Genomic DNA, 57,671 nt, shown 5'->3' with positions numbered 1-57,671 from the left:
CTCTGCTTGTAACACCCAATTTACAGGCTCTGCACTTAAGCGTTGTTGTAATAATTCACCACCGTGACCATAAATTAAATGAATTTGCTTTGCATCGATCTGCTTTGCAGTATCAATAACATGCTTAACCATTGGCTTTCCTGCAACGGTGTGGAGCACTTTGGGTAAGTCAGAATACATACGAGTACCTTTACCCGCTGCTAAAATTACTACGCTTAGTTGAGTCATTGTGTAATCCTTAATAAATTAAAATAAATACTATAATATTGTAATAGAAAAATGTAATAAACAGAATGGCTATCTTGCTTGAGACAAATTTTGTTTAGTTTACTTTTATTGGATAACGATCTATCTAATTAGTTCGAGCTTACTCACTATTTTATTTGCTACAATATATAAAATAAAAAAGCTCCGACCAATGGTTCGGAGCCTTAATTAATTACGCATCAGCGTGTTCAAGTTTTTCTAACGTTTCTTTAGCGTATTTTTCTTCATCAAACTCGCGTAGCGGTTTGTGAGATTCGCCCAAGAAGGTATAAATAACTGGTAGCACGAATAAGGTAAATAATGTACCGATACTTAAACCCGCTACAATTACCATACCCATACTAAAACGAGCAATCGCACCCGCACCTGTCGCAAATAATAATGGGATAAGCCCCGCTACCATTGCTGCAGTGGTCATCATAATTGGACGTAAACGAATTGTTGCAGAATGTACAATTGCATCAAAACGAGATAAGCCATTGTTTAACTGCTCTTCTTTCGCCACTTCACACATCAAAATACCGTGTTTAGTAATTAAGCCAACTAGAGTTACTAAACCTACCTGTGAATAAATATTCATAGTTGAGCCTGCAACACCCGCAATGCCTAATACGTTCATTACCACTAATGCACCACTTAATGCAAGTGGAACAGAAACTAGAATTACTAGTGGATCTCTCCAAGACTCAAATTGGATTGCCAATACAAGGTAGATAATTACAACTGCTAAGGCAAAAGTCATTGCCATTGCATTACCTTCTTGTACGAATTGACGAGCTTCCGATTTAAAGTCGTACTGATAACCTTTTGGTAAACTACGATCTAATTCTGCTTTTGCCCAATTTACTGCATCACCAATAGAGCTTGATACAACACCTGTAATCGTAGCTGAGTTTAGCTGATTCATACGAGGCAATGCTGAAGGCTCAGTTGCTAATTCTAAGGTAACAAATGAACTTAATGGAATCGCTTCACCCGTTGCTGTTGTTACATAATAATTCACTAAATCTTCTGGATTTAAACGGTCTTTACGAATTGCTTGTGAAACAATTGGATAAGCACGTGAATCAATATCTACACGGGTAATAATCGCGCCTGATAAATACGCACCTAATGTGTTACTTACCTGTTGCATGGTTACGCCATAGGTTCCCATTTTTTCACGGTCAAACTTCCATTTCATTGTTACCGTATCAAATTTCAAGTCTAAACTTGAGAAGAAAAATTGACCTGAAGTTTGTGCTTTTTTTAAGAAATCATTCGCAACATCCGCTAATTTTGTATAGTTATCCGCTGTTGTAATCACAAGCGAGAACGGTAAACCATTTTCACCAGTTGAAATTTCAGGGAAGGCAATCGCATTAATATCCATGCCGACTACATTTTTTGCAATTGCTGATACATCTGCTGCAATTGGCGTACGTTCACGTTCACGATCGTTCCAATCTTTTAATGAAATAATTGATAAAGCACTATTTGTGCCACTAAAACCCGCTACCGTCATCATTGATGACACTTCTGGTATTTTACCTACCTCTTCATTAAATTTTGTGGTTGCTTCTTGCGTATAGTCTAAGTTGGTGTTTGATGGGCCATTACCAATACCTACCACGAAGCCACGGTCTTCGGTTGGTGCCACTTCACTTGATAATGAAGTTAATAAAGTTGGTAATACCGCCAAAATACTAATAGCAAAAATAACAACTAGCCAACGCATAGCCATTACACCTTTTAACATATTGGTATAACAGCTCGTCATTTTATCTAACATATTGTTGATACATTTCGCAAAACGACTTTGGTGTTCTTCGTTATGCTCTTGTAACACTCGGCTTGACATCATTGGCGAGAGGGTTAATGCCGCAATACCAGAGATAAATACTGCTCCCGCAAGGGTTAACGCAAACTCTTTAAATAATGAACCTGTTACCCCTTCCATTAATGCCATTGGTGAATATACCGCAGCAAGTGTAATTGTCATTGAAATTACAGGCACTGCAATTTCTCGTGTACCAATAATTGCTGCATCAAATGGCGATTTACCTTCTTTTACGTGACGTTCTACGTTTTCAAGCACCACAATCGCATCGTCCACCACAAGACCGATAGCTAAAACTAATGCAAGTAGGGTTAATAAGTTGATTGAGAAACCGAACGATTGTAATAAAAACAGCGCTCCAATTAATGAAATTGGAATAGTTACAATTGGCACAACCATTGCACGTAAAGATCCTAAGAAAAGAATAATTACCACAAGTACGATAAGAGTTGCCTCACCAATCGTTTTAATTACCTCATTAATTGAGCTATTAATCGCGATAGTTTTATCATAAAGAATTTGACCATTCATTGATGATGGTAAGTTCTTTTGGATTAACTCAAATACAGGATAAATATCTTTTGCAACGGTTAAAGAGTTTGCTGTTGTTGCAGCCGTTACTGCTAAAACAACCGCTTCTTTACCATCAGCCACCACTCGAGAAGCATCTTGGTATTTATCTAATTCAATTTTTGCAATATCTTTTAATTTGATAATACGTCCATCAGAAGATGTTGAAATTGTTACGTTTTCTAGTTCTTCTACTGAAGGTGTGCTTGATTCAACTTTATTTTTATATACGGTGTAATAACCATTTGCGTTACCCGCTGCCGTATTTAAGTTATTTGCTGCTAAAGCTGAAAGTACCGTTGCACCTGAAAGGTTATTACCTGCCATTTTGTCAGGATCTAACCAAATACGTAAACCAAAGGTTGCCGCACCAAAAATATCTACACTTGATACGCCATTAACTGTAAAGAATTGTGGCTTAACCACACGGTTAATATAGTCGGTAATTTGTGGTGTAGATAATTCATCCGATGCGAAACGGATATACATTAGCGCATCATTTGAACCTGATGAAACACTGATCGACGGATCATCAATCCCGCTTGGTAAATTCGCACGAATTGCATTTACTTTCGCAGAAATATCCGCTAGTGCCATTTGTGGATTGGTATTTAACTTCATTTTGATCGTAGTCGTTGATGTACTTGGACTACTTGATGAAGTTACATAGTCAATATTATCTGCTTGGGATACCGCTTCCTCAATTTGGGAAGTTACCAACGCCTGCATTAAACTTGCGTCAGCACCTGAATAGTTTACGTTCACCGTTACAATGGAGATCGTCATTTCAGGATATTCACGCACTTGAAGTTTGTTAATAGATTGCAAACCTAAAATGGTAATAAGCAAACTAATACAAACTGCAAGCACTGGGCGTTTAATAAAAATATCAGTAAATTTCATTGATTACCTCAATTAAAGTCTACTTTCTTTAGCAGGTTGAGTTACACCTACTGCCTCTTGTTCAGACACAATCACAAGTGCATTATTGCTTAAACGTTGGAAACCACCCGTTACAATTAAATCACCTGCTTTCACACCTTTTGACAATTGCGCATAAATGCCACTACGGTCTAAAGTTTTCACTTCAACCTGTTTTGCACGATACATTTTGTTTGCATCTAATTTTGGATTTTGCTCTGCCATTTTCGCTACTAATTGCTTATCTTCATCAGAAAGTGGCTGTAATACATAAAGCGTTTCACCATACATCGTATAAGTTACCGCTATTTGTGGTACAACAATTTGTTGTGTTTCTGTTGGTAATGCCACATTTAAACGCGCGAACATTCCAGACAATAATTTATTTTGATTTTCAGTAATTACTGCTTCAACATTGATAAGACCCGTTAAACGATCTACCGCAGGATCAATTGCAATAATTTTCGCTGCAAAAGTTTGCCCTGGTAATGCATCAACTACTGCTGTTACTTTTTGACCAATTGTGATTTTTTCCACATCAGTTTGAGGCAATGTAAAACGAATTTTCATTAAACTTTGATCTTCAACACGTACGATCTCAGTACCTGTCGAAATATATTGACCCACGTTTACATTAACGATACCTGCAACACCACTAAACGGCGCATACACTTTACGACGAGCAATGCTCGCTTTTAATGATTCAATATTTGCAAGCAATTGATTATAAGTTGATTGTGCGCTATCTAATTCAGCTTTAGAAGCGCTATTTGACGCCACTAAATTACGGAAGCGGTCATAATTTGCTTTAGCATTTGGTAATTGCGCTTGTGATGCACGTAAAGTTGCTTCTTCAACCGCACTATCAAATTCAACTAATAAATCACCTTTATTTACACGCTGACCTGAACGAACATTCACTCGTGTTACTGTGCCAGAAGATTCAGCACTCAACATCGCACCTTGATTTGGACGAATGTAACCGACCGCAGAAATACTTGGTGTCCACTCTTGTGGTTCAACCTTCATTGCAGTAATTTCGCTTACGGTTTCTGGCATATTAGCTGCAGCTTCTGCCTTTTTCCCCGCAATAAATTTTTGCATTCCAGCAACACCAACAAAGGCAACTAACACAATAATTAGCGTCACTGCAATTAAAAACTTTTTGCCTCGAGAGGGCTTTTGGTTTTCTGTTGTCATATATTCTCCATAGACTAAATGAACTGAATTTAGAAAGTAATCGCTTTCCAAGTACGTGAAATAATGTCCTCGAAATATTCCTCTGGAATCACATCTTTTTTTACCTGTTGCAGATAGGCAATATCGGTTGCAATTCCCATACTGAGGTAATACAACATTTCGTTAGGCAAATTAACAATTACACCTTGCCTTTTGCCTTCATTAACAAATCGGTTCCAAATAAATTCTGGATCATTAATTGTTCTATAAACAATTTCGCTGAAACCAAGCATCGCTTGGTATTGGGATAGGTGGATAGCAATCATGGGGTTGTCAGACAAGAACTGCCACTTTCTAACCCACAGTTGACGATATTGCTTGAAGAGAGATTCTTTCGGATCAAAATCAATGTTGATATAGCAACTATAGCGCTCATACATATGATTTGCTAACTGGCTCAAAAGTTGATCTTTTGTACTAAAATATAAATAGAGCGTGCCTGCTGCAACGCCTATTTCTTTTGCTATCTTGCGCATTGATAAATTCTGTAAGCCTTCCTTTGCTACAAGTAACTCCGTTGCCGACAAGATATGATTAATCATATCATTCGGTTCAGTTCGTCTGGACATAAAACCTCCCATGTTTCGTTCCAATGAACAGTCGTTCATTTTACATTTATTCATTATAATTTTAAAGAAAAATAGCTCTACATATAAAAATCGAGCAAAATCAAATGAGTATTTTAACATTAACCCTCATTTATAGTGATTTTTTTACTATAATTTGCAAAATAATGGAAAATTTCGACCGCTTGTTCAGCTCAATTATTCTTTGTTACTTATTTTTATGCTACTATTTGTCAGATTTTTTAACCTTATTTTTAAGAGCTAGCAAAGTATTATGGCAACTCAATCAAAATACCAAACCAAACAATTTGATGAACTATCAAGCGATCTCATCGCAACCCTTGAAAAACATAAAGCACCCGTTGATCTTTCACTGATGGCACTCGGCAATTTAGTGACCAATATCCTGCGTGAAAATGTTCAAACTGAAGCACAACGCCATGCATTAGCTGATGCATTTTCAAATGCTCTCAAAAACTCATTAAAAACGAAATAAATAATATGTTTACACGCCTTCGCTCATTATTCCCAACCAATTCACGTCAATATCGTGAAGAAACCTCACTACGTATTACGTGGGGACATTGGTTTACCCTTTTTAATGTAGTGTTGGCGTTATTCATTTCTGCTCGTTACGCTTTCAATGCCGATTGGCCTAATACCCTGTCAGGCAAACTTTACTTTTTTACTAGCCTCTTTGGGCATTTCAGCTTTATTGTTTTTGCCTGCTATTTATTACTACTTTTTCCACTGAGTTTCGTTATAAAAAATGATCGCACCTTCCGAGGTGTTTCGGTTATTTTAGCGACTATTGGACAAACTTTCCTATTAGTTGATACTGAAGTCTTTAAGCAATTTTATTTACATTTATCCTCGCTTGTTTGGGATTTATTAGTCAATCCAGAGCAAGGAGAACTCTCCCGCCAATGGCAGTTACTTTTTGTGCCAATGCCTCTGATTCTATTGGCTGAAATGATTTACTCTCGTTGGTGCTGGCAAAAAATACGTAGTTTTAATCGCCAGAAATGGGGCAAGTACGTTGCTTATTTTTTCCTCGCTTGTTTTACCGCAACGCATTTAGTGTACGCATGGGCAGATATGACACTATATCGCCCAATTACCGCACAAAAAGCAAACTATCCGTTATCACACCCGATGACAGCTCGTACTTTTTTACAAAAACATGGGCTAATTGATCCTGCTGAATTACAACAAGAAATTGAAGAGAATGGGCGTTTAGATAGTTTCTATTTAAACTATCCAAAACATCCACTAACATTCAGCAAAAAACCACATACGAATATTTTACTGGTGAATTTATCTGGTTTGCGAGAGAGCGCTATTACAGCCGAAAATATGCCAATATTGAATGCAGTGAACCAAAAATCGCTACGTTTTACCCAACATTACACCAGTGGTGATTCACGTTCTGCGGGTGTGCTAGGGCTATTCTATAGTTTAAGTGGTAAATATTTAGATTCAGTATTAGGCAATAAAGAAGCATCACCGCTTATTCTTGCATTCCGCCAAGCAGGCTATCAATTTGGCTTGTTTTCACACAATGGCTTTGCGGATCCGATTTACCACCAAGCTGCTTTTGCGGGCATTTTATTACCAGACTCGAAAAATAATACAGAAGCGGTAACTCAATGGTCACAATGGCTGATTGGACGTAACCCTGAAACACCATTTTTCAGTTATCTAGATTTAAACCTGCCACACGCAAACAGTTATAGCGAGCAAACTGCTCTGCTTGATCAGCAGTTTAGTGCGATTTGGTCACAGCTAGAAAAACACGCATTACTGGCAAATACATTGGTACTTATTACCTCAGACCACGCAAATCCAAATGGCGAACGTAGCTTTGCGCCAGTAGATATGCAAGTGCCACTTATTGCTTATTGGCAAGCAGAAGCCAAACAATATGATTTACTTTCAAGTCATCTAGATATTATGCCAACGCTCTTGATCCAATTCTTTAAAGTGCAAAATCCACTTAGTGATTATTCGCAAGGAATTGATTTAACAGCCCAAAACAATCGGTTATGGCTGTTGGCCACCAACCATAATTGGAACGTAGCAATCATGCCTGATGGCGAACAATACCGAATTGATCGTAAAGGACATTTCGAAAAATTTAATGCGCAAGGGGAAAAAGAACAAAGCGAACGTCCACCACTAGCACTGTTCCTACAGATGATTCAGCAAAGTAATCAGTTTGTTGAAAAATAGAAATAGTGATACAAAACAAGCGGTCAAATTTAGTGAATTTTTACAAAATTCTCGTTAAATTTGACCGCTTGTCTATTGTAGGTTAACCATGTTTAGCATTATGCTGTTTCATCGTAATACACTTCACCTATCATGAGCGGCTTAGCCGTGCGCACTAAGGCTGCTCGAGTAAATTTATAGCTGTTTTCGGTTGGCTCACATAGCATATCCACACTAATAAAACCTGATGGATGCTCAATTGTTACTACACTACCTGTGTTTTTATAAAGTGGATAAGCAACCGTGCCTTCAATACTACAAGCAGCCGCAACACAAACTGAGCCTGTCACGGCATGGCTGGCATGGCATTTGTCTGGTACAAAATAGCGCGAGGTTATATTTCCTTTACCTGCTGGAGCCGATAAAATCCCCATTTTCGGGATCACTTTTTCAGACACATCTCCTAACCCCATCATCTCTCCTGCTTTACGGCGAATTGGCTCAAGAATTTCAAACAAGGCACGATTTTCATCCAACTCCGCCTTGGTTTCTTTACCCGTTAAACCAAGATCTTGTGCATTAAAAAACACCATTGGCATTGCTACATCAATACAAGTAACTTGATAGCCGTTAATATTGTCTTGCTTATTGCCCGTTGGGAATACCTTGCCTGTTTTAGCACCTTCAATTTGGCTGAAATTTAGATTCACAGGGGAACCTGTACCAGGTACGCCCGATACTTCTGCATCACCCGTATATTTCAATTGTTTATTTGGTGACTCAGCAGAAACTTCAATAATGCTATTAGTATTAACATTATTTACCACTACACGCGTGATACCGTCTTGCAATTCAATTAAGCCTTTTTCACTGGCAAAGCAAATAATACCCGATAAAATGTTACCGCAAGAAGGTGTGGTATCTACTATTTTTTGTCCAATCCCAACCTGTGCAAATAAATAATCTAAATCTATGCCCTCTTTTTCAGATTTAGAAACAATTGCTACCTTACTCGTTACGCTAGTTGCGCCACCCAAGCCATTAATTTGAGTAGGATCACCAGACCCCATAATGGTCATTAAAAACTTATCACGCTCTGCAACATCGGTCGGCAAGTCATCTTTTAAAAAATACACGCCTTTTGATGTACCGCCACGAATAATCATACAAGGAACTTTTTTCATCTTTTCCACCGTTGTAAAACTTCAGTTAAACTCGACCGCTTGTCTCTACAATTTTGGTCACAAGCGGTCATTTTTCTTAATTAATTTGCAAAAATACCCATAGATTGAAGCATAGACCACCATGCAAAACCAATTGTAGTATGAATCAATAATGTCACTACGGCACATACACCACCTGTAATCCAGAATGATTTAAGATCGTGATAGCCTAAGCCGTAGATCACTGCTGCTGGAGCTGAACCATAGTGTGTTACCATACTGCCGTAACTATTTGAGAACAATAGACCAAGTGCAAGGAATAATGGATCAGCACCTGCCGCCATACCTACCGCAGAGAATACTGGTACCATTGAAGCAACATACGCTGCACCTGAAGCAAATAGGTAACGCACTGCGACACTTAAAATAAGAATAAAGACAGTAATCACAATTGAGTTAGTATCACCACTGGAAATAAGATTACTCATCGTTGCAGATAACCAATCAAAAAATTTAGCTTGGCTTAATACCGCTGCAATCCCCAATAAACCACCGTACCAAGTCAATGTTGTCCAGCCTGCTTTGTTTTTTAACACATCGTCCCAACTTAACACCGACGTTAATATAATCAGCGCCATTGCTGCAATTGCCACGGTAAATTCGGATAAATTAAGCACGCCAGAGAATACCCAGCCTAATACTGCTGAAACAAATAACACTGCTAACGTTTTTTCTTTGCTGGTCATCGGCCCCATTTCGGCTAAGCCTTTTGTGGCAATTTGTTTATTATCAACGTCTTTTAGCTCAGGTTTGTAAAGTATATAAGTGACAAAAGGTAACAAAATTAAAGCGACTAAACCTGGAATTGATGCGGCAATAAACCACTGAGTCCAGTTAATATTGATATGTAAAATCGGGCGCATCAGTTCGAGCGCTACTGCATTCGGTGCCATACCCGTTAAAGTGATATAACCTGTTGTTTTTACTACCATATAGGTGTTAAGCAACAAATAATGTCCTGCTTTACGAGGCGATTTTTCAGGCTCAGAACCAAGTGAAACCGCAATAGATTGCATAATCGGTGCCATAATGCCACCACCACGTGCGGTAGTAGAAGGCATCGCAGGTGAGATCAATAAATCCAACATCGCATTCACATAGCCTAAGCGCAATGTTGTACTACCAAATGCACCAATCATTTTGTAAGCAATTCGACGTCCTAAACCTGTTTGCACAAACGCTGTACTCATCGCAAATGCAGCAAATACCAACCAAGTTGTACCCGATTTATAACCGTCAAGTACCGAAGATTGTTTTAATGCAATTTTTGTACCGTTGAGTGTTTCCACTGGTGTATTACCAATAATAATTGCCGAAAGCGCTACGGCGGCGAGTAAAATTGGAGGAGCGGGGAAAGGTTTAAGAATAAGAGCGAGAATCGTACCGATATAGATACCTAAAATATGCCAACCGATTACTGATAATCCCTCAGGTGCAGGAAATAAGTAGGTGACTATTGGGCAAGCCAAGATAATAGCGTATTGCAGCAGTTTTTTAGGGTTCATAGTTAATACCTCATTATAAGTATAAATTCGTATAGTTATATATATAACTAGTTGTATTTAGGCTTACAAGTATTGATCCTACAAAACTTTGAGATAAATCATAAAAAAGGCAAAGACTACGCTTTGCCCTTATTAATATTCAATTTGCAATTTTTTTATAAAATCTGACCGCTTGTTTAACTAAGTAATGATGGTTTCATAATAAAAATCTTCCGCTAAACCATAAGATTCACGGTATTCAATAATACTGCCGTCTAATCCTTTAGCCGCGCGACAAACTTTAATCACTGCTTTCTCTTGCCCATCGGTTAAATAAGTATCGCAATGATTAAGCAAAATCGTCATTTGCTCCTTAGCTGAAACCACCAATTGTCCGCACAGTTTGAAATAAAATGGATAAAGTAAATTCTCAAATTGTTCAGGTTTCAGCTCGCTTAATGGTGCAAATTTCTCTGGAGAAAGCCAGATTTTATCACTCACAATCACTTTGCTATCCGCAGAACGCACGCGTTCAAGGTAAATCAATTCATTTTCTACTGGCTCACCCAATAACTGATTAATCCTTGGATTTGCTTTCACACTTTTCACACATTTTATTTCCCCAATCGGCATTTCAGGTTTGCCTTCTTTTGCATTACGTAAGTAAAAACGCACGATTGATGATTCAACAAAAGCGGGATGTTTGAGGAATGTACCTTTGCCTTGATGTTTAATCAGTACTCCTTCTTCCACTAAACATTCCACTGCTTTACGCACCGTGCCAATAGAAGCATCATAAGTGCTGGCTAGCTCTTGTTCGCTTGGAATTGCTTGCTCAAAACTCCAGCTATTTTCTGCTAAAAATTTTTGTAATTCATACTTAATTTGCAGATAGCGTGGAATCTTACTTAATTCGATATATTTTTGATCATTGTTAAACATTAATATATTTCTCTCAAAATAAATTGACCCATTACCGAAAAATGAGTAGTGTTTTACATATAGTCATCTATATGTTTATAGGTTTTTATCTTTTCTATTTTATTGTGGGGTGATAGCCATGTCTAAGTCTAATTTTCTTCAAACATATTATCAACACGTAGCTGAACGAGCCGCAATCGGTATTGTACCAAAGGCGTTAGATGCAGAACAAACGATCCAACTGATTGAATTGTTACAAGCGCCAGTTATTGGTCAAGAAGCGGAATTACTGGAGCTATTTGAAACACGTATTCCAGCAGGTGTAGATGATGCTGCAAAAGTAAAAGCTGAGTTTCTCACCAAAGTTGCTAATGGTATCACAACTACGCCGCTTATTTCGCCTGAACATGCAGTAAAATTGCTTGGCACAATGAGCGGAGGTTATAACGTCGCACCACTGATTGATTTGCTCGAAAATAGCAAATTAGCATCGCTTGCTACTAATGCACTTTCTCATACGTTACTGATTTTTGATAGTTTTAAAAAGATTGCAGACAAAGCGAAACAAGGCAATCTTTATGCCAAACAAGTCTTACAATCGTGGGCAAATGCAGAATGGTTTACCTCTCGCCCAGCCCTCGCAGAGAAAATCACTCTTACTGTTTTTAAAGTATTAGGCGAAACCAATACTGACGATCTCTCACCTGCTCAAGAAGCATGGTGCCGTTCCGATATTCCTTTGCATGCCCATGCGATGCTCAAAATGAAGCGTGAAGGGATCGAACCAGATCAAGATGGCGCAATTGGTCCATTAAAACAATTGGCCGCATTAAAAGCAAAAGGCTTCCCGTTAGTTTATGTTGGCGATGTGGTTGGGACAGGCTCATCTCGTAAGTCAGCCGCTAATTCGGTGTTATGGCATATGGGCGACGATATTCCTTATATTCCAAATAAACGCACTGGTGGTTTTGTGTTTGGAGGCAAAATTGCACCCATTTTCTTTAATACCGCAGAAGATTCGGGGGCATTACCTATTGAATTAGACGTGACTACACTTAATATGGGCGATGTTATCGATCTTTACCCTTATGCAGGCAAAGTGTGCAAGCACAATTCTGATGAGGTAATTACTACCTTTGCTTATAAAACCAATGTATTACTGGACGAAGTACGTGCTGGCGGTCGAATTCCGTTGATCATTGGCAGAAGCCTTACGGCTAAGGCACGTGTAGAATTGGGGTTAACAGAAAGTGATATATTTGCCAAACTAGCCGACGTGGCTGACTCAGGCAAGGGCTATACCCTTGCACAAAAAATGGTAGGCAAAGCTTGTGGCTTGCAAGGAGTTCGAGCAGGGCAATACTGTGAACCAACGATGACTTCTGTTGGCTCACAAGATACGACAGGTACTATGACCCGTGATGAATTAAAAGATCTCGCTTGCTTAAAATTCTCTGCTCCGCTAGTTATGCAATCATTCTGCCATACTGCACCTTATCCAAAACCAAGCGATGTGATGACACATCAAACCTTACCTAACTTTATTACTAGCCGTGGTGGTGTTGCATTACGCCCTGGTGATGGTGTTATCCATTCATGGCTCAATCGTATGCTTATGCCATTTACTGTAGGGACAGGTGGGGATTCTCACACCCGTTTCCCAATTGGAATTTCTTTCCCAGCTGGTTCAGGTTTAGTTGCCTTCGCAGCGGCAACAGGCATTATGCCTTTGGATATGCCAGAATCAGTATTAGTACGTTTCAAAGGCACGATGCAAAAAGGTATTACCCTACGTGATTTGGTACACTCGATTCCTTATTATGCAATAAAACAGGGCTTGCTCACCGTTGAAAAAGCGAATAAGAAAAACGTGTTCTCTGGACGTATCATCGAAATTGAAGGGCTAGAACATTTAACCGCAGAACAAGCTTTTGAGCTCTCTGATGCCACCGCAGAACGTTCGGCAGCCGCTTGTACCATTAAATTAAGTCAATCCTCCATTGAAGAATACCTACGCTCTAACGTTGTATTGCTCAAAACGATGATTGCGGACGGTTATAGCGATGCTCAAACCCTTGAAAATCGTATTAAAGCGATGGAAGCGTGGCTGGCAAATCCTGAAATGTTGGAAGCAGATCCTGATGCAGAATATGCCGAAGTGCTTGAAATTAATTTAGATGAAATCAAAGAACCGATTCTCTGTGTACCAAACGATCCTGATGATGCACGTCTACTTTCTGAAGTGCAAGGCAATCCAATTGATGAAGTCTTTATCGGTTCTTGTATGACCAATATTGGACATTTCCGTGCTGCGGGTAAATTATTGAATCAAGTAGGTGGCGAAATCAATACACGTTTATGGCTAGCACCACCAACCAAAATGGATGCTACACGTTTATCCGAAGAAGGTTATTACAACATTTATGGACGCTCTGGCGCCCGCACTGAAATGCCTGGTTGCTCGCTTTGTATGGGTAACCAAGCGCGTGTTCGTGCTAATTCTTCGGTGGTTTCAACTTCAACCCGAAATTTCCCGAACCGTTTAGGACAAGGCGCTAACGTTTATCTTGCTTCTGCGGAGCTGGCATCTGTAGCAGCCATTTTAGGTCGTTTACCAACGGTTGAAGAATATCAACAAGCTGTTGTGACACTGGATGAACAACATAATGAGGTATATCGCTATCTTAATTTTGATCAACTACCAAATTATGTACAAAAAGCAGAAAGTGTGATTTTCCAAACTGCTGTTTAAACATATAAAAAGTGGGCTAAAAAGCCCACTTTTCTTTATCTTATTTTCTCGTTAAACCCTTGGTTGTAACGTGCGATAACGCAACGAAATAAACACAAACCATAAAATCGCAACACACGCTAACCCGCCACCGATAACGCCAATATAAGGCAAACCGATATGTTGAATCACTTGGCTACCGATTAACGCCCCAGCACCAATACCTACATTGTAAATCCCCGAATAAATAGCAGTTGCCACATCAGTTGCATCGGGCGCAAGCTCTAATACTTGCATTTGTAACGCAATACTCATGGCGGTAATGCCTATGCCCCAAATAAAGACAATGCAAAACATTGCCAAAATATGACCACTTAATGGTAATAAGCAAAGTTGCATAAATAGAATGAGCGATATACTTGCCACGATAAATTTCTTCGGTGCTTTTGGATATAAGCGCCCAAAGAGAAAGCTTGCTGTCACACCAGCCAATCCAAACACCAGCAAAATTGCAGTACCCATTTGTTCGCTAACTTGGCTAATATTCACCATAAACGGTTCGATATAACTATAGCCTGTAAAATGCCCCGAAATGATTACCACGGTGAGCAAATAAATCCCCATCAACATTGGGCGCTTGATCAGCAGTGGTAAACTCGCTAACGACCCAGAATTTTTGCTTGGTAAATGCGGTAATAATTTCCACATAATCAGCATTACGCCTAAAGCAATCAAACCAATCAATGCAAAAGTTTCTCGCCAGCCAAATGCTTGCCCAATCATTCGCCCAAGCGGTAAACCTAAAATCATCGCTAACGCACTGCCTAACGCCAATAAACCAACCGCTTGCTGTTTCTTATCTTTTGGAGCAACTCGCACTACAAGAGAAGCAGTAATCGACCAGAAAATGGCGTGGGTAAGCGCAATGCCAATTCGAGAAATCAACAACATTACAAAACTGGTTGCGAAATATGAAATGGCATGACACACCACAAATACACTAAATATCGTCAGTAATAAGCGCTTACGTTCTAGCTTAGCTGTGAGCAAAATAAAAGGAAGTGAAGCTAAAAATACCACCCAGGCGTAAACGGTGATCATCAACCCTGTACTGGCGGTTTCCATATCAAAACTCTGCGCAATGTCCGATAACAACGCAACAGGAATAAACTCGGTAGTATTGAAAATAAATGCCGATAATGAAAAAACTAACACTCGTAAAAAGGCAAGTTTTCGATATTTTGCTTTGGTAATCATTTTGCTTTCCTAAAAAATTAAGCGGTCAAATTTGCAATCTTTTTTGCAAATCTAACCGCTTGTATAGTTTTATACGTTATTACTGCCCAAATCCTTTCAAACCAACTACATGTACATACTCTTGATTATTGGTAATTTTACGCACCAATTTATAAGTTGTACCGCGTTCTGGGCTGATATTTTCTGGGGCGGCAATTAATAACTGCATATCTAAACGTTCACACAATTCAAATAGCGTATTAATTGAGGTTGCATCCAAACGTGCTGCTTCATCAAGGAACAATAAACGACTTGGTAAAATATCTTTCGCACGCATACGGCGAGATTCTTCTTCCCAGCTTTGCACCACCATTAAGAGAATTGACATACCCGTACCGATCGCCTCACCTGTTGAAAGCGCGCTACTTTCAGCTCGCATCCAACCATCTGCACCACGGAAGGTTTCCACTTCAAGATCTAAATAGTTACGGTAATCCAATAACTCTTCACCAATCGTTTGTGGCGTGCGTTGTCCCATATCAATGTGTGGATTTACACGTTTATAAAGCATTGCTAACGCTTCTGAGAAACTCAGTTTTTGGCTGTCGAATAAATCTTTATGCTCTTCACGACCATCACTTAATGCATTAAGTAAAATCGCATGCGTATCACGAATATTCACCACTAAACGAACGCCTTTCACCTGACCGAAAGCGATATTTTGTAAGCCTTGGTTCAGTTGTAAGATACGATTTTGTTCACGCTGAATGGTTTTACGTAAGATATTTGCCACAGATTCTGCACTGATCGCTAATTTTTTCTCACGGCTGGTTAATTCGTTAGTTAAACGAGATAACTCAATTTCCATTTGCTCAATCGCATCAATTGGATCATCTGTTTTGATAATATCTTGACGAATACGCTCACGTAAGTGTTGATAAACTGCAATAAAGAATGCCACTTTATTTTCTGGCTTACGGCTATCTTCCGAAGCACGTAAACTGTCACGTAAATATTCATTATCCGCCACTGCAGTGCGCAATGCACCTAGCGCTTTATCTGAAATCGAACGTAATTCTTCCGCTGATTGATAGGCTAATTCACGGCGATTTAAACGTTTTTCTACATCACTATTGCGTGAAAGTTGAAGCACCAAGCACCAACTTGCTTTAGCCTGTACCACTAACTCACGTTGCGTGTGATAATCACGTTCCGCTTTACGTAACGTGCGAGTAAGATTATCAATTTCAGCTTCAATCGTACCTAATTGTTTATCTAAGTAACCTTTACGTGACCGTTGTTGGCTCAAGCGTTGTTGTAACTCATCACGACGCGCTCTTGCACGCTCTTCCGCACCAATATCACCACGCACGCCTAAATCATCAATCTCACGAATCAGCTCTTGTAGCATTTGTGTTTTTGCCTCACACGAACTGCGTAAGCCTGTTAGCACTTGGTTGTACTGCGTAAATTGTGCTTGCGCCTGACGAAGCTGTTCACGTGCTTGCTCACGTTCGCGTTGCGCATTGTCTAAACGGCTACGTAATTGTTCGGTAAGCGCTGAACCTTCCGAGCCAATTGCTTCTTCATAGCTAAAATGCACACGGCGCTGAATCACATCAGATAGCGCAAAGACTTTTTGTTGAACTTGTTTTTGCGCCACTTTAGCTTGTTGATAAGCTTGTTCTAATTGCTCAAATTTGGTTGGATCGCTCTTCAAACTCGCCGCAATCGGCTCCAACTGAGTTAAATAATTACCGAATTGGCGAATGAATTGCTCATCTTCTTCTGCTTCATCTAACTGCGCACGGCATTCTTCCGCACGATCCGCTAAAGTTTCATCTTCTAGTAGGCTAACAAACGGTAGAATTTTGTTCAACATTTGCAATTTAGCTTTTGCAACATCTAGTTGCACACGTAATTGCTGTTCATTGCTCGCTGCTTGATTAAGCCCACGTTCGAGCTCACTGCGTTCTGCCACAATTTCTTGCATTTGCATTTCAGGATTCGGCTGGAATGCTAAACTTAAATGTGTGCCGACAAACTGACTTAAATGCTGATGTAAACGCTGACATTTTTGTACATCAAACGCACGTTCTGCGTGTTGTTCACTCACTGCATCACGTTCTGCTTTTAAGGTTTCTAGATGTTTCTCACGTGCCGCACGACCAAATAACGGTACTTCAGGGAATTTTGAATAGCGCCATTGACGCTCAGAAACCTTGACAACCACCCCTTCTGTAAGCTCTTCCGCACTAAATACCGCATCATCAAATGCAGTAGGATCGCCTTCAATTAAATAAAGATCGGTTGGGCAATCATCGAGTTTTTCTAATTGGGCTTTTACGCTTTCTAAATCACGTACCACAATCGCATGACGAGCTTCGCCATAAAGTGCCGAGAAATACGGCGCATCATCAATCGAAACATCATCATATAATTCAGAAAGCAATACGCCACCGAAACGTTCCGCCAACTGATTTAAGCGAGCATCGTCTGAGCCATCTGGCTGGCTTAAGCGAGTGATTTGTGCATCTAATTCGGCTTCCCGACGTGCTAAATCATCACGAGCTAAGGTAGCTTCACGCTCTTTGCTCAGCATATTTTGCATAAATTGCATCACCGATTGGCTGGCTTCAAATTTTGTCGCACATTGCTCTTCTAAACGAGCTAATGCCGATTGCGCGGTATGCCATGCTGGTGCAGTTTTCGCTAACTGATTATATTGTTGATTGAGCTGTTCACGTTGCTGACGTTGAGCTGAACGCATCTCAACAAATTCCGCTAATTTCGCTTCAACATCTTCAAGGTGAGCCTGTTGCTGTTCGAAATAATTTTCTAACGCTTCCGCTGAATCAAATTGCGTTTGTGCTTTTTGACTAAATTCCGCTAAGAGGCGTTCTGCATTTTGTTGCTGGTGTAAACGCTGTTCTAAATCTGCAAGTTTTTGGCGTAAAACGACCGCTTGTGATGCTTGCATTTTTTGGTCTGCAAAAGCATTCAATAACGTTCTTGCTTCATCCCAAGCCTGTGAGCGCTCAATTTCACCAGTAATTTTGCAAACTAAATCATACGCTTTTTCGAACTGTGTTTTTGCCATATCCGAAACGGATAAACGCTGTTCAAGTTCAAATACTTGATCCGTTAAATCTTCCGCTTGTGCAGCAAATTCCGCATGGTAATCTTCCACATTGTGTAAATCTAAATGTGGTAAGCCACAAAGTTGTTTTGCTTTTTCAAGCGCTGCGATCGCTTGTTGATATTGCAAGGCTCGTGTTTGTTGCGCATCAAGTGCTTGTTGGTAGTCCGCCATTTGTGAACGTAACGCTTCTACTTGATCATCTGCATCATCTGCTCGAGCTTGTGCTTCTTCTACTTGTTCCGAAACTTCTTCTAGTGCAATTTGTTGCTCTTCTACTTTTTCATTCAGCTCTGCAACTTCATCTTGATAGCGTTCAATTTTTTCTTGGTGGCGCAAAGCGTTCATCACTAAATTTAAGTGATCGTTCGCCGAATTATATTCCGCCTCTAAACTGCTTTCATTTTCTGCAATATCCGCCACTTCACGGCTAAATTCGATCAAACGTTGCTGTTCTAATTCCAATTTTGATTTAGATGCATACCACGCACGACGTTGTTCTAATGCCATTTGTACGTTACCACGGCGCTCGTTTGCATTGCGCATATAATCTGCCGAAACATAATTGGTTGATTCGGTGATTAAACGTTTGAACATATCACGATCAGACTGCGTCACTTTGATCGCCTCTAATGTCATACGGTTTTCACGTAGTGCTGATTCCATATCTTGGAATGCTTGGCGTACGCCTGTATTTTCTGGCAATAAATAATCGCGCAATGATTTGGTGATCACACTAGAAATACCACCATAAAGTGAAGCTTCGATTAATTTATAGAATTTACTGCGATCCGCCGAAGAACGTAAACGTTTAGGAATCACTCCTAAATCAAACATAAAGCTATGGTAATCAGTAATCGAATGATATTGCTTAAATACTACTTCTGAACCATCAAATTTATCTTTTAAATCCGCTAATGGTAGTACACGTGCTTTTTCACCCACCTGCTCAGTTAGAATACTGATAATTGAAGCACTAGCCGATACGTTTTGTAACGAGAACGAGCGGATATCTACTTTTTTATCTCGCCCTGCCACTTGCTGTAAACGCACTCCTGTAATCACACGTTGTCCACGTGAATTTACGCTTTCCAGCACAGCATAACATACGCCCGCTTTTAATTTACCGTATAAGCCTTTATCACGAGAGCTAGAGGTTGAACCCGCTTCGGTGGTGTTACGGAAGTTTAAAAGGGTAAGATCGGGGATCAATGCGGTCACAAAACCTGCCATTGTGGTTGATTTACCCGCACCATTACCGCCCGAAAGCGTAGTCACTAACTCGTCTAAATCAAATGTGCGAGCAAAAAAACCGTTCCAGTTAATTAAGGTAAGTGAACGAAATTTACCACGCTTCACCGTATGCGGATTCACCACAAGCGGTGCAATTTGTGCAGAATTTTGCAACGCTGCGCTTTGATCTTCAAATAGTTCGTTTGTATCTGTCATTTGCTTTATCTCGTTAGCTATTATTCTGTTTCATCTTCTAATTCAGCATTTGCAGAATTTTCTGCAAATTCGACCGCTTGTTGTGCGAGCATGTCTGGAGTAGTTGCTTCACCATCACGAATTAAACGTAATTGCGCTTCACGTGGATCATCGCCCACTCGGACATCCGCTCCAAAGCGGAATACCGATTCTGAAATCACAAATTTTTTGCTATTTTGCTCACCAATACGGGTAATAATGCCGATACGCACTAAGCGACGTAATGCACCGCCCACCTTTTCTGCTAATTTGGCTTTATCTAAATCAGAACCCGTTGAACGAGGATTTACCGCTTTTAATAATTTGCTTTCATCCGCAAGGTTAATCAGTTCTTCATATACATCATCTTGGCTAAAAATACCTTGTTGCGCTAAACGCTCGGGGCTGAGGTAAAGGTAACAAAGCACTTTACCCACTAACATTTCCATTTCCGACATTGCCGCACGCGCAATCAGTGTGGAAGCTTTTGGGCGTAAATAGAAAAAGCCTTCTGGCGCACGAATTAATTCCACATGGTAACGGCGATAAAAACTTTCTAACTCGGTTTGGAAATCCATTAAGAAAGCATGTTCGTCTAACTGTTCGGTATTGATATGGCGCCCCGCACGCAATTGGCTATCAAGCTCAGGAAAAATTGGATTGGCAATTGCAATTGCCAATTTTGGAGAAATAACGTCTTGGATTTGCTCTGTCATATTTTACTCTCGTAGGCTAGGCTGTTAGCCCACCATTACATCTTTTGTTTCGAATGATAGGTAAAGCCTATCTTGCTATTTATTGTACTGATCAATCACGTTCGCTTGAACTTCTGCGCCCGTTTGGTTAATTGCTTGCCATTCTGGGTAAACCGCTTGGCTGTCGAGGCTCGCCATACCGAGTTTTACTGCTTGATCCACAATAATTCGTGCGACATCAAAATGGCGAGATTGCGGATAAAGCGCAAGCTGTTCGCGTAACACTGCACCTAAATCAATCGGTTTGCCTTCTGCTCTAAACGGCGCTAAATGCGCTTGCATTACACTAATAATTTGTTCTTGCACATCTGAAAGCGATTCATATTCTAATTCGCTTGGTAATTCACCCACCGCTTCAGCTTCATTCAGCATCGCTTCATCATCACGCAGATCTAATAATGCCTCTGCTTTAGCGGTATAAAGCAACCAAGGTGCCTTGAAATAATCTTGAATAGATTGGCGTAAACGCTGACCAAACACACGGTTTTTATCCATATCAATTGCAGTACGAATAAATTTATGCACGTGACGATCGTAGCCAATCCAGAGGTCAATTGCCTGTTGCCCCCAGCTGATAATGCGGTCTAATTTATTTTGTAAATTCACAATCAGCTGATCAACAAAATCCAAATCATCACGCCCAATTAAACAACTTTGAATACGCAACAATTGCGCTTGAAGCTTATCGCCTGCTGCATTTAGTGTATCTTGTAATTCACGCAGATTACCTGATGTTTCATCTAGTAGTTGTTCACAACTATGAATGGCTTCATGCCAGTTTTGGCTCAATAGTTCAGCAATCCGCTCACGAATTTGGTGCTGGTTTTCATCCATCATACGCTGTGAAAGATCGATGCTATCGAAAATTTCTGCCACTGAATATTTAAGTGGCGCAAAAACATTATTACGCCAAAAACGCTCATCGCCACCTTCTTCCGCTGCTGATGAAGCTCGCTGAATTTCATCTGCCACAATTGAAAGCTGGATCGATAAACGTAAAGTTGAAAACTCACGCTGACGCACATAATAGTCTGCCACCCCAACGCCTAGCGGTGTTACACGATAAATTGCCAAGCCTTCAGTAAATTCGCTGGAAAAACGGTTAAGAAAACGCTGTTTCACTAAATCATTAATGGCATTATTGGCACGTTGTACAAGCGTTGCTTCCGATTGCTCAAACGTTTCGGAAACATAGCGGAAAAGATCGACGAGATCGCTTTCTAACAGCTCTCCATCTGTTTGTTCATTATTATAAATAGAAATCGCCAAGAGAAAGGCAAGGCGCTTAGAAGACAACGAAAGCGAAAATTCTCGCTCTTTCGTCCAGTTGATCAGTTCAGGGATTGTCTGTGCCAATTCGTTTTGCATACAGCTTTATCGTTTGTTTATGAAAAATGGGGTTTATTGTACAGGAATGTGAGTCAAATAGGAATGAAATCAAAAAAGCAAGCGGTCAAATTCCGCAAAAATTTTACGAAATTTGACCGCTTGTAGTATCAATTATGTAATTATACGACCTACGACTAGGAACGAGTATATAGTTAAGATTAAGAAAAATAACTTGATTAACTTCCAAGATACTAAATCTTTTCCATATAAAATAACAGGGAATGCAAGAATAGTAACTTTAGCAATATCATCTTAAACTTTTGCCCAAGATTCAAGTGACGTTTTTTCAATAAGTTTACGAAATAGATTATACATACGTACCTCCTCATATTTCCATGCACGATCTTACTGCCTTATATAGAAAAATTACGTTTCTATTTTCCATCTAGATTGAAAATTTACTCATCCACAATCTCAACCGTTGAAGTTGCACTCAAGCCTCGCACCAGCTGTGAACCTTTACGCGCTCGTTCACCACGGTAATTATCAATATCACTTGGTTTAAGTGTAATTTTACGCTTACCAGAAACAAACACCAGTGATTGTGTTGGTGTAACTAGCAATAAACGCGCCAGCAGTTCGTTACCTTCTTTGGCAGCTTGCGCTGAAATATTGATAATCTTATTGCCTTTACCTTTTGAAAGCTGTGGCAATTCAGTGATTGGAAATACCAACATTCTGCCTACACTACTCATGGCAACCAAAGATAGTTCCTCTTCATTTGCTAGCAATTGTGGCGGTAATACTTTTGCATTTTCAGTTAAAGAAATGACCGCTTTACCCGCTTTATTACGCGAAACTAAATCTTCAAAAGTACAGATAAAACCATAACCAGAATCTGATGCCATTAGCACTTTAGCTTCTGAATTTGCCATTAATACCTGCTGTACCGTTGCGCCTTCAGGCAAACTAATTTTACCTGTGAGTGGCTCACCTTGAGAGCGTGCCGAAGGTAATGACGTTGGATCTAACGCATAAGCGCGACCTGTGCTATCTAAGAAAACTACAGGTTGATTACTTCTACCATGTGCATGTGCCAAATAACCATCACCTGCACGATAGCTTAAGCCTTGCACATCAATATCATGCCCTTTCGCACAACGTACCCAACCTTTCTCAGAAAGAATAACCGTCACATCTTCCGTTGGGGTTAAATCGCTTTCTGCAATCGCTTTTGCTTCCGCACGTTCTACTAATGGTGAACGGCGAGGGCTGGCAAATGCTTTAGCATCGGCTTGGATTTCTTTTTTAATCAGCGTATTTAAACGACGTTCTGAGCCTAGAATTAATTGCAATTCATCGCGTTCTTTTTCAAGTTGTGATTTCTCTGCTTGTAACTCGTGTTCTTCCAATTTAGCTAAATGGCGCAAACGTAAGTTTAAAATCGCCTCTGCTTGCATATCGCTCAAATTAAAATGTGCCATTAGTACCGTTTTGGGTTCATCTTCATTACGGATAATTTCAATCACTTCATCAATATTCAGGAAAGCGATCATTAAGCCTTCCAAAATATGTAAGCGGTTTAAAATTTTATCTAAACGGTAGTTTAAACGACGTGTTACTGTGCTACGGCGAAACGTTAACCATTCAGTTAAAATCGTCTGTAAATTTTTAACCGCTGGTTTGCCGTCCAAACCAATCATATTCATATTGACTCGATAACTTTTTTCGAGATCAGTCGTCGCAAATAAGTGATCCATTAACGCTTCAAAATCAATGCGATTTGAACGTGGCACAATCACAATACGAATCGGGTTTTCGTGATCAGACTCATCACGAATATCATCTACCATTGGCAATTTTTTGTTTCGCATTTGGGTGGCGATTTGCTCAATAATTTTAGATGGTGAGGCTTGGTGTGGCAGTGCAGAAATTACAATTTCGCCCTCTTCTTTTTTCCAAACCGCGCGCATTTTGATTGAACCTTTGCCTTGCGCATACATTTTTGCAATATCGGCTTTCGAGGTAATGATTTCCGCTTCAGTTGGATAATCAGGACCTTGCACTACCGTCATTAAATCAGCAAGTGAAGCGGTCGGATTTTCCAATAACATTACGCTTGCATCGGCTAATTCATTGATATTGTGAGGCGGAATATCGGTCGCCATTCCCACCGCAATCCCCATTGTGCCATTCAATAAAATATGGGGTAAACGTGCAGGCAGATATTTGGGCTCTTCCAATGAACCATCAAAATTTGGTTGATAATCCACTGTACCTTGCCCTAATTCGCCTAACAATACTTCTGCCATTTTTGACAATTTAGATTCGGTATAACGCATAGCAGCGAACGATTTAGGATCATCAGGTGCGCCCCAGTTTCCTTGCCCGTCAATCAATGGATAACGATATGAGAACGGCTGTGCCATTAACACCATCGCTTCATAACAAGCGCTATCACCATGCGGGTGAAATTTACCTAACACGTCCCCGACAGTACGCGCAGATTTTTTATATTTAGCCGAGGCATTTAAGCCTAATTCAGACATCGCATAAACAATACGGCGTTGTACGGGTTTTAAACCATCACCAATAAATGGCAAAGCACGGTCCATAATGACGTACATCGAATAGTTGAGGTAAGCGTCTTCGGTAAAACGCTTAATTGGCATTTGTTCGACACCTTCGTAATTAATTTCTGTACTCATTTTTGCAAATAATTTAGTAAAAAAGACCGCTTATTCTCTATGATTTATGGATATTTGTCCAACTTAAAAAAGACAAGCGGTCTAATTTTGTAAAAATATGACAAGCTATAAAATAATAGGCGATTTTCACCGAAAATATCTGTATAATGCCGACGTTTTATTTCTCGCATTTCAGTGCAAAAGATTGAGGCGGCTATCAAAAAGCTTTTTAATTCAGAGCCTATGCTAATCTCCTAAAAAATAAGAGGTTTTTTGCTAGTCGCAATAAGGAATAAAACGAAATTTCAACTATTTATAGGATTTTAAAATGAACCCAATCGTAAGACAGTTTAAATACGGTCAGCATACCGTAACATTAGAAACAGGTGCTATCGCACGCCAAGCAACAGCCGCAGTAATGGCAAGTATGGACGATACAACCGTATTCGTTACCGTAGTGGCTAAAAAAGATGTAAAAGAAGGCCAAGATTTCTTCCCATTAACTGTAGATTATCAAGAACGTACTTATGCGGCAGGTCGTATCCCTGGTGGTTTTTTCAAACGTGAAGGTCGTCCATCTGAAGGTGAAACATTAATCGCGCGTTTAATCGACCGTCCTGTACGCCCACTTTTCCCAGAAGGCTTCTTCAACGAAATTCAAGTGATTGCCACTGTGGTTTCCGTTAATCCACAAATCAGCCCAGACCTTGTTGCAATGATCGGTGCTTCTGCCGCACTTTCATTATCAGGCGTGCCATTTAATGGTCCTATCGGTGCTGCACGTGTTGGTTTTATTAATGATCAATTCGTGCTTAACCCAACTATTTCAGAACAAAAACAAAGCCGTTTAGATTTAGTCGTAGCTGGTACAGATAAAGCCGTATTAATGGTTGAATCTGAAGCTGATATTCTTTCTGAAGAACAAATGTTAGCGGCAGTAGTGTTTGGTCACCAACAGCAACAAGTTGTGATTGAAAATATCAAAGAATTTGTTAAAGAAGCAGGCAAACCACGTTGGGATTGGGTTGCTCCAGAACCAAATACGGCATTAATCAATCAAGTTAAAGCATTAGCTGAAGCTCGTATTGGCGATGCATACCGTATTACTGAAAAACAAGCTCGTTACGAGCAAATTGACGCAATCAAAGCAGATGTTATTGCCCAATTAACTGCAGAAGATGAAACGGTTTCTGAAGGTGCAATCATTGATATTATCACATCGCTTGAAAGCCAAATCGTACGTAGCCGTATTATCGCAGGTGAGCCTCGTATTGATGGTCGTACAGTCGATACTGTACGTGCATTAGACATCTGCACAGGCGTATTACCACGCACCCACGGCTCTGCCATTTTCACACGTGGTGAAACGCAAGCTCTAGCGGTAGCGACTTTAGGAACAGAGCGTGATGCACAAATTATTGATGAATTAACAGGCGAAAAATCTGATCGTTTCTTATTCCATTACAACTTCCCGCCATACTCTGTGGGTGAAACAGGTCGTATTGGTTCGCCAAAACGTCGTGAAATCGGTCACGGTCGTTTAGCAAAACGTGGTGTATTAGCTGTAATGCCAACTGCAGAAGAATTCCCATACGTAGTGCGTGTGGTATCTGAAATTACAGAATCAAACGGTTCATCTTCAATGGCTTCAGTGTGTGGTGCGTCCCTTGCGTTAATGGATGCAGGCGTGCCAATCAAAGCAGCAGTTGCAGGTATTGCAATGGGCTTAGTAAAAGAAGATGAAAAATTTGTGGTACTTTCTGATATTTTAGGTGATGAAGACCACTTAGGTGATATGGACTTTAAAGTGGCAGGTACACGTGAAGGTGTGACAGCACTTCAAATGGACATTAAAATTGAAGGTATCACACCAGAAATTATGCAAATTGCATTAAATCAAGCGAAAGGTGCTCGTATGCATATTTTAGGTGTGATGGAACAAGCAATTCCAGCACCTCGTTCAGATATTTCTGACTTCGCACCTCGCATTCATACAATGAAAATCGATCCGAAGAAAATCAAAGATGTGATTGGTAAAGGTGGCGCTGTAATTCGTGCTTTAACCGAAGAAACTGGCACATCTATTGATATTGATGATGATGGCACAGTGAAAATTGCTGCAACAGACAACAATGCGGCTAAAACAGTAATGGCTCGCATTGAAGATATCGTGGCAGAAGTCGAAGTAAATGCGATCTACAAAGGTAAAGTCACTCGTGTAGTAGATTTCGGTGCATTTGTTTCAATCTTAGGCGGTAAAGAAGGTCTTGTTCACATTTCACAAATTACGAATGAACGTGTTGAGCGTGTTGCAGACTACTTAAGCGTAGGTCAAGAAGTAACAGTGAAAGTTGTTGAAATCGACCGTCAAAATCGTATCCGTTTAACGATGAAAGATATCAACAACGAAGTTGCAACAACAGAAGAAACTGAAGTTCAACCTCAAGAACAACCAACTGAGATCTAATAGCACTATCTACCCTCTTAAATGAGGGTAGATATTTCTCTTGAAGGCTGCTTATCTAATGTTTTCACTGATATTTAAAGTGTTTCATATTCGCTTCTTAATGCTGAATTTTTTCACCTTCTTATTTCTGACTGGTTGTGCAAACCGCAATGCTTCAGAAATGGTGTCGTCAAATCATTTAGCATTAGCCGAGTTAAACCCTCAACTACGCTTTGAACAAGAAGTGATGGTGGTTCGTTTAACCCAAGTATTACAAGAAGCAAAACTAAGCCAAGCTGAACGTGCTGATCTTCATTTCGAACGAGGTGTACTATACGACAGCTTAGGTTTATGGTCACTTGCTCGTTATGATTTTGCCCAAGCTATTGGTCTCAGCCAAAAAATGGCTGCTGCCTATAACTATATGGGTCTATATCTATTACTTGAAGATGATTACGACAGCGCTATTGATGCCTTTAATGCCGTTTTAGAATTGGATCCTCATTATAATTATACCTACTTAAATCGCGGCTTAGCGTTTTATTATAGTGGGCGCTACTCCGAAGCAGAACGTGATTTATTACGCTTTTATGAAGAAGAAAAGCAAGATCCATACCGTGCATTATGGTTATATTTCAATGAGTTAGAACTCAAGCCCCATGAAGCAAAAGCAAATTTAATTATGCGCTCACAAGCACTTTCACCTGATTATTGGGGAACAAATGTTGTGCATTATTTCTTAGGGGAGTTAACTCTTGGTCAACTTCGTGATAGAATAGAAAAAGAGGCACAACCAAATACTGCTTCTTATGCGGAAATTCTAACCGAAACATATTTTTATCTAGCAAAACAACAACTCAAACTAAATAAAACGGACGAAGCAATCACGCTTTTCCGTCTCTCTCTTGCAAATCAAGTGTTTAACTTTGTTGAGTATCGTTTTGCCTTATTTGAGCTTTCTCAGCTACGTAGTAACAACGCTGCAACTCAAATAACTCCCGTTGTTGGGAATAATTAGGACGATTTAAGCGGTCTAATTTTGCAATTTTCTTGTAAAAATAGGTCGCTTGTACTCTTGGGACAAATTGTTAAAAGCATTTGATTTGCTTCATTACTTTATTTTTTCTTTCCTAAACTCAACAATTTATTATCAATTGATAATGGCTGATTGAGATAATTTGTTATGTACCAAACATCAACAAATTGTCTGAGTTCGCCATTATCCATTACTTATGGTTTTTTTATGACAACTAACGCTTTAACTTTTGCAGACTTAGGTCTTCCACAATCAATCCTTGACGCAGTAAATGAAATCGGCTTTGTAAACCCATCGCCAATTCAACAAGAAACAATCCCACATTTATTAGCAGGTCGTGACGTACTTGGTATGGCACAAACAGGGAGTGGTAAAACAGCTGCATTCTCTTTACCTCTACTTGCACAAATCGATCCTACACAACGCCACCCTCAAATGTTAGTAATGGCACCAACACGTGAATTAGCGATTCAGGTTGCTGATGCTTGCGAACAATTTACTAAAAATATGAAAGGCATTCGTGTAGTAACCGTTTACGGTGGTCAGCGCTATGACATCCAATTACGTGCCTTAAAACAAGGTTCACAAGTAGTTGTGGGTACGCCAGGTCGTATTCTTGATCACATTCGCCGTGGTACTTTAGACCTTTCAGCATTGCAATCTATCGTGTTAGATGAAGCAGATGAAATGTTACGCATGGGCTTTATTGACGATGTTGAAACGGTAATGGCGGAGTTACCAGAAAATCACCAAACTGCGTTATTCTCAGCAACAATGCCTGAGCCAATTCGTCGAATCACTCGTCGCTTTATGCAAGATCCACAAGAAGTAAAAATTCAAGCGACTCAACGTTCTGCGCCAGATATTACACAAAGCTACTGGTTAGTAAACGGTTTCCGTAAAAATGATGCGCTACTTCGCTTCTTAGAAGTAGAAGAGTTTGATGCAGCAATTATCTTTACTCGTACTAAAACAGGTACCATTGATATTACTGAATTATGTGAGCGTAACGGCTACCGTGCAGCAGCGTTAAACGGTGATATGACTCAACAAGCTCGTGAGCAAACATTAGATAAATTAAAATCTGGTCGTTTAGATATTTTAGTGGCAACCGATGTTGCAGCTCGTGGTATTGATATTGAGCGAATCAGCTTAGTGGTAAACTTTGATATTCCATTAGATGCAGAATCGTATGTACACCGTATCGGTCGCACAGGTCGTGCGGGACGTTCGGGTCGTGCATTATTATTCGTAGAACCTCGTGAACGTCGTTTACTTCGTAATATCGAACATTTGATGAAAAAACCGATTGATGAAGTGGCAATTCCAAATCATGAACTTCTTATGGCAAAACGCCGTGAGAAATTCAAAGCACGTGTTTCTGCACAGCTTGAACATCACGATTTAGAACAATATCGTGAATTACTTGAAGATTTATTCACTGCAGATCAAGACCACGAAGAATTAGCTGCAGCAATGATGATGATGTTGCAAGAAAAACAAAAACTAATTCTTCCACCAGATCCTGAAATTCGCGCAGTCCGAGGCGAACGTGGTCGTAGAGACCGTGATGATCGCCGTGGCGGACGTGACGATCGTCGTGGAGGTCGTGAACACCGTGAAAATAACGGCGTAGCAATGGATTTATATCGTATTGAATTAGGTCGTGAAGACGGTGTTGAAGTACGTCATATCGTCGGCGCAATTGCTAATGAAGGCGATATTAGTAGCCGTTATATCGGTCATATCAAATTACACGACACTTATTCAACTATTGAATTACCACAAGGTATGCCAAATCATATCGTGCAACACTTCGCACAAAAAGCACGTGTATTAAACAAACAAATGCAGATGTCTTTATTAGGCCCTGCAGGTGGCGTGAATAGCCAGCCATTTGAAGAGCGCCGTGGTGGCGGTCGTCGTAACGATCGTAATGACCGCCGTGGAGATCGTGGCGGACGTGACCGTCGTGATAATGGCGGTTTCAATGACCGTAAAAAAGGCGGTTTTAAAGAAAAGCGCTTCAATGATAAAGGCCGTGGTCGTCGCGACTAATCCACTCTTTTAATTAATGCCCCCAATCTTGGGGCATTTTGCTATACGAGATTCAATTACAAGCGGTCAAATTTCTGTTAATTTTTACATTATGTTTATCAAACCTCAAACCACACACTGCTCGCTCACTATTTCCGAGCAAGATATCCATTTTATGCAGCAGGCTCTAGCACTAGCTGACCGAGCTGAAGCCATTGGGGAAATCCCCGTTGGGGCAGTTTTAGTAGATAGCAATGGTAAGATGCTTGGCGAAGGTTGGAATCAAGTTATTCAGCTGTCTGATCCAAGTGCGCATGCTGAAATACTTGCTATTCGTCAAGCGGGTAAAGCGCTCAACAATTATCGCTTACTAGATTGTACTCTGTACGTAACGTTAGAACCTTGTAGCATGTGCGCAGGTGCAATTTTACATAGCCGTATCAAACGCCTTGTGTTTGGTGCGAGTGATTATAAAACGGGAGCAATTGGCTCTCGCTTCCATTTATTTGAAGACTATAAAATGAATCATTTGCTAGAAATTCGAGGGGGCGTATTGGCAACAGACTGTAGCAAAAAAATCAGTCAATTCTTTCAACGCCGTCGTAAAGAACAAAAGCAACAAAAACAAGCGGTCTAATTTCTAGGATAAATTGCAGTGAAAAAGCTCAGCTATCTTCTCAATAAACAACAATCAACCCCACTCTATTTACAGCTTTATCAGCAAATAAAGCACTCAATTCATAGCCAAGAATTGCAACTTGGTGATAAATTGCCGTCCAAAAGACAGTTATGCGAACATTTGCAAATTAGCCAAAATACGGTGGAAAGTGCTTACACTCAGCTATTGGCAGAAGGTTATATTGAATCAAAGCCTCGCAGTGGTTTTTTTGTTTGTTTTCAGGCTGAGTTAGCTTATTCAAGTTCGAATGCGGTAAAACATTTTGTAAATTCGACCGCTTCTAGCCGTTATGAAATCGACTTCAATCCGAATAAAATTGATGTTAGTCATTTTCCCTTTGACCGTTGGAAAAAATCAGCCACTTGGCAACATAAAGATTGGCTCAATATGGGAGATAAGCAAGGCGATTTGAATTTACGTCAACAGATTTCGCAATATTTATTAGCTTCTCGAGGAGTACATTGTGAGCCTGAACAAATTGTTATTGGCGCTGGCGTGGAAAGCTGTTTACAGCAACTTATTTTATTGTTTCAACAATTAAATCCCAATATGAACTGGGCGATGGAATCTTATGGCTACCCTACGGTAGAAAAATTATTAACCCTCTATCACAAGCCGATTTTCAAACTACCATTCAGTTCTGAAAATTATCAGCTAGATATTGAATTTTTGCTTAAAAATCAAATCAATGTCGCGTATTTAACGCCGTCACATTTATACCCGTTCGGTCATATTTTAACAATAGGGCAACGCCAACAATTGCTGGAATGGGCGACAACACAAGACGGACGCTATATTATTGAGGACGATTACGATAGCGAATTTCGTTACACAGGCAAGCCAATTCCTTCGCTACAAAGTTTAGATAATCAAAATAAAGTGATCTATTTAGGTTCTTTTTCTAAACTATTGATGCCCTCTTTACGTATTACTTTTTTAGTGCTACCACGTAATTTATTGGCTGAATATCAGCAACACTGTGCCTTTTTTAATGCCTCTGTGTCTCGTTTTGAGCAACAACGTTTGGCAAAATTTATTCAATCAGGTGAATTTGAAAAACATATCAACCGAATGCGCAAAGTCTATCGCAAAAAAATGGAGTGCCTTTGTGAGCTGCTCTCGCCCTACGCTCAACAAATTAAATATTATGGCGAACATTCAGGCTTTTATTTATTGATCGAATTATTAAATGAGGATCGTACATCTGCCCAATTAGTTGAATTAGCAAAAGCACAAAAAATTAAAGTTTATCCGATTGAACAGCAACGACGACGATTATTTAGTTTAGGATTTGGACATTTAAGTGAACTGCAGTTGCGAGAAGGGCTAAATAAGTTATTAGCGTGTTGGGAAATTGCAACTGAATAAGCGATCAAATTTCGCGCTTTTTTCGTTGTTATATAACAAATACACAAAAGTGCAAATTTGTCTCAATGATGTAGGGCGATGTGCCCGCCCGTAAACACACAAAATTTTATGTGGGCAAATACCGTTCGTACTTACAAAAAAGGCACGTATCAACGTGCCTCAATTTATTCAGCTCAGATTAGAAATCTAATAATTCTTTTTCTTTTGCTGCTAATACTTCATCCACTTTTTTCACATAACCATCAGTGATTTTTTGGATTTCATCTTGTGCTTTACGCTCTTCATCTTCACTGATTTCTTTGTCTTTTAATAACGCTTTGATTTGATCATTTGCATCACGACGTACATTACGGATTGCGATTTTACCTTGTTCACCTTCGCCTTTTACGATTTTAATTAAATCACGGCGACGCTCTTCTGTTAATGGTGGAAGTGGAACACGGATTGTTGCGCCAGCTGATGATGGGTTTAAACCTAAATCAGAAGTTAAAATCGCTTTTTCTACTGCGCTAATTAAAGAACGGTCAAATACGTTTACCGCTAATGTACGAGCATCTTCTGCTACAACGTTTGCTACTTGGCGAAGAGGTGTTGCAGAACCATAGTACTCAACTTGGATACCATCTAAAAGGCTTGGTTGCGCGCGACCTGTACGAATTTTAGAAATATGGCTTTTTAGTGCATCTAAGCTTTTTTCCATACGATCTTGCGCATCTTTTTTAATTTCGTTGATCATTTGTTGTTCCTTTCAATATTTGTGTCAATAATCTTGTCAATTTTACCTAAATCCCTTTCATTTTCATAGCCCTAAGCCCAAATTACTCGCAATAAAAACGGTCTGCTTCTCTCTGCAAAGTTTTAAAGAAAACAGACCGCTTGTTAGGGTTGAGATTATTAAGAAATAATAGTACCTTCAGTTGTACCTGTTACCACTTGTTTTAATGCACCTGGTTTTACCATATTGAAGACACGAATTGGCATACCGTGGTCACGTGCTAAGGTAAATGCGGCTAAGTCCATTACTTGTAATTCTTGTTCAATAACTTCCGCATAGCTTAATTGATTGTGTAATTTTGCATCGGCAAATTTTGCAGGATCTTTGTCGTACACGCCATCTACTTTAGTTGCTTTTAATACCACATCAGCTTCAATCTCAATACCACGTAAGCAAGCTGCTGAATCCGTAGTGAAGAATGGGCTACCTGTACCTGCTGAAAAAATAACTACGCGTTTTTCACGTAACATTTTAATCGCTTCAGACCAGTTATAAGTATCGCAAATACCGTTTAACTGGAACGCAGACATTAATTTTGCATTCACGTCTGCACGGTGTAATGCATCACGCATCGCTAAACCGTTCATTACCGTCGCAAGCATACCCATATGGTCACCTACTACACGGTTCATACCCGCTTTTGCTAATTTTGCGCCACGGAATAAGTTACCGCCCCCAAGCACAACACCAACTTCTACACCCATTTCTACTAATTCTTTTATTTCTAACGCCATACGATCTAAAATTGATGGATCAATACCGAAACCTTCATCACCTTGTAATGCTTCGCCACTTAATTTTAATAAAATACGTTTGTAGATTGGTTTACTCATTTTAATTGCCTCTTATGCTATATGGACTAAAAACAAAATTGCGCTATTATAGAACATCCTGTTTAATCAGGAAATAGCAACCTATTATATTTACTTCTTGGAATAAAAAATGACACATAAATTGACAAAAAAACAAGTCATATCTACTTTTATTGCGCTATTTTTAGCGGTTTTTGCGGGCTATTTTATGCTCAAAGGTTCTGGCTTTTTCCCTTCACCAAATCTGATTGAAACGCTTTGTGCCGTAATTCTTATTATTGCATTAGGTAGTTCTAAACTCTCTTACTACGCCCTATTATTGCCGATCACTATTGGTTATATGTTATATACGCCGATTGGTTTATCATTCGGTGCACCGTCTTACCAGTACATTGCATCATTATTTGCCACCGATCTGCTAGAAGGGCGAGAATTCCTAACACAATTACCAATTAGCAATTATCTGATCGCCATTACTATCTTACTTACGGTCATTTTTTTCAGAAAAATCACCCGACAAAATCAAATTAATTTCCTGAACAATCGCACATTTATTATCAGCGCTTTACTGATTTCGTTGTTTAGCCTTTCACCGTTTAAATTTTTCCATGAATTTTTTAGTGAAAGTCTAAAAGTAAAACGCGAACTCAAAGCATTAAATAGCGGTGTTGCAATTCCGTCTGAATGGGGTAATTCCACCCTTTCTGCTAATACAAAATATGATGATTATGTATTAGTTATCGGTGAAAGCGCTCGTAAGGACTATCATCATGCTTACGGCTATCCGATTGCTAACACACCGTTTATGAGTAGTGCCAACGGCACAGTGATTGACGGTTTTACCGCTGGCGGGACTAACACCATCTCATCATTAAAATTATTGCTAACTAAACCAAACACCCAAACTTGGGAAGGAAATTATCGCTTAAATTTGGTGGATTTGGTTAAATCAGCAGGAATTAAAACCTATTGGATCTCAAATCAAGGTTATTTAGGGCGATTTGATACGCCAATTTCTTCGCTTGCCAATAAAAGTGATGAAAAAATCTTTTTAAAATCGGGAGATTCCTTTAGCCAAAATATTAGTGATTTTGCATTGCTTCCTAAATTTAGCCAAGTGATTTCACAACCGAGCGAAGGAAAACGTTTTATTGCTGTTCATTTATATGGTTCACACCCTATCACTTGTGATCGTCTAACCGATTACCCCAAAATGTTAGATGATGCCAAAATTGCTAGCAAATACCACAATGTAAACTGTTATCTATCTTCAATAAAGAAAACCGATGAATTACTTGAAAAGCTTTATCATGAGCTAAATCAAAATAAAGCAAAAAATGGCAGAAGTTTCTCCATGGTTTATTTTTCTGATCATGGTTTGATTCATAGCGAAGATGAAAAAGGGATTCATATTTTAAATACAGGGAAAAGCAAATTACATTTTGATGTTCCGTTATTTAAAATTTCAAGTGATGATAGTGAACGCCATGTTTATAAAGTATTTAAATCAGGTTTAAACTTTACGGATGGTATTGGAAAATGGATTGGAATCAATAATGAGAAATTAAATCCAGCAGCAGATTTATTTAGTAATCAAAGCGATAAAGATGATTACGGTTTGCAAAAATTGATTGATAAAATCCCAAACAAAGCAGATCCTGCGATTGTAATTCCAACCAAATAGCAACAAACAAGCGGTCAAATTTACAGTAAATATGACCGCTTTACCGCAAGTCAGTAGAGACAAAAAAAGCAGGCTTTTGCCTGCTTTTTCTATTTCATACCGAAATTAAACTTTTTGCATTGCAGCAACTTCTGCAGCAAAGTCAGTTTCAACTTTCTCAATACCTTCACCAACTTCTAAACGGATGAAGTTAGATACTGAAGTGTTTACGGATTTTAAGTATGCACCTACTGATTGTGAAGGATCCATTACAAATGCTTGACCAGTTAATGAAACTTCACCAGTGAATTTAGCCATACGACCTTCAACCATTTTCTCTGCGATTTCTTTTGGTTTACCAGAGTTCATCGCAATTTCAATTTGGATTTCACGCTCTTTAGCTACCACGTCTGCAGAAACATCTTCTGGGTTTACAAATTCAGGTTTAGATGCTGCAACGTGCATTGCAACTTTCTTCAATTCTTCTTCTGAACCTTCACCAGCTACTAACACACCGATTTTCGCGCCGTGTAAGTATTGTGCGATTACGTTACCATCTAAGTATTGAACACGACGGATGTTCATGTTTTCACCAATCTTAGCAACTAATGCAACACGTTTTTCTTCGAATTGTGCTGCTAATGCTTCAATTGAAATACCTTTGTTTGCTGCTGCGTAATCAACAACTTCGTTTGCTAATTCTAAGAAACCAGCGTCTTTTGCTACGAAGTCAGTTTGGCAGTTCATTTCAACTAACACACCAAAACCATTAGCAATGCGAGCTAAGATAACGCCTTCAGCTGCTACATTACCTGCTTTTTTAGCTGCTTTAGCTTGACCAGATTTACGCATGTTGTCGATTGCTAATTCGATATCACCGTTTGCTTCAACTAACGCTTTTTTACATTCCATCATACCTGCGCCAGTACGTTCACGAAGTTCTTTTACGAGTGATGCTGTGATTTCAGCCATTTTGTATTCCTCTAAGGTTAAATTAGATAAGAAAAGCAGGGGGATAAAATCGCCCCTGCTCCAAAGTGATTTAAGGGCTATGCCTTAATAACGATTATTCAGCTGCTGCTTCTAATTCAGCTTCAACGTTTGAACCACGACCTTCTTTAACTGCTGCTGATGCTGCATCTAAGTAAAGTTGGATTGCACGTGTTGCGTCATCGTTACCAGGGATGATGTAGTTAACACCGTCTGGCGTAGAGTTTGTATCAACGATAGCAAATACTGGAATACCTAAGTTGTTTGCTTCTTTGATTGCGATATGTTCGTGGTCAGCACCAATTACAAAAATTGCATCTGGAAGGCCAGCCATATCTTTGATACCGCCTAAGCTTAACTCTAATTTTTCTAACTCACGAGTACGCATTAACGCTTCTTTTTTAGTGATTTTGTCAAAAGTACCGTCTTGAGTTTGAGCTTCTAAATCTTTTAAACGTTTGATTGATTGACGTACTGTTTTCCAGTTAGTCAACATACCACCTAACCAACGGTGGTTTACGTAGAATTGTTGGCAATCTACTGCTGCTGCTTTAACTGCTTCAGACGCTGCACGTTTTGTACCAACGAATAAAATTTTACCGTTGTTGCTTGAAATGCGAGTTAATTCCGCTAAAGCTTCGTTGAATAAAGGTAAAGTTTTTTCTAAGTTGATTACGTGAACACCATTACGAGCACCGAAAATGAATGGTTTCATTTTTGGGTTCCAGTAACGAGTTTGGTGACCATAGTGAACGCCTGCGTTAAGCATATCGCGCATAGAAACTTGTGCCATAAGAATTTTCCTTAAATGTTGTTTGCTTTGTCACTTATGAAAGACAAAGCGGGGTTTAGCCTCCACATATCCTAATAAATCAACCACTTACGTAGCACCCCGACCATTAGCTTATGATATGTGTGTGTTTTAGTGTTAAAAAATAAAAATGTACGTTTTCTGACTAAAACTCTTCAGACAAAAAACGGGGCAAATTATGCCAAAAAACGGACAAAATTACTAGCGATTTTTTACAAAAAGATCGGCAAATTTGGCCGCTTGTTTAGCCTAAATTCGCACAGTCACATTTATCGCTATGGGTTAAATTGATCTGCTTATTATGAAATTTCTGTAAGGTACAACGATGCCCTACGCTGATAATAATACTATTTGGCAATTGTTCACGAATGATACGATACAAAATAGCCTCCGTCGGCTCATCTAGCGCTGAGGTAGTTTCATCTAAAAAGATCAATTCCGGCTTTGCCAATAAAATGCGTACAAAAGCCACTCGTTGTAATTCCCCTGGCGAAAGGGTTGCTTGCCAATCGGTATCAAAATCCAATGCATTTACATATTTATGCAAACAACATTGCAACATCGCCGCTTTTAACTGCTCGTCAGTTACCGATAAATTCGGGTAACAAATCGCTTCACGCAAGCTACCTTGTGGTACATATGGGCGTTGCGGTAAAAACAGTGGTTGTTCTAAACAAGCTCGCTCTGCTATACCAAAGGTTTCGAATGGATAAATCCCCGCTAACGCCTTTAATAAGGTTGTTTTACCTGTACCAGATGCCCCTTGAATCAATAGCGAATCCCCTGCTTGTAATTCAATATTGATATTTTTCAGCAAAATTTGACCGCTTGCATCTTTAATCCCAAAGTCTTTTAAGGTAAACCCTGTTGAGCAAGGATATGGTGTGCTCACTGGCATTTGGTCAAGTTTATCCAACGTAGTCATAAACCCATATAAACGATTTAGACGGGCTTGATACAATGTAAATTGTTCATAAAACAAGCGAAAAAACGACAATGCCCGCATTAAGCGGTTAAAAGATTGTACGGTTTGGTGCATATCACCTAATGTTGCCTGCCCTGCAAAAAAGCGAGGTGCTTGTAACATCAAGGGTAAGATCATTGCTACTTGCGTTACCCCAGTATTAAAGCCATCTAGCCCTAACATTTGGCGCACAATTTTCCAGCGATTAGCAATAATATAATCAAATTTGCGACTTAAATTTTGCTGTTCTTTTGCCTCACCTGAATAAAAGGCAATACTCTCAGCATTATCACGCACTCGAATAAGTGAATAGCGGTAATCTCCTTGTAGTTTCTCTTTATTAAAATTTAAGCGAATCAACGGATGCCCAATCCAAACGGATAATGCGGTAGCCGCAATAATAAAGAGATAAATAAAAAACACCGCTCCCTTTGGAATATCAACACCAAACAAAGTAAGCAAGCCAGATAATCCCCATAAGATAATAGTAAATTCAATCGTTGCAACAATCGAATTAATCACGCCACGAGTCACATCCACCGTGCCAGAAACAAAAGCGGTTGCATCTTGTTCAATACGTTGATCAATATTATCGGGCAACTCTTTTTCATATTGTAATAAGTAGTAATTTTTATTTTCTAGCCACCGATTTAACATTTCATGATTCAGCTTTTCTAACCACTTAATTTCAAATGCTTGCGTGACAAAATAATTAATGATCGAGTGAATAATCTTCACAATCACCAATAGAGCGTTGATCCCTGCAAAAAACCAAAATGCTTCTACCGCTTTATCCTGCAAAGATTTATATAACCCATTGTAAAAGAACGTATTCAGTACGCTAATACGCACTTCAAGTAGGATCAAAAAGATCAGCAATAGTAGTAAGCTGAGCGCCTTGACTTTATTACTGTTTTGCCAGCAAGGTCGAGTAATGTGCCAAAAACGTTGCCCAAATTCCGTTTGTTTGAGTAGCCAGCCCGTAACCAGTAGCCCAATTGAAACGCAAGCGAGCGCACTGAAAAGCCATAAAAAACTATTATTTAATTCTGTTTGCCAGTTCATGTAAAAATTGAAGCGTAAAAATGCTATTTTGAAAAAAAGACAAGCGGTCAAAATCCGACCGCTTGTAAATGATGAATTAGAATGAATATTCCATATTTGCCCAATAGGTGCGTGGCATACCTAACACTGCGAAGCTCCGATCATACAAACCACGTTGGATCTGCCAATAGTGTTTATTAAAGGCATTCTCTACCCCACCTCGTAATGTCAAAGTTTGTTTATCAGCAACTTTCACCACATATTTCGCGCCAAAATCGACGGTGGTGTAAGATGGTAAACGATAGTTGGCTTTCGTATCTTGATACGATTTACCATAGTATTGTAAGGCTGCATTCAGAGTTAAATTACGCATAAACGGAGTATCCCATTCTACATTTGCTTTTGCCATCCAGCGTGGGCTAGTTACTTGGACACCATCTACAATTTGATCTGCATAGGTTGGAAAATCAAATACTTTCGCTTGATTATAAGTTAAACCTAAGGAAGGACGTAGGCTGTTATCTAGCAAACTTGCATAAGTATTAAATTCAATACCACGATTACGCTCTTTACCGTGTTCTTTACCTGCTAATGCACTCAATCGTGCAGTATTACCACGCACGATACCTGGGCGACGAATTTCATAAGCACTTAATGTCGTGGTTAGCCAGTTATCCCAGTTTTTACGCACACCGACTTCAATTTGTTTGCTCACTCTAGGGCTATTCATCTCCCCCGTTTCTGTATCAATTTTCCCTGGTTCTAAATCTTCTAAATAATTGGTGTAAAGTACTAAATCTGAATTTGGCACATAAGCTAATGTCACCATTGGACTAAAGCGGTCTTTTTTCACTTCTGTGTCAGCTTTACGATCCTGTTGTTTGATCCATTGAAAACGACCACCTAACGTTAAACGAATGGTGTTATCAACCAAACCTAATGTATCGGCAAAAGCCAAGCTATGCGCACTTAGTTTTGAATCTGTACCTTGCGTATTAGCACTTAAATCAAAGTCAGTGAGTTCGCTAAACGTTGGTGCATAAATCGAGCCGCCTGTAATTGAACCATTAGTACGACGGCTTTGATCGTGATCTCGTTGACGCACCACCGAGTCAAACGCTAAATTCCAGTTATGCAATACTGAACCTGTTTCAAAATCGCCCTGTAACTTTAGATTACCGCTTGTAGTACGAGAGCGGAAATCGATTCCTCGAATACCAGTAACACTAAAAGTACCATTTTGGCGCAGAGCAGTAATCTGCCCAAATGCACCTGAATAACGAGATTCCATATGCCCCAAGCCGCCCGATAACATCATTCCAAATGGTAGATCGTATTCGAATGTCCCCATAATCATTTCGTCTTCAGTGGTTTGCCCAATCCAATGTGGATTTAAATTGGTTTTGCCATTTGGCGCTGAAGGAATAGTATAAGCCAGATTTTGCATATCTTGTACGCGCGCCCGCCCGCCATCGGTATCACGTTTGCTGTACATATAATCCACACCAACACGCCATTGCTCGCCGCGATAATCTACACCAATAGCAAATTCTTTATTCATTTCATCATAATCATTGCGGGCAGTATTGCCGTCACGATATTTACCGTTGACACGCACACCCCACTCTTTATTCGCTCCGAAACGACGCCCGAAATCAAACGATTCTTGTAAACGATTATTGCTATACCAACCAAACCCAATTTTATTAATATCTTCATCGGTGGCACGTTTGGTTTCAATATTCATTGAAGCACCAGCAGAACCTTCAGGATCCATGCCCGTTGTTACCGTTGAAGCACCTTTAATTAGCTGGGCTGAAGCCACCGCCACGGTTGGAGAATGATAAGTCGAATATAACCCTGCCAAACCATTTACACTCACTTGGCGCATGTCTAATTGAAGATTACGCACATACACACCTGATAAGGTATTGGTTTCACCGCCAAAATTCATCACCGAAGCATCTGTTTTAGCAATCGCATCAACCACATTACGAGGTGCTTTATCTTCAAACGCATTTTCAGCGTAATTCACCACCGAAATCGGTGAAGTAAAAGCGGTTTGTCTACCGAGCAAACTTAAATTCACAATTTCTTTTTGCTTATCGCCTGCTGCTTTTGCTCTCTCAAATTGCGCACTCACATTAACCTGCTCCAACGTTATGTCTTCAGCAAATACTTGAGTAGGTAACGCAAATAATGCGCTATAAATGATGCTGTGTTTGAATTTCATACTGATACATCCATAAAAATCATTAATAAAATCAAGAATTGATAGATACAATTTATTGAAAATCATTATCAATAATATAGTTTTATCATACATATGTTTCACATAGAAATCATCTTTAATCGATAATTATTTATTTTTATTTACAAATTAATTGGCAAAATAAAAACCACGCAACCGCTTGATTACACGTAAGAAAATCTCGTGTAATGAAAGTATTGCGTGGTTCAAATTTGCAAAATTTATGAACAATTCGACCGCTTGTAATATGTAAATGGATTAAATCCGTGGTTTGTCTTTCATTAACCAACTAAATAAGCCGATAATCAACATCATCACCACAATCAACGTTGCACCGTAGGCAACTGCTAGCCCATAAGCACCATCCTCTACTCGATTAAAAATATAAGAAGTTGCAACGCTCGTTGAAGGCGATACCAAAAACACAATAGCGCTAATCGTGGTCATTGAGCGCACAAAACTCGTTACTAGCGCAGATAAAAATGCTGGTTTTAGCAATGGCAGGCTAATAAACCATAGCGTTTTTAGTGAGCTTACTCGTAATGAGAATGAAGCTTCGTCTAGTGATTTATCAATTTGTTGAAGTGCAGCCATACAAGCACGCATTCCAATTGGCATATTGCGTGTAACCATAGATAACACAATAATAGCGCCTGTTCCCGTTAGATAAAGTGGCGAATGATTGAATGCCAACACATAAGACAGCCCTGCCACCGTACCTGGTACCGCAAAACAAAGTAAGGTAATAAATTCTAGCATCTGTTTTCCTACAAAGTTTCGGCGCACAATCAAATACGCAATCAACAAGCCCAAAGTGGCGCTAATAGGTGCGGCAATTAACGAAAATAATACCGTTTGAATCAGCGACGGAAAGGCACCTTGATCCAAACCTTGCCCAAATAACTTACGATAATTCTCAAACGTAAAGCTATGATCTACCCCCCAGTTTAGCGTGAAACTGCCATAAAAGATCGATCCATACAATAAAGTCGTAAAACCAATCCACAGCGTGAGTATGCAAAAAATGAGCCTTTTTAGACCGCTTGGTAGCGGTTGAAAATGCGCTTGATAACCTCTCCCTACTTGGGTGACATACGAACCTTTACCAATCCAATAATACTGAATCAGAAAAAACAGCAAGGAAAAACTAAGCAAAATAGTACCTAAACCGCTGGCTGCGCCATAATCTAATTGTGTCCCCACAATATAAAAGTAAATTTGGCTCGCCAATACATCAAAATTGCCACCCAGTACAAATGGTGTACTAAAATCCGCTAACGATTGCACACTAATCACTAAAAAAGAATTTGCCAGCGCAGGCTTTAACAACGGAAGTAGTACAAAACGGAAAGTTTGGTAACCATTCGCCCGCAAACTGTAACTTGCTTCTTCAAGTGTCAGATTCGATGATTTTAATGCGCCTTCTAAAATCATAAACGCCATTGGAGTAAACGCTAAGGTATGAGAGAGCGTAATCCCCGTAAAGCCATATAGCCAATTAGCATTAAAGGCAAAATGCGTCACCAGAAAATCGGTAATATAACCAGAACGCCCTAGCATTAAGCTGATACCCAAGCTCACCACAAAAGGCGGTGTCACCATAGGCAAAATAGAAAAAAATCGGCTTAACATACGGCTACGAACATTCGCCATACGGGTAGTATACAGTGCGAATAACAAGCCCAGCATGGTAGATAGCACACCAACCGTCATAGCCACACTAAGCGAGTTCCAAATCAGATTGAATAGATAGTGTTGTTTAAGTACCGCCAAGCTATTTTCTGCACTGAACATATTGCTAAAAATAGCACCTATCGGATACAAGATAAATAATGTTACGGTTGCCAATACAGTAAGTAAACTGACGATCATAAATCGATCGCCTTGCAACACTTTTAAGTTTACTAAGGCATTGCTACTCATTGCCAGCAATGCAAACACGTAAAAAATCAGCGCATAACCAAAACGAAATTTCAGATAAATCGCAGAAGCTAACAAAAAGAGTCCGAGTAGCAATACCAACGCTAATTCAATTCGGCTACGTAAATTAAGATTCGTAATATAACCAAGTACAGGAAAAATCAGTAAAGCACCAAACCAAAGCCAGCTAATATTCGGGTGGCTCCAGCCCATTGCCACTAATAATTCCGTCTGCGTAGCGCCAAATAATCCGTAATCAAGTGCGGATGTTGGTAGGCAAATAAATGCTAAAAAAGCGATTGAGATCCAAAAATAATGATGAGAAAGGCGTTGTAACATAGGGTTTGAAATGAAGTTTACCAGCGGTCAAATTTCCTGAAAAATTTGCAAATTTCTCGCGAAATTTAACCGCTTGCATCAGAATATATAAAACTATTTAGCTAATTTAATTTCAGTAAGCCATTTATCAATCAAACGTTTACCTTCTGCACTTGAACCAAATTTATCAAAATCAAAATCCAATAAATCTAATTTTTTCGGATCTACTGAATTTGGCGAAGCTTTCGCATTTACATTGGTTGGAATTTGGTACACACCATGCTCACGCCATGGCAATTCTTGTGCCTCCGCACTGAGAATATAATCCATAAAGCGTTTGGCATTATCTAAATTACGAGCATTTTTAATAATACTCGCACCACCAAGCGCATAACCTACTTTACCTTCAGGAATTACCGTTTCCACAGGCGCTCCTTTTTCCTTTTCAGTCGCATAGGCATGAACAAAACCAATACTTGCCGTGCTTTCCCCTCGAGCAAGATTGGCAGTCACTAAATTACTTTTCACATATTGTGAGACATTTTCATTTAATTGCTTGAGATATTCGAAGGCTTTTTGTTCACCCAATGTTTGAATAAGCGTTGCCATAATTGTATAGGTCGTGCCTGATGAGCGAGGATCTGGCAATTGAATTTCGTCTTTAAATTTAGGATTAAGCAAATCTTGCCAAGTTTGTGGCGCTGTTACACCTAATTTTTGTAATTTTTCCTGATTCACCCCAAAACCAAGCACCAACATATAAATAACCGAGGTTTTATCACCTCGTTTTTCCATCAGCGATTTAAATTGAGGCAAAATTTCCGCCTGTTTTGGCGAACGATAGCTTTCTAATAAACCTAACTCTCCTGCTTGGAAATGCGGTTCAATGGTGCCTCCCAACCAAATATCTGCTTGAGGATTGTCTCTTTCCGCTTTAATTTTACCGAAAATTGTACCTGTACCACCGTGAATAAACTGGGTTTCCACTTGAAATTGCTTAGCAAATTTTTGGGTTAAATTTTCACACACTTCATTTTGTACCGTACAGTAAACGGTTAAGCGTCCTTCTGCTTGCGCACTGTTTACACTGAATAATGCCGATGTTGCCGTAGCAGTTATGGCTAACGCCTTTAGTTTTGCTTTCATTCTCGTTATCCTTTTATTTTAGTTTGTGAAAAATATGCGTCATTCTCAAGATAAACAGACATGATTTAAAGTGTCAGAAATCAAGATTTTAATAAGGTCAGATTTACAATAGCAAAATAAAAACCACGGAACCATTGCTTACACTGTTCGTGTAAGCAATGGTTCCGTGGTAAATATTCGGAAAAACTTAACCGCTTATCAGGCAAAGCAGACCGCTATTTAGTAATTGCGCCTAAGATGCCCCGCATAATTTGTTTCGAAACTTGGTTAGTGAGTTTTTTTGCCACTGATTTAGTTACTTCACTCACAACTTGTTCAGTAATGGTTTGATCTTTTTTCTTTTTCCTGCCGAAAATTGAAGCAATCACCCCACCAAAGAAATCACTCTCTGCTTCTGCTTTTTCTGCTTCCGCTTGTTGTTGTGCTTGCTCTACTTGAGCCGCTTGTGCATTTAATAATTCATATGCTGATTCGTTATCCACATATTGGCTGTAATACGCATATAAATCATCTTGTTGCACCAGCGCCGCACGTTCAGCCGTTTCAAGTGGTGTTAATTGACTTTTCGGTGGATAAATATAGGCAATTTCAACAGGTGTTGGCATACCTTTTTCATCTAACACCGAAATCAACGCTTCACCCACACCAAGCTGAGTGATTGCTTCAACCACATCCACATCTTTATTGGCTCGAAATGTTTCTGCCGCAGATTTGACCGCTTTTTGATCACGTGGGGTAAACGCACGTAAAGCGTGTTGCACACGGTTACCTAGCTGACCTAAGACCGAATCAGGTAAATCTAATGGGTTTTGCGTAACAAAATATACACCCACACCTTTAGAACGAATTAAACGTACTACTTGCTCAATTTTATCGACCAATACTTTTGGTGCACCATCAAACAATAAATGTGCCTCATCAAAAAACAGCACAAATTTCGGTTTTTCAGGATCGCCCACTTCAGGTAAAGTTTCGAATAACTCTGCCATAAACCACAATAAAAATGCACTGTACATACGAGGCGAATTGATCAGTTTTTCAGAGTTAAGTACGTTAATCACGCCTTTACCGTCACGTGTTTGCATCCAATCTTGTAGATTTAATGCAGGTTCACCAAATAAATTGGTTGCGCCTTCATTTTCAAGTGCAAGTAATGCACGTTGGATTGCCCCAACACTCGCCGCTGAAACATTGCCGTATTCCACTTGGAATTCTTTGGCATTTTCTGCCACAAATTTTAGTAACGCACGTAGATCTTTCAGATCAATCAGCAGTAAACCTCGATCATCCGCTACACGGAAAACAAGATTAAGCAAGCCTTCTTGCGTTTCATTTAAATTTAATAAACGAGCAAGTAACATTGGCCCCATTTCTGAAATAGTAGTGCGTAACGGAATGCCCGTTTCACCAAATACATCCCAATATGAAACAGGATAGCCACTTAAATAGCTTTCACCGCCTAATTGGAATTGCTCAATACGCTCTGCAATTTTTCCTGAAAAACTGCCCGCTTGTACAATACCTGAAAGATCGCCTTTTACATCGACTAAAAATACAGGCACTCCATCATCACTGAATGCCTCTGCAAATTTGCGCAAGGTAACCGTTTTACCCGTTCCCGTTGCTCCTGCAATTAAGCCGTGACGGTTTGCCATTTTAGAATTTAATGAAATTGTTTGCCCTGTTTTACTTTGGGCGAATGCATATTGTGCCATATTGGATACTCTTAAATAATGACGTTTATCGTAGGACTTTCGCCCCTAAATTGAACCGCGCCATTTTATGCTTTTTTTACCCCAACTTTAAAGCCTTTTTCCCAATTTTGTTGGAATTGGTTTGCGTTGGAAAGTATTCCCTTGCAATAACTCACACGCTGTTGATACATCGACTCTTTTTGGTTCGTAAAAGAATAGCCAACTCGGTAGCCATCCAAATACCAATCATCAGCATCATGACATTGTGTGGTATTGATTCTGCGATGTTTTGCGGTGGATTTTACCGCTGTTTTGGGCTGTTTTTGTGTTTGCGTATAAGTAACTGCAGTTGGCTCTGGATAGCCTTTTGTGACTTGTACACCTTGACGCTGTTCTGCTTTGAACAGTTTTCCTAAATTACTTAGATCTTCTAACACGGTTTGAGAATCAGCCGCGCCACAAGCACTGAGTAAGAAAGGAACCGCTGTGAATAATGTTAATTTTAGTTGTTTCATTTCTACTCCAAACGTCTATCAAGCATTCGATAGACCCCTTAAACACCACAAAAGTGGTATGACCTCAATAAAAAGCGCACAAATTTACAATAAATTTTACGCTTTGTAAAAGTAATTTTTAAAAATGAAAACCATTAAAAGTTTGTTGAAAAGGGAGAAATTAGCAAGTAGCAAGCGGTCAAATTCCCTCAAAATTTTACCGCTAAATATCGTGATAACTTGGCAAATTGATTAACAAATAAAAAAACCACGAAGTGCACTGAGAATAGGATAAACCCCGTACATTTCGTGGTTAATTTTTGCCAAAACCCGACCGCTTATTAACCTTTTGCCAAGATTTCTTTTAAGAATCTTGCAGTGTGTGAGCGTTTGTCCTGCGCCACTTCTTCTGGCGTGCCTGTTGCGATAATTTGTCCACCGCCCGAGCCGCCTTCAGGACCTAAATCTACAATCCAGTCTGCGGTTTTAATCACATCCAAATTATGTTCGATCACCACAATAGTATTGCCTTGGTCACGCAATTTATGTAGCACTGAAAGTAACTGCTTAATATCAGCAAAATGCAAACCTGTGGTCGGTTCATCTAAGATATAAAGCGTTTTACCTGTATCACGTTTTGAAAGCTCAGTGGCTAATTTCACTCGTTGTGCTTCCCCACCTGAAAGAGTGGTTGAAGATTGCCCTAAACGAATATAAGAAAGCCCTACATCCATCAATGTTTGCAATTTACGAGCAATCGCTGGCACAGGTGCAAAAAACTCTCTCGCTTCTTCCACTGTCATATCTAACACTTGATGAATCGTTTTGCCTTTATAACGGATTTCAAGTGTTTCTCGGTTATAGCGTTTGCCCTTACAATGATCACAAGGCACATACACATCAGGCAAAAAGTGCATTTCGACTTTAATTACGCCATCACCTTGGCAGGCTTCACAACGTCCGCCACGCACGTTAAAGCTAAAACGCCCAACATTATAACCTCTTGCTCGCGCTTCTTGCGTCCCCGCAAACAATTCACGAATCGGCGTAAATAGCCCTGTATAAGTCGCAGGGTTTGAACGAGGTGTACGCCCAATCGGACTTTGGTCAATATCAATCACTTTATCAAAATGCGCCAAGCCATCAATAGATTTGTAAGGCGCCACATCGGTGCGTTCTGCTCTGTTTAGTGCATTTTGTGCGAGTGGGAAAAGCGTATCATTGATTAAAGTCGATTTACCTGAACCCGACACCCCTGTAATACAAGTAAATAAGCCAACGGGGATTTCAAGCTTCACATTTTTCAAATTATTACCACTTGCACCACTTAATGTCAGTAGTTTTTCTGCATTATATGGCACACGTTTGGCTGGAATCTCAATTTTCTGCTTGCCTGATAAAAAATGCCCTGTAATCGACTCTGGCACTTGCATAATCTCTTTTGCCGTGCCTTGGGCAATCACTTGCCCACCATGCACGCCTGCACCTGGTCCAATATCCACAATATGATCAGCGGCTCGAATGGCATCTTCATCATGCTCAACCACAATTACGGTGTTGCCTAAATTACGCAAGTGAATAAGTGTATTCAGTAGACGTTCGTTATCACGTTGGTGCAAACCGATAGAGGGTTCATCCAACACATACATCACCCCCACTAAACCTGCACCAATTTGACTGGCTAATCGAATACGTTGCGCCTCGCCACCTGATAGCGTTTCTGCTGAACGAGAAAGCGAAAGATAGTTCAACCCCACGTTTACTAAAAACTGCAAACGTTCACGAATTTCTTTTAAAATTTTCTCAGCGATTTTCGCTTTTTGTCCAGCTAAATCCAGTTGTTCAAAAAATTCTAGGGCTTCGCCAATTGATTTTTCAGAAACCATCGGCAAATTGGTTTTATCTAAAAATACATAACGAGCTTCACGACGTAAGCGAGAACCTTCGCATTCTAAACAAGGACGATTATTGATATATTTCGCTAATTCCTCACGTACCGAATTAGATTCGGTCTCTTTATAACGACGTGCCATATTATTTAGCACACCTTCGAAAGCATGCTTACGTTTTACTTTATCGCCTCGGTCATTCACATAAACAAATTCAATCTCGTCTTTTGAGCCGTTTAAAATAATTTCACGCTGTTTTTTGGTCAGTTCTTTAAATGGCGTATCGAGCGAAAAATCATAATGATCAGCCACCGATTTTAATAAGCCGAAATAGTAAAAACTACGACGATCCCAACCTTTAATTGCACCACTTGCCAGCGACACATCAGGATTTTGCACCACTTTATTTGGATCGAAGTATTGCTCTACGCCCAAACCATCACAAGTTGGACAAGCACCCGCTGGATTGTTAAATGAGAACAAACGAGGCTCTAATTCATGCAGTGAATAGCCACAATGCGGACAAGCAAAGCTAGATGAAAAGACAATTTCTTCTGCATTTGGATCGTCCATATCCGCAATAATTGCAGTCGAACCCGATAAATCTAATGCGGTTTCAAACGACTCTGCTAAGCGAGTTGCAATATCTTCTCGCACTTTAAAACGATCCACGACCACTTCAATCGTGTGTTTTTTCTGTAATTCTAACGCTGGCGGATCAGATAAATCACAAATTTCACCGTCAATACGCGCACGGATATAACCAGAGGCGGTCAAATTTTCCAATAATTTTACATGCTCACCTTTACGCTCTTTCACTACAGGCGCGAGCAACATCAAGCGTTTGCCTTCTGGCTCTTCCATCACTCTATCCACCATTTGCGAGATGGTTTGAGCCGCCAATGGTAAATCGTGATCTGGACAACGAGGCTCACCCACACGAGCAAATAATAAACGCAAATAGTCGTGAATTTCGGTAACTGTACCAACCGTGGAACGAGGGTTATGCGAAGTAGATTTTTGTTCAATAGAAATCGCTGGCGAAAGCCCTTCAATATGATCAACATCTGGCTTTTCCATTAAAGAAAGGAATTGGCGAGCGTAAGCAGAAAGCGATTCCACATAGCGACGTTGCCCTTCCGCATATAACGTATCAAACGCCAAAGACGACTTACCTGAACCAGATAAGCCTGTAATCACAATAAATTTATCACGAGGGAGAATTAAGTTGATATTTTTAAGGTTGTGGGTTCTTGCCCCACGAACATCAATGTACTGCATAATTAGTTGCTCTCACTAAAAAATTGTTTTTATTATCGCATATTTTAATTAGCTGTACAAAATATCAGTTTTAGTGCGTGCATTTTTTTGAATTTCAGGTAGAATACCGCACAAATTTCACAGCACTTAATTCATAAACAAGAGGATTTTATGGCAGGTATTAATAAAGTTATCATCGTGGGTAATTTAGGTAATGATCCTGAAATGCGCACTATGCCAAACGGAGAAGCCGTTGCAAATATTAGCGTAGCAACCAGTGAAAGTTGGACTGATAAAAATACAGGTGAACGTCGTGAAGTTACAGAATGGCATCGCATTGTATTTTATCGTCGCCAAGCTGAAGTGGCTGGTCAATATTTACGTAAAGGCTCTCAGGTTTATGTTGAAGGTCGTTTAAAAACACGTAAATGGCAAGATCAAAACGGTCAAGATCGCTACACTACAGAAATCCAAGGCGACGTTTTACAAATGTTAGGCGGTCGTAATCAAGGTGGTGATTTCGGTGGTAATCAAGGCGGTTGGGGTAACTCTGCACCCGCTCCACAACAAAACTATAACCAAGGCAACAGCGGTTATGGCTACGATCAAACGGCAAGTCGCCCTGCTCCACAAGCAGCAAAACCAACTCAAGCAGAACCGCCAATGGATAACTTTGACGACGATATTCCATTCTAAGAATTCGCACTTTATATTGAACAACCCGACAATACTGTCGGGTTTTCTTTTGGTTTCGAGTAAGCGGTAAAATTTGCCCAAAAACTAACAAAATCTGACCGCTTGTCGAGTGATTAAGAATAATCGCTTGCCTTGCCATAAAATTTCTTTATAATAGAAATCCTTGCACATCACTTAAAAAGATGTGTAATCCGATGGGGCGTTATTGGTTCCTCGCAACAGTGTTCAGCTTACTTAGTCAGGTTCGGAAGAAAGCAGCTTGGGTTGAAATTTCTGTGTGCCGAGGGTTGCTGGTAATGCCCCACCCTTTTTCTCCTGTCTCTTATTCCAAATATTCTAAAATGCCTTCAGTTCTCTCTAAAAAAGCAAGCGGTCAAATTTTATCTGAAATCCGCTCTTGCAAATTAAAGACAAATTCGACCGCTTATTGAGTAAACTGCTTATTCTTTTTCTACTTTGGGTAATTTATAAAGCTGATTTTTATATAAATAACTACCAAGCAATGCGTGTGCTAGTGCTTCTTTTTTCATCAACTCAGGCTGTTCTTGTGACGTTAAGCTATGCTCTGCTTTGTTATACACAAAACCTTGAATGGGCATATTCGGGCGCATTACCACCACCGAGCCATCACCTTTCATCATCGCCTGTGTTGCATCATATTGCATAAAAGCCCGATTTGGATTGACATCTTTAGTGAGATCGTAACCAATCATTGGATATTCACCACTAATGCCTGCTAGCGATAATAACGTGGTTGGCATATCAATTTGACTGACTAAGCGACCATCTCGTTTTGCTTCAATGCCTGCTCCAATAAACAATGCGGGAATTTGGAAATGCTGAATTGGCACTAAATGGTCACCTACAGCACGAGAGTCATGGTCTGCAATCACAAGGAAAATAGTGTCTTTCCAATAATCAGATTTCTTCGCCAATTCAAAGAAATGTCCAATCGCAAAATCGGCATATTTTGCGGCATTATTACGGGTTTGTTTCGGCTGTTCATACAATTCAATTTTGCCATCAGGAAACTCAAACGGATCGTGATTACTTGAGCTAAATACTAAGCTAAAGAACGGTTTGCCTTCTTTGTGCAATTGATTGAAGGTTTCATTAGCTTTATTAAATAAATCCTCATCGCTCACTCCCCAAGTTGCTTTGAACTTTGGATTTTTATAATCTTTTTCATCAATAATGCGAGTAAATCCATTGCCATAGAAAAAGCTCGCCATATTGTCAAAATGCTTTTCGCCACCGTAAATAAAGCTGGTATCGTAGCCTTGACGACGTAACAACTCGGCAATACTAAAGAAGTTGTTTTGACTTTTGGTTAATTTAACCACGGCACGAGCAGGCGTTGGGGTAAAACCAGAGGTGACAGCTTCAATACCTCGTACCGAACGAGTTCCCGTTGCATATAAGTTTTCAAATAACCAACCTTCTTTAGCCAAGCGGTCAAAATTTGGTGTGAGCGGTTTTCCTCCGAGTATGCCGACAAATTGAGCACCAAGGCTTTCTTCTAGCACAATCACAATATTTTTCTGTTTACCCTGATAGCTTGCTTGGTTATAAGTTAAAGTCGGAATTTCTGCTGAAATATAGTCAGAATCCGCTCTACCTCTAGCTTGTTTAACTAATGCGAACATTTCAGCTTCAGACATTTTGCCATACTGTTCGGAAGATTTGTCTTCATCTTTTAATTGCTGTACCGCATAAAGTACCGAATAGCCTGAACTCAGCACCAATGAGTTTACTAATGGATCACTCGAAAATGCCACCATTGCGGGGTTAATACCACGGTGTGCAAATGAAGAACGTCCGCCAATAAATACAAATGCGGCCACTAGCAACGCAATTAATGGACGGAATTTCCAGCTTGGAAAACGAATATTATTCGTTGCCCAACCAGAAAGTTTCCAATACAGTACAAAAGAACTCACACCTAATAATGAGCTCACAATTACCGACGTTAAATGCCCATTAATCAGCATACTAAAAACTTCTTTGGGATGAACCAGATATTCAATAAAAAGTCGATTTGGGCGTAAATCAAAGGTTTCAATAAAGTTAGGGGTTGCTGCTTCCATAAATAAGATGAAGCCAGAACCAATCGTAAGCCAAATACGCAAAATATTACGCCAGATAGCACCTAATTTATTGTTATTGAAGAGTAATGCAGTAAATAACGCAGGTAAGCCGAAAAGCCAGCAAAGTGCGGAAATATCAATGCGAATACCTTGTAAGAAAAGCGGTAACCAGCCATCAACGGCGGAAACACGTTCAGATTGCCACAGGCTAAGCCCGAGGCGAGATAAAGACAGTATGAGCAGATTGATCCCAACAAAAAACAGTATTGGGAACAACATAGAACGACGTTGTTCCATAATTTCTCCTTTTAAATTTCAAAATAAAGCGCAGACTAAAAATAGCCTGCGCGGATAGTACAGAATAATTATTAAGATTTTATTAAGACTTGATCGCCTACGCGAATAATTCCGCTATTTTGTGGCACTAAATGAATACCAAAAACAGGTTTACCTTTTTCATTAGTATGCTTTTGTTTAAGTGTACGGAAAGGCTCAAGATTTGGGTCGAGTTCCAGCGTATTAAGATCACGAGTGATCATCACACAGCGTGTACATAGCGCAGACTTGGAGAATAAAACCTCACCAATTTGAACCTGCTCCCACTGTTCTTCTTCAAACGCATAATGTCCATCCACTACAATATTCGGGCGAAAACGAGCCATTGAAATAGATACTGGAGACCATTGTTGTACTTGTTCAAGCGACTTTTCTGTCATCAACGACACAGGATTGCTATCGGCAAAACTTAATGGGTGATTTGCAGAATCCACCACTTCTCGCTGGCTATTTACCCCCAACCAACGAAGCTGAACTGCTCGCCCCAAAATTTCACTTAGCCATTGATTTACCTCTGTTTTCGCCACCCAAGAATTAAAGTGCGTCCCCCAAACTTCACTCGTCTGTAGCCGTTGGAAATCTTGGTAAAGCACCACACATTTTTGACCGCTTGTATGACAAATCATAATACCCGTTGCAAAAGGGAACACCGCTAAATTATATAGTTCAGCATCTTTGCGTGCCGTCATAAAAGTACCGTCTGTTTCGGTAATCATAAATTCTCGATCAAAACTCAATCCTTTGGGCTCCACAAAGGCTTGTTCTACCCGATATGCTTGAGTTGATTTAATCGGATAAAGATTTAATTGAGTGACTTTCATGGGTAAAAATTCCTTAAAATTTGACCGCTTGTGAGAAAACGTTGGCAAGATACCCAAAAACAGGTAAAAAGTAAAAGGAATTTGCAAATAAAGTATGGAAAAGCTAAACTTAGCCCCATTTCTCGCCCTATATTTTAGGCAATCGTTAGGTAATTAATTAGGTAATTAACATGGCTAAAAAACCCACGCAAGATTTTGAATCGACCCTAAAGGAATTAGAAGCAATTATCAGCCACTTAGAAACAGGCGACTTGCCTTTAGAAGAAGCATTAAATGAGTTTGAAACAGCGGTAAAACTTGTTCAACAAGGGCAAGAACGCTTACAAAAAGCTGAACAACGCATTCAAATTCTACTCAATAAAAACGAACAAGCTGTACTTTCTGATTACGAATAAAACGACCAATGAGCTACTCTCTTTCAACCGATCTTGCCGCTATTCAACAACGTATTAACGATTTTTTAAGTACGAAATTGCAAAGCTACCCTACTTATGGCTCACCATTGATTGAAGCCATGTCTTATGCTGTATTATTAGGTGGAAAACGTGTTCGTCCATTTTTAATTTATGCCACGGGTAGAATGTTAGGTGTTTCACTTGAACAATTAGATCACAGTGCTGGCGCAATGGAAGCGATTCACGCTTATTCTTTAGTCCATGATGACTTACCTGCGATGGATGATGATAAACTGCGTCGAGGTAAACCGACCTGTCATATTGCATTTGATGAAGCCACCGCAATTTTAGCGGGCGATGCGTTACAAAGTTTTGCGTTTGAATTAATTGCACAAGACACTTCGCTTACCGATTCTCAAAAAATATCACAAATTCAAGCACTTGCGCAGGCAGCTGGCGCACGAGGAATGTGCTTAGGACAAAGTCTAGATTTATTAGCAGAAGATAAGTCGGTTGCCTTAACAGAATTAGAATTGATTCACCGCAATAAAACAGGCGCATTAATTGTTGCTTCGGTATTAATGGGTTTTAATCTCTCGCAATATTCGCAAAATTTAACGATAAAACAACCGCTTGAACGCTATGCACAAGCTATCGGACTCGCATTCCAAGTGCAGGATGATATTTTAGATGTGATTGGTGAAACTGATAAAATCGGTAAAACTGTCGGCTCAGATGAAAACTTGCATAAAAGCACTTATCCGAAATTACTTGGTTTAGCAGGCGCACAAAAGAAAGCGCAAGATTTATACCAAATCGCATTAGACTCACTGGCAGAACTGCCATTTGATACTAGCGCACTAAAAGAACTCGCTGATTTTATCGTGAAACGCGAAAGTTAATTTGTAAAAAAACAGCTAATTCTAACCGCTTGTAACAGTCTTGTAACAGTAAAAAGGCACACTCGAAAGTGTGCCTTTGTTGTATCTACTGAAATTATTTCTGACGCATTGCAGGGAATAAGATCACATCACGAATTGATGGTGCGTTAGCAAAAATCATTGCTAAACGGTCGATACCTAAGCCTTCGCCCGCTGTTGGTGGTAAACCGTGTTCTAATGCCACAACGAAGTCTTCGTCTTTAAACATTGCTTCATCATCGCCTGCATCTTTTGCTGCAACTTGTGCATCAAAACGCTCAGCTTGGTCTTCTGCATCATTTAATTCTGAGAAACCATTACCGATTTCACGACCGCCGATAAATAATTCAAAACGATCTGTTACTTCAGGGTTCTCGTCGTTACGACGTGCAAGCGGTGAAATTTCCGCAGGATGTGCCATTAAGAAAGTTGGTTGAATTAATTTATGTTCCGCTACTTCTTCAAAAATCGCATTCACAACAGAGCCTAAACCCCATGATTTTTGGATTTCAATATGTAAACCTTTTGCGATTTCAACCGCTTTTTCAAAGCTGTCTAAATCTTCACGGGTAATACCGTTGCCGTATTTCACGATCGCATCGTGCATAGTGATACGCTCAAATGGTTTACCGAAATCAAATTCATATTCACCGTAAGGAACTATTGTTGTGCCAAGAATATCAATCGCTAATTTGCGTAATAACTCTTCGGTGTTATCCATTAAATCGTGGTAATCCGCATAGGCTTGATAGTATTCAATCATGGTAAATTCAGGATTATGGCGTACTGAAACACCCTCGTTACGGAAGTTACGGTTTAATTCGAATACACGCTCAAAACCACCCACAACTAGACGTTTTAAGTAAAGCTCTGGCGCAATACGTAAATACATATCAACGTCTAATGCATTGTGGTGTGTTACGAATGGTTTTGCTGCCGCACCACCTGGAATCACCTGTAACATTGGCGTTTCAACTTCAATAAAGTCTTTTTCTAAGAAGAATTGGCGAATACCAGAAACCACTTTTGAACGAATCATAAAAGTGCGGCGAGACTCTTCGTTAGAAATTAAATCTAAATAACGCTGACGATAACGGGTTTCTTGGTCTGTTAAGCCTTGCACTTTGTTTGGTAACGGACGAAGAGATTTAGTTAATAATTCCACTTCTGAACAACGCACGGTTAATTCGCCTGTTTTGGTTTTAAAAAGCGTACCAGACACACCTACGATGTCGCCTAAATCCCACATGCTCACTTTATCTGCATATACACCTTCGGCAAGGTTATCACGTGCAACATAAAGCTGAATTTGACCGCTTACATCTTGAATGGTAAAGAAAGAGGCTTTACCCATTACACGTTTAAGCATAATACGGCCAGCAACTTTCACTTGAATATCTTGTTCTTTTAACGCTTCGCCATCGATTTCATCGTACTGTGCGTGTAATTTTTCTGCGTAAGCATCACGACGGAAAGTATTTGGGAATGGATTACCTTGTTCACGTAATTTTGCTAATTTCTCACGGCGCGCTAACATTTCGCCATTAAGATCTAGTTCTTGGTTTTCAACTTCAGACATCTTTTAACCTTTTGCTTGATAAATTCGAAAAATGAATGCGATTATACGTGATTTTACAGCTTTTTGGTAGGAAACAAGCGGTCAAATTTTCTGAAAATTTTCCATTTTGCCAATAAAAAAGATCAAGAAATAGCGTAATAAAATTAATAATTCAAACTTAATGAAAGAAGTAATTGAAATGGTAATTTAATGGAGGCGTGTACCGGAGTCGAACCGATCTACATGGATTTGCAATCCAGTGCATAACCGCTTTGCTAACACGCCATATTGAAGAGATAAAATGGAGCGGGAAACGAGGCTCGAACTCGCGACCCCGACCTTGGCAAGGTCGTGCTCTACCAACTGAGCTATTCCCGCTTTGATTCGTTGTTCGTAAGGAACGAGGTGCATTTTACGGATTTCCAGAACTATGTCAAACACTAATTTCATTATTTTATTTCAAATGATGAAAAAAAGATCACAGCGTTGAAAATTTAATAAATTTGGTGCTAATTCATTGATTTTATATGTCCATTTATCTTTTTAGTAGCTTGCCCGTGTATATAAAAATGATCTGCACCCCAAAACCTGGACACCTAATTTGAGGTGCAGATTATGTCTTATTCTTATCAATTTCGTTTAAACATTATCAAACAAGTGACCGAACAGGATTTGGGTATTCGTGAGGTCGCTAAA

General features: G+C 39.7%; 38 protein-coding genes, 2 tRNA genes, 1 other RNA gene and 1 pseudogene (1 of these 42 running past the window's edge). 14 read left to right on the top strand and 28 right to left on the bottom strand.

What is annotated here, in order from left to right:
• The 4 genes from glmU to F8M47_RS02605 form a co-directional block, all read right to left on the bottom strand.
• On the bottom strand, nt 1-228 hold the start of the coding sequence (glmU, locus tag F8M47_RS02620) for a bifunctional UDP-N-acetylglucosamine diphosphorylase/glucosamine-1-phosphate N-acetyltransferase GlmU (RefSeq protein ID WP_150538664.1). Its footprint begins 1,137 nt before the window's first position; only the first 228 of its 1,365 coding nucleotides appear in the window; the start codon lies at nt 226-228; the stop codon falls past the left edge of the window.
• Between the two features lie 211 nt (nt 229-439).
• Nucleotides 440-3,559 carry an efflux RND transporter permease subunit gene (locus F8M47_RS02615; RefSeq protein ID WP_150538663.1) on the bottom strand — a complete coding sequence of 1,040 codons (3,120 nt, stop codon included), beginning with the start codon at nt 3,557-3,559 and terminating at the stop codon, nt 440-442.
• Nucleotides 3,560-3,571: 12 nt separating this feature from the next.
• Complete coding sequence (locus tag F8M47_RS02610) at nt 3,572-4,777, bottom strand: efflux RND transporter periplasmic adaptor subunit (RefSeq protein WP_150538662.1); 1,206 nt, start codon at nt 4,775-4,777, stop codon at nt 3,572-3,574.
• Nucleotides 4,778-4,806: 29 nt separating this feature from the next.
• Nucleotides 4,807-5,385 carry a TetR/AcrR family transcriptional regulator gene (locus tag F8M47_RS02605; protein ID WP_425292557.1) on the bottom strand — a complete coding sequence of 193 codons (579 nt, stop codon included), beginning with the start codon at nt 5,383-5,385 and terminating at the stop codon, nt 4,807-4,809.
• A 271-nt stretch (nt 5,386-5,656) separates the two neighbouring features.
• Between F8M47_RS02605 and F8M47_RS02600 the strand changes: the two genes are divergently transcribed.
• The gene (locus F8M47_RS02600; protein WP_150538661.1) at nt 5,657-5,878 is read left to right on the top strand and encodes a YejL family protein; all 222 of its coding nucleotides are present in this window, start codon (nt 5,657-5,659) and stop codon (nt 5,876-5,878) included.
• A gap of 5 nt (nt 5,879-5,883) precedes the next feature.
• Nucleotides 5,884-7,614: a DUF3413 domain-containing protein gene (locus F8M47_RS02595; RefSeq protein WP_150538660.1), complete on the top strand. Its 1,731-nt coding sequence runs from the start codon at nt 5,884-5,886 to the stop codon at nt 7,612-7,614.
• 98 nt (nt 7,615-7,712) lie between these two features.
• On the opposite strand, the gene F8M47_RS02590 is transcribed toward F8M47_RS02595, so the two are convergent.
• The 3 genes from F8M47_RS02590 to F8M47_RS02580 form a co-directional block, all read right to left on the bottom strand.
• A complete protein-coding gene (locus F8M47_RS02590) occupies nt 7,713-8,777 on the bottom strand; it encodes a 4-oxalomesaconate tautomerase (protein WP_150538659.1) in 1,065 nt (354 codons plus the stop codon).
• Between the two features lie 80 nt (nt 8,778-8,857).
• Nucleotides 8,858-10,321, bottom strand: coding sequence for an anion permease (locus F8M47_RS02585; RefSeq protein ID WP_150538658.1), 1,464 nt, complete (start codon nt 10,319-10,321; stop codon nt 8,858-8,860).
• 180 nt (nt 10,322-10,501) lie between these two features.
• Nucleotides 10,502-11,242, bottom strand: coding sequence for a GntR family transcriptional regulator (locus F8M47_RS02580; protein ID WP_150538657.1), 741 nt, complete (start codon nt 11,240-11,242; stop codon nt 10,502-10,504).
• A 118-nt stretch (nt 11,243-11,360) separates the two neighbouring features.
• Here F8M47_RS02580 and acnB point away from each other — a divergent pair, with 118 nt between their 5' ends.
• Nucleotides 11,361-13,973 (top strand): bifunctional aconitate hydratase 2/2-methylisocitrate dehydratase, encoded by a 2,613-nt coding sequence (gene acnB / locus F8M47_RS02575; protein WP_150538656.1) that lies wholly within the window; start codon nt 11,361-11,363, stop codon nt 13,971-13,973.
• A gap of 51 nt (nt 13,974-14,024) precedes the next feature.
• On the opposite strand, the gene F8M47_RS02570 is transcribed toward acnB, so the two are convergent.
• From F8M47_RS02570 to parC, 5 genes are all read right to left on the bottom strand, one after another.
• Nucleotides 14,025-15,209, bottom strand: a complete 1,185-nt coding sequence (locus tag F8M47_RS02570; RefSeq protein ID WP_150538655.1) for a sugar transporter — start codon at nt 15,207-15,209, stop codon at nt 14,025-14,027.
• A 79-nt stretch (nt 15,210-15,288) separates the two neighbouring features.
• On the bottom strand, nt 15,289-19,776 hold the full coding sequence (gene mukB / locus F8M47_RS02565) for a chromosome partition protein MukB (RefSeq protein ID WP_150538654.1): 4,488 nt from the start codon (nt 19,774-19,776) through the stop codon (nt 15,289-15,291).
• 20 nt (nt 19,777-19,796) lie between these two features.
• Nucleotides 19,797-20,510, bottom strand: coding sequence for a chromosome partition protein MukE (gene mukE, locus F8M47_RS02560; RefSeq protein WP_150538653.1), 714 nt, complete (start codon nt 20,508-20,510; stop codon nt 19,797-19,799).
• A gap of 75 nt (nt 20,511-20,585) precedes the next feature.
• Complete coding sequence (mukF, locus tag F8M47_RS02555; protein WP_150538652.1) at nt 20,586-21,917, bottom strand: chromosome partition protein MukF; 1,332 nt, start codon at nt 21,915-21,917, stop codon at nt 20,586-20,588.
• A gap of 419 nt (nt 21,918-22,336) precedes the next feature.
• Entirely contained in the window at nt 22,337-24,586 is a 2,250-nt protein-coding gene (gene parC / locus F8M47_RS02545; protein ID WP_150538651.1) for a DNA topoisomerase IV subunit A, read from the bottom strand.
• Nucleotides 24,587-24,893: 307 nt separating this feature from the next.
• Here parC and pnp point away from each other — a divergent pair, with 307 nt between their 5' ends.
• The 5 genes from pnp to pdxR all read left to right on the top strand — a co-directional run bounded on the left by pnp (nt 24,894) and on the right by pdxR (nt 32,131).
• Nucleotides 24,894-27,032, top strand: a complete 2,139-nt coding sequence (pnp, locus tag F8M47_RS02540; RefSeq protein ID WP_150538650.1) for a polyribonucleotide nucleotidyltransferase — start codon at nt 24,894-24,896, stop codon at nt 27,030-27,032.
• Between the two features lie 58 nt (nt 27,033-27,090).
• Entirely contained in the window at nt 27,091-28,029 is a 939-nt protein-coding gene (nlpI, locus tag F8M47_RS02535) for a lipoprotein NlpI (RefSeq protein WP_150538649.1), read from the top strand.
• A gap of 225 nt (nt 28,030-28,254) precedes the next feature.
• Nucleotides 28,255-30,105 carry a DEAD/DEAH box helicase gene (locus F8M47_RS02530; RefSeq protein ID WP_150538648.1) on the top strand — a complete coding sequence of 617 codons (1,851 nt, stop codon included), beginning with the start codon at nt 28,255-28,257 and terminating at the stop codon, nt 30,103-30,105.
• A gap of 91 nt (nt 30,106-30,196) precedes the next feature.
• The gene (tadA, locus tag F8M47_RS02525) at nt 30,197-30,721 is read left to right on the top strand and encodes a tRNA adenosine(34) deaminase TadA (RefSeq protein ID WP_150538647.1); all 525 of its coding nucleotides are present in this window, start codon (nt 30,197-30,199) and stop codon (nt 30,719-30,721) included.
• Between the two features lie 18 nt (nt 30,722-30,739).
• The gene (pdxR, locus tag F8M47_RS02520) at nt 30,740-32,131 is read left to right on the top strand and encodes a MocR-like pyridoxine biosynthesis transcription factor PdxR (protein WP_150538646.1); all 1,392 of its coding nucleotides are present in this window, start codon (nt 30,740-30,742) and stop codon (nt 32,129-32,131) included.
• A gap of 178 nt (nt 32,132-32,309) precedes the next feature.
• Here the strand turns inward: pdxR and frr are convergent, their stop codons facing one another.
• Together frr and pyrH are read right to left on the bottom strand one after the other, a co-directional pair.
• Complete coding sequence (frr, locus tag F8M47_RS02515; protein WP_150538645.1) at nt 32,310-32,867, bottom strand: ribosome recycling factor; 558 nt, start codon at nt 32,865-32,867, stop codon at nt 32,310-32,312.
• Nucleotides 32,868-33,025: 158 nt separating this feature from the next.
• Complete coding sequence (gene pyrH / locus F8M47_RS02510) at nt 33,026-33,739, bottom strand: UMP kinase (RefSeq protein ID WP_150538644.1); 714 nt, start codon at nt 33,737-33,739, stop codon at nt 33,026-33,028.
• A 109-nt stretch (nt 33,740-33,848) separates the two neighbouring features.
• Between pyrH and F8M47_RS02505 the strand changes: the two genes are divergently transcribed.
• Nucleotides 33,849-35,402, top strand: coding sequence for a phosphoethanolamine transferase (locus F8M47_RS02505; RefSeq protein ID WP_150538643.1), 1,554 nt, complete (start codon nt 33,849-33,851; stop codon nt 35,400-35,402).
• 105 nt (nt 35,403-35,507) lie between these two features.
• Here F8M47_RS02505 and tsf read toward each other — a convergent pair whose 3' ends face one another.
• The 9 genes from tsf to uvrA form a co-directional block, all read right to left on the bottom strand.
• Nucleotides 35,508-36,353, bottom strand: coding sequence for a translation elongation factor Ts (gene tsf, locus F8M47_RS02500; protein WP_150538642.1), 846 nt, complete (start codon nt 36,351-36,353; stop codon nt 35,508-35,510).
• A gap of 94 nt (nt 36,354-36,447) precedes the next feature.
• Complete coding sequence (rpsB, locus tag F8M47_RS02495) at nt 36,448-37,164, bottom strand: 30S ribosomal protein S2 (RefSeq protein WP_150538641.1); 717 nt, start codon at nt 37,162-37,164, stop codon at nt 36,448-36,450.
• A gap of 262 nt (nt 37,165-37,426) precedes the next feature.
• Entirely contained in the window at nt 37,427-39,211 is a 1,785-nt protein-coding gene (locus tag F8M47_RS02490; protein ID WP_150538640.1) for an ABC transporter ATP-binding protein/permease, read from the bottom strand.
• Between the two features lie 76 nt (nt 39,212-39,287).
• On the bottom strand, nt 39,288-41,423 hold the full coding sequence (locus F8M47_RS02485; RefSeq protein ID WP_150538639.1) for a TonB-dependent siderophore receptor: 2,136 nt from the start codon (nt 41,421-41,423) through the stop codon (nt 39,288-39,290).
• A 276-nt stretch (nt 41,424-41,699) separates the two neighbouring features.
• Nucleotides 41,700-43,700 (bottom strand): ABC transporter permease, encoded by a 2,001-nt coding sequence (locus tag F8M47_RS02480; protein WP_150538638.1) that lies wholly within the window; start codon nt 43,698-43,700, stop codon nt 41,700-41,702.
• Nucleotides 43,701-43,793: 93 nt separating this feature from the next.
• On the bottom strand, nt 43,794-44,825 hold the full coding sequence (locus F8M47_RS02475) for an ABC transporter substrate-binding protein (RefSeq protein ID WP_150538637.1): 1,032 nt from the start codon (nt 44,823-44,825) through the stop codon (nt 43,794-43,796).
• Between the two features lie 215 nt (nt 44,826-45,040).
• Complete coding sequence (locus F8M47_RS02470; protein ID WP_150538636.1) at nt 45,041-46,540, bottom strand: helicase HerA-like domain-containing protein; 1,500 nt, start codon at nt 46,538-46,540, stop codon at nt 45,041-45,043.
• A 65-nt stretch (nt 46,541-46,605) separates the two neighbouring features.
• On the bottom strand, nt 46,606-47,034 hold the full coding sequence (locus F8M47_RS02465) for a hypothetical protein (protein ID WP_150538635.1): 429 nt from the start codon (nt 47,032-47,034) through the stop codon (nt 46,606-46,608).
• 320 nt (nt 47,035-47,354) lie between these two features.
• The gene (gene uvrA, locus F8M47_RS02460) at nt 47,355-50,183 is read right to left on the bottom strand and encodes an excinuclease ABC subunit UvrA (RefSeq protein ID WP_150538634.1); all 2,829 of its coding nucleotides are present in this window, start codon (nt 50,181-50,183) and stop codon (nt 47,355-47,357) included.
• Between the two features lie 150 nt (nt 50,184-50,333).
• Here uvrA and F8M47_RS02455 point away from each other — a divergent pair, with 150 nt between their 5' ends.
• Together F8M47_RS02455 and ffs are read left to right on the top strand one after the other, a co-directional pair.
• Nucleotides 50,334-50,858: a single-stranded DNA-binding protein gene (locus F8M47_RS02455; protein WP_150538633.1), complete on the top strand. Its 525-nt coding sequence runs from the start codon at nt 50,334-50,336 to the stop codon at nt 50,856-50,858.
• 202 nt (nt 50,859-51,060) lie between these two features.
• Nucleotides 51,061-51,158: signal recognition particle sRNA small type (gene ffs / locus F8M47_RS02450), an RNA gene on the top strand.
• 140 nt (nt 51,159-51,298) lie between these two features.
• On the opposite strand, the gene F8M47_RS02445 is transcribed toward ffs, so the two are convergent.
• On the bottom strand, nt 51,299-53,242 hold the full coding sequence (locus tag F8M47_RS02445; protein ID WP_150538632.1) for an LTA synthase family protein: 1,944 nt from the start codon (nt 53,240-53,242) through the stop codon (nt 51,299-51,301).
• Between the two features lie 71 nt (nt 53,243-53,313).
• Nucleotides 53,314-54,102 carry an MOSC domain-containing protein gene (locus F8M47_RS02440; RefSeq protein ID WP_150538631.1) on the bottom strand — a complete coding sequence of 263 codons (789 nt, stop codon included), beginning with the start codon at nt 54,100-54,102 and terminating at the stop codon, nt 53,314-53,316.
• A gap of 170 nt (nt 54,103-54,272) precedes the next feature.
• Here F8M47_RS02440 and xseB point away from each other — a divergent pair, with 170 nt between their 5' ends.
• Together xseB and ispA are read left to right on the top strand one after the other, a co-directional pair.
• The gene (gene xseB / locus F8M47_RS02435) at nt 54,273-54,497 is read left to right on the top strand and encodes an exodeoxyribonuclease VII small subunit (RefSeq protein WP_150538630.1); all 225 of its coding nucleotides are present in this window, start codon (nt 54,273-54,275) and stop codon (nt 54,495-54,497) included.
• 8 nt (nt 54,498-54,505) lie between these two features.
• A complete protein-coding gene (gene ispA, locus F8M47_RS02430) occupies nt 54,506-55,399 on the top strand; it encodes a (2E,6E)-farnesyl diphosphate synthase (RefSeq protein ID WP_150538629.1) in 894 nt (297 codons plus the stop codon).
• 94 nt (nt 55,400-55,493) lie between these two features.
• On the opposite strand, the gene lysS is transcribed toward ispA, so the two are convergent.
• The 3 genes from lysS to F8M47_RS02415 all read right to left on the bottom strand — a co-directional run bounded on the left by lysS (nt 55,494) and on the right by F8M47_RS02415 (nt 57,353).
• Nucleotides 55,494-56,996 carry a lysine--tRNA ligase gene (lysS, locus tag F8M47_RS02425; protein WP_150538628.1) on the bottom strand — a complete coding sequence of 501 codons (1,503 nt, stop codon included), beginning with the start codon at nt 56,994-56,996 and terminating at the stop codon, nt 55,494-55,496.
• 190 nt (nt 56,997-57,186) lie between these two features.
• Nucleotides 57,187-57,260 (bottom strand) — tRNA-Cys (locus F8M47_RS02420).
• Between the two features lie 17 nt (nt 57,261-57,277).
• A tRNA-Gly gene (locus F8M47_RS02415) sits at nt 57,278-57,353 on the bottom strand.
• A 237-nt stretch (nt 57,354-57,590) separates the two neighbouring features.
• On the opposite strand from F8M47_RS02415, the pseudogene F8M47_RS12200 reads away from it, so the two are divergent.
• Nucleotides 57,591-57,671, top strand: a pseudogene (locus F8M47_RS12200) (transposase); the annotation flags it as partial.

Source organism: Actinobacillus vicugnae, from assembly GCF_901687125.1.
Lineage (GTDB): Bacteria > Pseudomonadota > Gammaproteobacteria > Enterobacterales > Pasteurellaceae > Actinobacillus > Actinobacillus vicugnae.
This window is presented reverse-complemented; position numbering and strand designations above follow the sequence as displayed.

What these genes read in the sequence shown, in the direction of transcription:
- pnp (WP_150538650.1), top strand. Translation starts at nt 24,894, where the DNA reads ATGAACCCAATCGTAAGACAGTTTAAATACGGTCAGCATACCGTAACA.
- F8M47_RS02465 (WP_150538635.1), bottom strand. Translation starts at nt 47,034, where the DNA reads ATGAAACAACTAAAATTAACATTATTCACAGCGGTTCCTTTCTTACTC.
- F8M47_RS02485 (WP_150538639.1), bottom strand. Translation starts at nt 41,423, where the DNA reads ATGAAATTCAAACACAGCATCATTTATAGCGCATTATTTGCGTTACCT.
- mukB (WP_150538654.1), bottom strand. Translation starts at nt 19,776, where the DNA reads ATGACAGATACAAACGAACTATTTGAAGATCAAAGCGCAGCGTTGCAA.
- F8M47_RS02505 (WP_150538643.1), top strand. Translation starts at nt 33,849, where the DNA reads ATGACACATAAATTGACAAAAAAACAAGTCATATCTACTTTTATTGCG.
- mukF (WP_150538652.1), bottom strand. Translation starts at nt 21,917, where the DNA reads ATGCAAAACGAATTGGCACAGACAATCCCTGAACTGATCAACTGGACG.
- F8M47_RS02475 (WP_150538637.1), bottom strand. Translation starts at nt 44,825, where the DNA reads ATGAAAGCAAAACTAAAGGCGTTAGCCATAACTGCTACGGCAACATCG.
- F8M47_RS02440 (WP_150538631.1), bottom strand. Translation starts at nt 54,102, where the DNA reads ATGAAAGTCACTCAATTAAATCTTTATCCGATTAAATCAACTCAAGCA.
- F8M47_RS02490 (WP_150538640.1), bottom strand. Translation starts at nt 39,211, where the DNA reads ATGAACTGGCAAACAGAATTAAATAATAGTTTTTTATGGCTTTTCAGT.
- F8M47_RS02445 (WP_150538632.1), bottom strand. Translation starts at nt 53,242, where the DNA reads ATGGAACAACGTCGTTCTATGTTGTTCCCAATACTGTTTTTTGTTGGG.
- tadA (WP_150538647.1), top strand. Translation starts at nt 30,197, where the DNA reads ATGTTTATCAAACCTCAAACCACACACTGCTCGCTCACTATTTCCGAG.
- tsf (WP_150538642.1), bottom strand. Translation starts at nt 36,353, where the DNA reads ATGGCTGAAATCACAGCATCACTCGTAAAAGAACTTCGTGAACGTACT.
- acnB (WP_150538656.1), top strand. Translation starts at nt 11,361, where the DNA reads ATGTCTAAGTCTAATTTTCTTCAAACATATTATCAACACGTAGCTGAA.
- F8M47_RS02590 (WP_150538659.1), bottom strand. Translation starts at nt 8,777, where the DNA reads ATGAAAAAAGTTCCTTGTATGATTATTCGTGGCGGTACATCAAAAGGC.
- F8M47_RS02580 (WP_150538657.1), bottom strand. Translation starts at nt 11,242, where the DNA reads ATGTTTAACAATGATCAAAAATATATCGAATTAAGTAAGATTCCACGC.
- F8M47_RS02615 (WP_150538663.1), bottom strand. Translation starts at nt 3,559, where the DNA reads ATGAAATTTACTGATATTTTTATTAAACGCCCAGTGCTTGCAGTTTGT.
- F8M47_RS02585 (WP_150538658.1), bottom strand. Translation starts at nt 10,321, where the DNA reads ATGAACCCTAAAAAACTGCTGCAATACGCTATTATCTTGGCTTGCCCA.
- xseB (WP_150538630.1), top strand. Translation starts at nt 54,273, where the DNA reads ATGGCTAAAAAACCCACGCAAGATTTTGAATCGACCCTAAAGGAATTA.
- ispA (WP_150538629.1), top strand. Translation starts at nt 54,506, where the DNA reads ATGAGCTACTCTCTTTCAACCGATCTTGCCGCTATTCAACAACGTATT.
- mukE (WP_150538653.1), bottom strand. Translation starts at nt 20,510, where the DNA reads ATGACAGAGCAAATCCAAGACGTTATTTCTCCAAAATTGGCAATTGCA.
- parC (WP_150538651.1), bottom strand. Translation starts at nt 24,586, where the DNA reads ATGAGTACAGAAATTAATTACGAAGGTGTCGAACAAATGCCAATTAAG.
- F8M47_RS02605 (WP_425292557.1), bottom strand. Translation starts at nt 5,385, where the DNA reads ATGTCCAGACGAACTGAACCGAATGATATGATTAATCATATCTTGTCG.
- uvrA (WP_150538634.1), bottom strand. Translation starts at nt 50,183, where the DNA reads ATGCAGTACATTGATGTTCGTGGGGCAAGAACCCACAACCTTAAAAAT.
- F8M47_RS02530 (WP_150538648.1), top strand. Translation starts at nt 28,255, where the DNA reads ATGACAACTAACGCTTTAACTTTTGCAGACTTAGGTCTTCCACAATCA.
- F8M47_RS02595 (WP_150538660.1), top strand. Translation starts at nt 5,884, where the DNA reads ATGTTTACACGCCTTCGCTCATTATTCCCAACCAATTCACGTCAATAT.
- F8M47_RS02470 (WP_150538636.1), bottom strand. Translation starts at nt 46,540, where the DNA reads ATGGCACAATATGCATTCGCCCAAAGTAAAACAGGGCAAACAATTTCA.
- F8M47_RS02480 (WP_150538638.1), bottom strand. Translation starts at nt 43,700, where the DNA reads ATGTTACAACGCCTTTCTCATCATTATTTTTGGATCTCAATCGCTTTT.
- F8M47_RS02600 (WP_150538661.1), top strand. Translation starts at nt 5,657, where the DNA reads ATGGCAACTCAATCAAAATACCAAACCAAACAATTTGATGAACTATCA.
- F8M47_RS02610 (WP_150538662.1), bottom strand. Translation starts at nt 4,777, where the DNA reads ATGACAACAGAAAACCAAAAGCCCTCTCGAGGCAAAAAGTTTTTAATT.
- F8M47_RS02455 (WP_150538633.1), top strand. Translation starts at nt 50,334, where the DNA reads ATGGCAGGTATTAATAAAGTTATCATCGTGGGTAATTTAGGTAATGAT.
- F8M47_RS02570 (WP_150538655.1), bottom strand. Translation starts at nt 15,209, where the DNA reads ATGATTACCAAAGCAAAATATCGAAAACTTGCCTTTTTACGAGTGTTA.
- frr (WP_150538645.1), bottom strand. Translation starts at nt 32,867, where the DNA reads ATGATCAACGAAATTAAAAAAGATGCGCAAGATCGTATGGAAAAAAGC.
- pyrH (WP_150538644.1), bottom strand. Translation starts at nt 33,739, where the DNA reads ATGAGTAAACCAATCTACAAACGTATTTTATTAAAATTAAGTGGCGAA.
- lysS (WP_150538628.1), bottom strand. Translation starts at nt 56,996, where the DNA reads ATGTCTGAAGTTGAAAACCAAGAACTAGATCTTAATGGCGAAATGTTA.
- nlpI (WP_150538649.1), top strand. Translation starts at nt 27,091, where the DNA reads ATGTTTTCACTGATATTTAAAGTGTTTCATATTCGCTTCTTAATGCTG.
- rpsB (WP_150538641.1), bottom strand. Translation starts at nt 37,164, where the DNA reads ATGGCACAAGTTTCTATGCGCGATATGCTTAACGCAGGCGTTCACTAT.